The 55917-nt window shown below is 70.3% G+C and carries 57 protein-coding genes (2 of these 57 running past the window's edge); 18 read left to right on the top strand and 39 right to left on the bottom strand.

Going from position 1 to position 55917, the window contains the following annotated elements; all coding sequences use genetic code 11:
• From asnB to ddaH, 9 genes are all read right to left on the bottom strand, one after another.
• On the bottom strand, positions 1-946 hold the beginning of the coding sequence (gene asnB / locus ACZ61C_RS19270; RefSeq protein WP_465308507.1) for an asparagine synthase (glutamine-hydrolyzing). Its footprint begins 965 nt before the window's first position; the window shows 946 of its 1911 coding nt (coding positions 1-946); its start codon is at positions 944-946; the stop codon falls past the left edge of the window.
• Between the two features lie 34 nt (positions 947-980).
• Positions 981-2825 (bottom strand): Wzz/FepE/Etk N-terminal domain-containing protein, encoded by a 1845-nt coding sequence (locus ACZ61C_RS19265; protein WP_465308505.1) that lies wholly within the window; start codon positions 2823-2825, stop codon positions 981-983.
• Positions 2822-4156 (bottom strand): YveK family protein, encoded by a 1335-nt coding sequence (locus ACZ61C_RS19260; RefSeq protein ID WP_465308503.1) that lies wholly within the window; start codon positions 4154-4156, stop codon positions 2822-2824. The genes ACZ61C_RS19265 and ACZ61C_RS19260 overlap by 4 nt, the downstream gene beginning before the upstream one ends.
• 125 nt (positions 4157-4281) lie before the next feature.
• Positions 4282-5463, bottom strand: a complete 1182-nt coding sequence (locus tag ACZ61C_RS19255) for a glycosyltransferase family 4 protein (RefSeq protein WP_465308501.1) — start codon at positions 5461-5463, stop codon at positions 4282-4284.
• The gene (locus ACZ61C_RS19250) at positions 5453-6769 is read right to left on the bottom strand and encodes a nucleotide sugar dehydrogenase (protein ID WP_465308499.1); all 1317 of its coding nucleotides are present in this window, start codon (positions 6767-6769) and stop codon (positions 5453-5455) included. The genes ACZ61C_RS19255 and ACZ61C_RS19250 overlap by 11 nt, the downstream gene beginning before the upstream one ends.
• A gap of 183 nt (positions 6770-6952) precedes the next feature.
• On the bottom strand, positions 6953-7216 hold the full coding sequence (locus ACZ61C_RS19245; protein ID WP_465308497.1) for a helix-hairpin-helix domain-containing protein: 264 nt from the start codon (positions 7214-7216) through the stop codon (positions 6953-6955).
• Between the two features lie 63 nt (positions 7217-7279).
• A complete protein-coding gene (locus ACZ61C_RS19240; RefSeq protein ID WP_465308495.1) occupies positions 7280-7993 on the bottom strand; it encodes a glycoside hydrolase family 75 protein in 714 nt (237 codons plus the stop codon).
• 573 nt (positions 7994-8566) lie between these two features.
• The gene (locus ACZ61C_RS19235; RefSeq protein ID WP_465308493.1) at positions 8567-9220 is read right to left on the bottom strand and encodes a polysaccharide deacetylase family protein; all 654 of its coding nucleotides are present in this window, start codon (positions 9218-9220) and stop codon (positions 8567-8569) included.
• Positions 9221-9300: 80 nt separating this feature from the next.
• Complete coding sequence (gene ddaH, locus ACZ61C_RS19230) at positions 9301-10128, bottom strand: dimethylargininase (protein WP_465308491.1); 828 nt, start codon at positions 10126-10128, stop codon at positions 9301-9303.
• Positions 10129-10211: 83 nt separating this feature from the next.
• Between ddaH and ACZ61C_RS19225 the strand changes: the two genes are divergently transcribed.
• Entirely contained in the window at positions 10212-10658 is a 447-nt protein-coding gene (locus tag ACZ61C_RS19225) for an Lrp/AsnC family transcriptional regulator (RefSeq protein ID WP_155548792.1), read from the top strand.
• Positions 10659-10998: 340 nt separating this feature from the next.
• On the opposite strand, the gene ACZ61C_RS19220 is transcribed toward ACZ61C_RS19225, so the two are convergent.
• On the bottom strand, positions 10999-11382 hold the full coding sequence (locus ACZ61C_RS19220; protein WP_465308489.1) for a hypothetical protein: 384 nt from the start codon (positions 11380-11382) through the stop codon (positions 10999-11001).
• A gap of 23 nt (positions 11383-11405) precedes the next feature.
• Here ACZ61C_RS19220 and ACZ61C_RS19215 point away from each other — a divergent pair, with 23 nt between their 5' ends.
• From ACZ61C_RS19215 to ACZ61C_RS19200, 4 genes are all read left to right on the top strand, one after another.
• Positions 11406-12161, top strand: a complete 756-nt coding sequence (locus ACZ61C_RS19215) for an enoyl-CoA hydratase (RefSeq protein WP_465308487.1) — start codon at positions 11406-11408, stop codon at positions 12159-12161.
• Positions 12162-12422: 261 nt separating this feature from the next.
• Complete coding sequence (locus ACZ61C_RS19210; RefSeq protein WP_465308485.1) at positions 12423-14345, top strand: 2-oxoacid:acceptor oxidoreductase subunit alpha; 1923 nt, start codon at positions 12423-12425, stop codon at positions 14343-14345.
• Entirely contained in the window at positions 14342-15406 is a 1065-nt protein-coding gene (locus tag ACZ61C_RS19205) for a 2-oxoacid:ferredoxin oxidoreductase subunit beta (RefSeq protein WP_465308483.1), read from the top strand. The genes ACZ61C_RS19210 and ACZ61C_RS19205 overlap by 4 nt, the downstream gene beginning before the upstream one ends.
• Positions 15407-15504: 98 nt before the next feature.
• Entirely contained in the window at positions 15505-15834 is a 330-nt protein-coding gene (locus tag ACZ61C_RS19200; RefSeq protein WP_465308481.1) for a VOC family protein, read from the top strand.
• A 42-nt stretch (positions 15835-15876) separates the two neighbouring features.
• On the opposite strand, the gene ACZ61C_RS19195 is transcribed toward ACZ61C_RS19200, so the two are convergent.
• The 3 genes from ACZ61C_RS19195 to ACZ61C_RS19185 all read right to left on the bottom strand — a co-directional run bounded on the left by ACZ61C_RS19195 (position 15877) and on the right by ACZ61C_RS19185 (position 18656).
• Complete coding sequence (locus ACZ61C_RS19195) at positions 15877-17145, bottom strand: sunset domain-containing protein (RefSeq protein ID WP_465308479.1); 1269 nt, start codon at positions 17143-17145, stop codon at positions 15877-15879.
• A gap of 16 nt (positions 17146-17161) precedes the next feature.
• Positions 17162-18214: a polyprenyl synthetase family protein gene (locus ACZ61C_RS19190; RefSeq protein ID WP_465309405.1), complete on the bottom strand. Its 1053-nt coding sequence runs from the start codon at positions 18212-18214 to the stop codon at positions 17162-17164.
• 115 nt (positions 18215-18329) lie between these two features.
• Positions 18330-18656: a DUF6204 family protein gene (locus tag ACZ61C_RS19185; RefSeq protein WP_465308477.1), complete on the bottom strand. Its 327-nt coding sequence runs from the start codon at positions 18654-18656 to the stop codon at positions 18330-18332.
• A gap of 170 nt (positions 18657-18826) precedes the next feature.
• Between ACZ61C_RS19185 and ACZ61C_RS19180 the strand changes: the two genes are divergently transcribed.
• The 5 genes from ACZ61C_RS19180 (at position 18827) to ACZ61C_RS19160 (ending at position 22664) form a co-directional block, all read left to right on the top strand.
• Entirely contained in the window at positions 18827-19483 is a 657-nt protein-coding gene (locus tag ACZ61C_RS19180) for a hypothetical protein (RefSeq protein ID WP_465308475.1), read from the top strand.
• A gap of 235 nt (positions 19484-19718) precedes the next feature.
• Complete coding sequence (locus tag ACZ61C_RS19175; protein WP_465308473.1) at positions 19719-20066, top strand: hypothetical protein; 348 nt, start codon at positions 19719-19721, stop codon at positions 20064-20066.
• Positions 20063-20686, top strand: a complete 624-nt coding sequence (locus ACZ61C_RS19170; RefSeq protein WP_465308471.1) for a DUF3558 domain-containing protein — start codon at positions 20063-20065, stop codon at positions 20684-20686. Before ACZ61C_RS19175 ends, ACZ61C_RS19170 begins: the two co-directional genes overlap by 4 nt.
• Before the next feature lie 4 nt (positions 20687-20690).
• Entirely contained in the window at positions 20691-21986 is a 1296-nt protein-coding gene (locus tag ACZ61C_RS19165) for a PPE domain-containing protein (protein ID WP_465308469.1), read from the top strand.
• Complete coding sequence (locus tag ACZ61C_RS19160) at positions 21987-22664, top strand: ESX secretion-associated protein EspG (RefSeq protein ID WP_465308467.1); 678 nt, start codon at positions 21987-21989, stop codon at positions 22662-22664.
• 43 nt (positions 22665-22707) lie between these two features.
• On the opposite strand, the gene nuoN is transcribed toward ACZ61C_RS19160, so the two are convergent.
• The 17 genes from nuoN to ACZ61C_RS19075 form a co-directional block, all read right to left on the bottom strand.
• Positions 22708-24276 (bottom strand): NADH-quinone oxidoreductase subunit NuoN, encoded by a 1569-nt coding sequence (nuoN, locus tag ACZ61C_RS19155; protein ID WP_465308465.1) that lies wholly within the window; start codon positions 24274-24276, stop codon positions 22708-22710.
• 2 nt (positions 24277-24278) lie between these two features.
• On the bottom strand, positions 24279-25829 hold the full coding sequence (locus tag ACZ61C_RS19150) for an NADH-quinone oxidoreductase subunit M (protein WP_465308463.1): 1551 nt from the start codon (positions 25827-25829) through the stop codon (positions 24279-24281).
• Positions 25829-27730: an NADH-quinone oxidoreductase subunit L gene (gene nuoL, locus ACZ61C_RS19145; RefSeq protein WP_465308461.1), complete on the bottom strand. Its 1902-nt coding sequence runs from the start codon at positions 27728-27730 to the stop codon at positions 25829-25831. The genes ACZ61C_RS19150 and nuoL overlap by 1 nt, the downstream gene beginning before the upstream one ends.
• 11 nt (positions 27731-27741) lie before the next feature.
• Entirely contained in the window at positions 27742-28041 is a 300-nt protein-coding gene (gene nuoK / locus ACZ61C_RS19140) for an NADH-quinone oxidoreductase subunit NuoK (protein WP_247060354.1), read from the bottom strand.
• Positions 28038-28898 (bottom strand): NADH-quinone oxidoreductase subunit J, encoded by an 861-nt coding sequence (locus ACZ61C_RS19135; protein ID WP_465308459.1) that lies wholly within the window; start codon positions 28896-28898, stop codon positions 28038-28040. Before ACZ61C_RS19135 ends, nuoK begins: the two co-directional genes overlap by 4 nt.
• Positions 28895-29419 carry an NADH-quinone oxidoreductase subunit NuoI gene (gene nuoI / locus ACZ61C_RS19130; RefSeq protein ID WP_465308457.1) on the bottom strand — a complete coding sequence of 175 codons (525 nt, stop codon included), beginning with the start codon at positions 29417-29419 and terminating at the stop codon, positions 28895-28897. Before nuoI ends, ACZ61C_RS19135 begins: the two co-directional genes overlap by 4 nt.
• On the bottom strand, positions 29406-30755 hold the full coding sequence (gene nuoH, locus ACZ61C_RS19125) for an NADH-quinone oxidoreductase subunit NuoH (RefSeq protein ID WP_465308455.1): 1350 nt from the start codon (positions 30753-30755) through the stop codon (positions 29406-29408). The genes nuoI and nuoH overlap by 14 nt, the downstream gene beginning before the upstream one ends.
• Entirely contained in the window at positions 30752-33226 is a 2475-nt protein-coding gene (locus ACZ61C_RS19120) for an NADH-quinone oxidoreductase subunit G (protein ID WP_465308453.1), read from the bottom strand. Before ACZ61C_RS19120 ends, nuoH begins: the two co-directional genes overlap by 4 nt.
• Complete coding sequence (gene nuoF / locus ACZ61C_RS19115; protein ID WP_465308451.1) at positions 33223-34521, bottom strand: NADH-quinone oxidoreductase subunit NuoF; 1299 nt, start codon at positions 34519-34521, stop codon at positions 33223-33225. Before nuoF ends, ACZ61C_RS19120 begins: the two co-directional genes overlap by 4 nt.
• On the bottom strand, positions 34521-35378 hold the full coding sequence (nuoE, locus tag ACZ61C_RS19110; RefSeq protein ID WP_465308449.1) for an NADH-quinone oxidoreductase subunit NuoE: 858 nt from the start codon (positions 35376-35378) through the stop codon (positions 34521-34523). Before nuoE ends, nuoF begins: the two co-directional genes overlap by 1 nt.
• Positions 35375-36706, bottom strand: a complete 1332-nt coding sequence (locus ACZ61C_RS19105) for an NADH-quinone oxidoreductase subunit D (protein ID WP_465308447.1) — start codon at positions 36704-36706, stop codon at positions 35375-35377. Before ACZ61C_RS19105 ends, nuoE begins: the two co-directional genes overlap by 4 nt.
• Positions 36703-37452, bottom strand: coding sequence for an NADH-quinone oxidoreductase subunit C (locus ACZ61C_RS19100; protein WP_465308445.1), 750 nt, complete (start codon positions 37450-37452; stop codon positions 36703-36705). Before ACZ61C_RS19100 ends, ACZ61C_RS19105 begins: the two co-directional genes overlap by 4 nt.
• Before the next feature lie 4 nt (positions 37453-37456).
• A complete protein-coding gene (locus ACZ61C_RS19095) occupies positions 37457-38005 on the bottom strand; it encodes a NuoB/complex I 20 kDa subunit family protein (protein WP_155548771.1) in 549 nt (182 codons plus the stop codon).
• Between the two features lie 4 nt (positions 38006-38009).
• Positions 38010-38429: an NADH-quinone oxidoreductase subunit A gene (locus ACZ61C_RS19090; protein WP_465308443.1), complete on the bottom strand. Its 420-nt coding sequence runs from the start codon at positions 38427-38429 to the stop codon at positions 38010-38012.
• 496 nt (positions 38430-38925) lie between these two features.
• The gene (locus ACZ61C_RS19085; RefSeq protein ID WP_465308441.1) at positions 38926-40212 is read right to left on the bottom strand and encodes a geranylgeranyl reductase family protein; all 1287 of its coding nucleotides are present in this window, start codon (positions 40210-40212) and stop codon (positions 38926-38928) included.
• A gap of 10 nt (positions 40213-40222) precedes the next feature.
• Complete coding sequence (locus tag ACZ61C_RS19080; RefSeq protein ID WP_465308439.1) at positions 40223-40912, bottom strand: class I SAM-dependent methyltransferase; 690 nt, start codon at positions 40910-40912, stop codon at positions 40223-40225.
• 9 nt (positions 40913-40921) lie between these two features.
• A complete protein-coding gene (locus ACZ61C_RS19075; protein ID WP_465308437.1) occupies positions 40922-41467 on the bottom strand; it encodes a DUF4386 domain-containing protein in 546 nt (181 codons plus the stop codon).
• Between the two features lie 53 nt (positions 41468-41520).
• Between ACZ61C_RS19075 and ACZ61C_RS19070 the strand changes: the two genes are divergently transcribed.
• Positions 41521-41988, top strand: coding sequence for a MarR family winged helix-turn-helix transcriptional regulator (locus ACZ61C_RS19070; protein WP_465308435.1), 468 nt, complete (start codon positions 41521-41523; stop codon positions 41986-41988).
• A 3-nt stretch (positions 41989-41991) separates the two neighbouring features.
• On the opposite strand, the gene ACZ61C_RS19065 is transcribed toward ACZ61C_RS19070, so the two are convergent.
• Positions 41992-43095, bottom strand: coding sequence for a glycosyltransferase family 4 protein (locus tag ACZ61C_RS19065; RefSeq protein ID WP_465308433.1), 1104 nt, complete (start codon positions 43093-43095; stop codon positions 41992-41994).
• Position 43096: 1 nt separating this feature from the next.
• Positions 43097-44215, bottom strand: coding sequence for a glycosyltransferase family 4 protein (locus ACZ61C_RS19060; protein WP_465308431.1), 1119 nt, complete (start codon positions 44213-44215; stop codon positions 43097-43099).
• Between the two features lie 128 nt (positions 44216-44343).
• Here ACZ61C_RS19060 and ACZ61C_RS19055 point away from each other — a divergent pair, with 128 nt between their 5' ends.
• Entirely contained in the window at positions 44344-45180 is an 837-nt protein-coding gene (locus ACZ61C_RS19055) for an inositol monophosphatase family protein (RefSeq protein ID WP_465308429.1), read from the top strand.
• A 301-nt stretch (positions 45181-45481) separates the two neighbouring features.
• On the opposite strand, the gene ACZ61C_RS19050 is transcribed toward ACZ61C_RS19055, so the two are convergent.
• The 3 genes from ACZ61C_RS19050 to menD form a co-directional block, all read right to left on the bottom strand.
• The gene (locus tag ACZ61C_RS19050; RefSeq protein WP_465308427.1) at positions 45482-45931 is read right to left on the bottom strand and encodes a DUF3592 domain-containing protein; all 450 of its coding nucleotides are present in this window, start codon (positions 45929-45931) and stop codon (positions 45482-45484) included.
• A 16-nt stretch (positions 45932-45947) separates the two neighbouring features.
• Positions 45948-47465, bottom strand: a complete 1518-nt coding sequence (locus ACZ61C_RS19045) for a M1 family metallopeptidase (protein WP_465308425.1) — start codon at positions 47463-47465, stop codon at positions 45948-45950.
• A gap of 184 nt (positions 47466-47649) precedes the next feature.
• Positions 47650-49323, bottom strand: a complete 1674-nt coding sequence (menD, locus tag ACZ61C_RS19040) for a 2-succinyl-5-enolpyruvyl-6-hydroxy-3-cyclohexene-1-carboxylic-acid synthase (protein WP_465308423.1) — start codon at positions 49321-49323, stop codon at positions 47650-47652.
• 51 nt (positions 49324-49374) lie between these two features.
• Between menD and ACZ61C_RS19035 the strand changes: the two genes are divergently transcribed.
• Genes ACZ61C_RS19035 through ACZ61C_RS19020 form a run of 4 tightly spaced genes read left to right on the top strand, consistent with a single transcriptional unit; the run spans position 49375 to position 52554 of the window.
• Complete coding sequence (locus tag ACZ61C_RS19035) at positions 49375-50298, top strand: 1,4-dihydroxy-2-naphthoyl-CoA synthase (protein WP_465308421.1); 924 nt, start codon at positions 49375-49377, stop codon at positions 50296-50298.
• A 1-nt stretch (position 50299) separates the two neighbouring features.
• On the top strand, positions 50300-51433 hold the full coding sequence (menE, locus tag ACZ61C_RS19030; protein ID WP_465309403.1) for an o-succinylbenzoate--CoA ligase: 1134 nt from the start codon (positions 50300-50302) through the stop codon (positions 51431-51433).
• A 51-nt stretch (positions 51434-51484) separates the two neighbouring features.
• Positions 51485-51631 carry a hypothetical protein gene (locus tag ACZ61C_RS19025; protein ID WP_465308419.1) on the top strand — a complete coding sequence of 49 codons (147 nt, stop codon included), beginning with the start codon at positions 51485-51487 and terminating at the stop codon, positions 51629-51631.
• Positions 51632-51681: 50 nt separating this feature from the next.
• Positions 51682-52554: a 1,4-dihydroxy-2-naphthoate polyprenyltransferase gene (locus tag ACZ61C_RS19020; RefSeq protein ID WP_465309401.1), complete on the top strand. Its 873-nt coding sequence runs from the start codon at positions 51682-51684 to the stop codon at positions 52552-52554.
• A 38-nt stretch (positions 52555-52592) separates the two neighbouring features.
• On the opposite strand, the gene cds1 is transcribed toward ACZ61C_RS19020, so the two are convergent.
• Genes cds1 through ACZ61C_RS19005 form a run of 3 tightly spaced genes read right to left on the bottom strand, consistent with a single transcriptional unit; the run spans position 52593 to position 54426 of the window.
• Positions 52593-53669 (bottom strand): L-cysteine desulfhydrase Cds1, encoded by a 1077-nt coding sequence (gene cds1, locus ACZ61C_RS19015; RefSeq protein ID WP_465308417.1) that lies wholly within the window; start codon positions 53667-53669, stop codon positions 52593-52595.
• Positions 53666-53941 carry a DUF4229 domain-containing protein gene (locus tag ACZ61C_RS19010; protein WP_465308415.1) on the bottom strand — a complete coding sequence of 92 codons (276 nt, stop codon included), beginning with the start codon at positions 53939-53941 and terminating at the stop codon, positions 53666-53668. Before ACZ61C_RS19010 ends, cds1 begins: the two co-directional genes overlap by 4 nt.
• An 11-nt stretch (positions 53942-53952) precedes the next feature.
• The gene (locus ACZ61C_RS19005; protein ID WP_465308413.1) at positions 53953-54426 is read right to left on the bottom strand and encodes an Lrp/AsnC family transcriptional regulator; all 474 of its coding nucleotides are present in this window, start codon (positions 54424-54426) and stop codon (positions 53953-53955) included.
• Between the two features lie 281 nt (positions 54427-54707).
• Here ACZ61C_RS19005 and ACZ61C_RS19000 point away from each other — a divergent pair, with 281 nt between their 5' ends.
• Both ACZ61C_RS19000 and ACZ61C_RS18995 read left to right on the top strand, forming a co-directional pair.
• Entirely contained in the window at positions 54708-54920 is a 213-nt protein-coding gene (locus ACZ61C_RS19000) for a BldC family transcriptional regulator (protein WP_072474890.1), read from the top strand.
• Between the two features lie 146 nt (positions 54921-55066).
• Entirely contained in the window at positions 55067-55252 is a 186-nt protein-coding gene (locus ACZ61C_RS18995; RefSeq protein WP_465308411.1) for a hypothetical protein, read from the top strand.
• A gap of 204 nt (positions 55253-55456) precedes the next feature.
• On the opposite strand, the gene ACZ61C_RS18990 is transcribed toward ACZ61C_RS18995, so the two are convergent.
• Positions 55457-55917, bottom strand: partial view of a MinD/ParA family ATP-binding protein gene (locus tag ACZ61C_RS18990; protein ID WP_465308409.1) — the 3' end only. The gene runs 850 nt beyond the window's last position; only the last 461 of its 1311 coding nucleotides appear in the window; its start codon lies off the right edge, out of view — the gene reads right to left on this strand; it ends in the stop codon at positions 55457-55459.

Genomic DNA, 55917 nt, shown 5'->3' with positions numbered 1-55917 from the left:
GGTCGACGCCGAACTGCCGGGCCACGATCCGGGCGTACTTCAAGTCGTCCGGCATCGCCTCGAACTTGGCGTCCTCGGCGCGGAACCCGATGGTGTAGGCGGAGATCCCCGGCTGCGACCGCGCGGCCAGCGCCGTCAGGTAGCTGGAGTCGAGGCCACCGGAAAGGAACGTCGCGACCGGGACGTCGGAGAGCAGGTGCTTGGCGGTCGACTCGGAGATCACCTCGTGCAGGTCGACGTCGCCCTCGTAGGCCGCGCCCTCCTCGGCGACCTCGCGCAGCGACCAGAACCGGCCGCGGTCGACCTGGCCGTCCGGGCGGCAGCGCAGCCACGTGCCCGGCTGCAGCTTCTCCGCGCCCTGGTAGGCGCACCGGCTGTCCGGCACCCAGTAGTAGAGCAGCGACGCGATCAGCGCGGCGTTGTCCACCTGCAGCGACCCGCCCAGCTCACCGGCCAGCGCCTTCAGTTCGGAGGCGAAGGCGACCCCGCCGGCCCGCTGCACGAAGAACAGCGGCTTGATGCCCAGCTGGTCGCGGACCAGGAACAGCTCGCCGGTGCCTTCTTCGAACAGCGCGAAGGCGAACATCCCGCGCAGCTTCGGCAGGCAGTCGGTGCCCCAGCGCCGCCACGCCTGCAGCAGCACCTCGGTGTCGGACGTGCCGCGGAAGCGCACGCCGGCGCTCTCCAGCTCGGCCCGCAGCTCCGGCGCGTTGTACAGCTCGCCGTTGTAGCTCAGCGCGAGGCCGTCGAGGGCCATCGGCTGCGCCCCGGTCTCGGACAGGTCGATGATCGAGAGCCGCCGGTGTCCCAAGTGGACCTCACCGGCGCCGGCGCGGTGGTCGTACCGGCCGGAGCCGTCCGGCCCGCGGTGGGCCAGGGTCTTCGTCAGCCGGTCGGTCAGCGGTCCGCCGTCCGGCCAGAGGTAGGTGCCTGCGATGCCGCACATCTCGAGTGCGTCCCCTTCGGTTGCGGCGCGGTGGTCAGGAGACCTCCGCGCTCTTTTCGGGGGTCTGGGTGGCGAAGCCCCCGGTCCGGGGCGAAGCCCCGCTTGATACAGCGCTCTTTTCGGGCTCGAGCTCGGCGCCCAGTTCGCCTTGGTGCGTGGGCTCGCCGTGGTCGCGCTTGAACGGCGTCGGCCGCTTCGGCTTGACCGGGGCGAACTTCTTCGTCGGCGCGTCCAGGTGGTCCGGGACGCTCACGGTGCCGGGTTCCGGCAGCGGCGCGGCCGGCGGCTTGGGCTTGGGCTTGGCGACCGCCGGTGGCGGCGCCGGCACCGGCCGGACCGGCGCGATCCGGCGGGTCGGAAGCTCCGCGACGGCGACGCGCTCCGCGATGCGGGCGGCCAGTTCGTCGATGCGGTCTTCGTGCTCGACGACCGGGACGCGCTGCACTGTGGACGCCACCTTCGCGCGGCCACGCAACGCCGTGTGCAGGCCGTCCCAGAGCGTGCCGTCGGACTTGTCGCGCGGGTCCGGGTCGACCAGCACGACCCCGACGATCGGGATCTGCTGCTCGGCGAGCTGGCGCGCGACGGTGTGCAGCCACAGCGTGTTCGCGTGCCCGGCCTTGACGACCAGCACGGTCTCCGGGCCGAGGTGCGCCAGGTCGGTCCACGCGGTGCCCGGGGACACCGTGCCGACGCCGATGCGGCGCTCCTCCGGCTCGGCGTCGGGGTCACCGGCGCCCAGCACGACGACTTCGCTGTGGGTCTCGGCCGCCAGCTTGCGGACGTTCTCGCCGGGCAGGTCGTCGACGACGCTCGCCTTACCCTCGGCCGCGAGCTCCGTCGCGATGTCCAGCGCCAGCTCGGCCGCGACCTTGGGCGCGCCCAGCTCCAGCACCGACACCCCGGGCTGGTCCGCCTTGATCGCGCGGACCAGCGTCGTCGCGACGCGCTTGCGTTCGGAGACCGCCCGGGACCGCCGCCAGAACCGGGCCGGACCCGGCAGCCGGCTCTGCAGCTGGGCGATGACCGACGCGCCGAGCCCGGCGGAGATCTCGCCGCGCAGCACGGGCTTGTCCCGCGAGATCGCGGCGACCGCGGCGAAGGCGAGCCCGAGCGCCAGGCCGAGCCCGAGCCCGATGCCGCCGTTCAGGGCGCCGGCCTTCAGCCGGCCGCTCGGCAGCGGCCGGGCCGCGTCGACGACCTGCGTGCCCGCGGCCACGTTCGGGTTCCCGACCCCGGCTTGCTGGGCGCGGGAGGAGAAGTCCGAGATCTGCGACTGCAGCGCGGCGCGGCGGCTGTAGAGCGCGTCGAGGGTGCTGTCGTTCTTCTTGTTCCCCTTGCCCTCTTCCTCGACGACCTGCTGGTTGACCGCGGCCAGGTCGTCCTGGGCGGTCTTCTGCTGGTCGAGCAGGGCCTTGGCCTGCGCGTCGGCCACGGACTTGTCCTGCTTCACGTAGTCGGCGATGAAGGTGTCCGCCAGCGCCTTCGCCTTGGCGACGGCGTCCTCGCTCGTCTTCGCCTTGACCGTGATCTGCATGATGTTGTTGCTCAGGCCGAGAGCCGCGTAGTCCTTGGTGAAGTCTTCAGGCTTTTCGGTGCCGCCGATGGCCTTCAGCGCTTGGCCCGCCATCTGGGTCGTCTGCAGCACCGTGATGTCGGTCCGGATCAGGGACCCGCTGTCGGTCGGCGAGTCCTGCGCGTGCGTGACCATCACCGTCACCACCGCGGTGGGCGGCGGCGGCAGCAGGACCGTGACCAGCACGCCGCCGATCAGGCCGAGCAGCGCGGTGGCCAGCCAGAGGCGCTTGCGGCGGCGGACCGCGACGACCAGCCGCTGCAGGTCGATCAGCGGCGCCGCCGGGGCGTTCGGGTTCGTCACGATCGACCTGCCAGTGCTTCGCCGGGAGCTTCGGACTCCGTTGAGGGGGCGCGACCGGAAGGCCGCACCGGGCACGTCACGACCACCCCGGCGATTTCCCGCCCGGCCTCGGCGCACGCGGCGGCGAGGTCGACGAGCTCCCAGTCGATGCGGGTGCCGGGACTGGCCACGACGATGGTGGTGTCGTCGCCGTCCGGGACCAGTGGCCGCGCCGGCGACACCGGGCACACCCGCGCCGGGATGCTCAGGCGGTCCGCGACCTCGGCGAGCCGCTCGGCGGCCGTCTGCGCGCCCGGGTCGTCTTCCGGCACGAGCACGAGGACACCGCGGGCGTCGGCGTGCACCTGGGCGAGCACCCGGCGGAACCGGATCTCACGCTGGGTGTCGCCGTCCGGGACCGCGATCGGGGGCAGCAGCCACGGCTGGTCGGCCCCGAGCAGCCGCCGGACCCGGCCGGCCAGGCCCTCGGCCCGCGGGCCGTCGGCGCCTTGCAGCTCGACGTCGACCACCGCGAGCGCGGCGGTGCCGAGCGCCGCGGCGATCTCGTCCTGGTGGCGCAGCCGGCGGTCCCGCCGGTAGGCCACGAGGTGACCGAAGACACCGACGATCACGAAGAGCAGCGCGCCACCGACGGAGACCTGCACCGGCGTCGGCGAGGCCTGGCCGGTCGGGGCGGGCGCGTTGCCCATCTCCACCGCGTTGTTGCTGCTGGCGGTGGCGTCGGCCTCGCCGAGCACCTTGATCGCCTGGTCGAGCGACGACCGCAGGCCTTCGAGCTGGGTGCGGGCGTTCACGCTCTCCACCGTGACGCCGTCCTTCGCGCTCTTGGCCAGTTCGTCGATCTGCTGCGAGGCGTCCTGCACCTTCTGGCGCAGGGCCGCGCGCTGTTCACCGGCGAGCTGCACGGCCGCGTCCCCGGAGTTGCTCGCCACCTGACCGGCGTACTTCACGTACTGCTGGGCGACCTCGTCGGCGAGCAGCTGGGCGTGCTCCCCGGTGTCGGCCGCCGCGGTGATCGTGATGACGTTGCCGTTCGCCGCCGACGTGCTGACCTGCTTCTTCAGGTCGCTGCCGCTCGGGTGCCACGGCAGCTGCGCGGCCGCCCGGTCGAGCACCACCGAGCTCACCGCGACCTCGGCCTGGGTGAGCAGCTCGTCCGCCTGGCGCGGCCCTTGGAGGAGCACGCTCGACGTGGTCTGGTAGCCGGGCGAGAGCACCATGGACGCGCCGTAGCCGGCGAGACCGCCCAGCACGGCGAGGACGGCGAGCAGCCGCCAGCGCCGTCGGAGAACCTGCCCGATGAGGGCCAGGCGTACCGTGTCGTCAGTCAACGGCGGGTTCTCCATTCCTGGGACGGCTACGCCGAACGGGTCTCACGTGATCGGCCGGTTACCCCAACCGTCGTCGGGCCGGGAGCATTGGTTACACGTCCGGTGGCTTCTTGACCGAACGGCGATCAGGACTTCACAGCGTGCTCATATGCGGCGAGCAAGTTCTTCGCCGAGTTGTCCCACGAGAGCGCGCCGGCCACTCTGGCCTGGCCGAGCTTGCCCATCCGGGCCCGCTCCTCCGGGTCGTCGAGCAGCTGCGCGACGAGCTTCGCGAACGCCGACTCGTCGTTGGCCGGGGCGTAGACGGCGGCGTCCCCGGCCGACACCCGCGCCTCCCGCAGCTCGAACGAGACGATCGGCTTGCTCATCGCCATGTACTCCATGACCTTGTTCATCGTGGAGACGTCGTTGAGCGGGTTCAGCGGGTCCGGCGACAGGCAGACGTCGGCGGTGGAGAGGTAGCGGACCAGGTCCTCGTCGGAGATCCGGCCGGTGAACTCGACCTGGTTGGCCAGCCCGAGCTTCGCCGAGAGGGCGACCATGTCGTCGAAGGCGTCCCCGGAGCCGACGAACACCGCGTGCCAGTCGGTGCGGCCGACCTCGTCCCGCAGCTTCGCGAGCGCGCGCAGGGCGTAGTCGACGCCGTCCTGCGGGCCCATCACGCCGAGGTAGGCCAGCAGGTGCGGCTTGCCCTTCTTCAGCTCGGGCTCGACGGGCACCTCGTGGAACCGCTCGACGACCGGCGCGCTGCGCACCACGAAGACGTCCTCGGGCTTCTTGCCGCCGCGGATCCGGGCGACCTGCTTGTAGCTCTCGTTCGTCGAGATCACGACGTCGGCGGCGCGGTAGGTGGCGCGTTCCAGCGCGCAGACCCCGCGGTAGAGCAGGTCCTGCCCGCGGTCGAACCGCGAGAGGTACAGCTCGGGGCACAGGTCGTGCTGGTCGAAGACGAACCGCGCGCCCTGCCGCTTCAGGTACTTCGCGACCAGGTAGAGCAGGTCCGGCGGGTTGCAGGCGTGCACGACGTCGACCGGCCCGACCTTCCGGGCCAGCCGCAGCGTGTGCCAGAGCGCGCTGCCGTACTCCTGCAGGTACCCGGCCGGGCCGCCGGTCGCGGCCTTCAGCGGGTACCGGTGGATGTGGACGCCGTCGATGACGGCCTCGGCCTCGGTGTCGCGCTTGGTGCCCTGCGGGCAGATGACGTGGACTTCCCAGCCGGCGTCGCGCAGGGTCGTGGACTCCTGCCAGACGCGGCGGTCGAAGGGGACGGACAGGTTTTCGACGAGGATGAGCGCTTTACCAGGCAAGGCCGGCGTATCCCTCTTCAAGGCGACGCGTCTCGGCGTCGGGCAGGCGGACGAGGTCGATCAGCACCCGGTCACCGCCGTGCGGCAGGGCCGCCAGCACGGCCGGGTCCTTGCAGCCGACGATGACGACGTCGGCGTGGTCCATGACTTCTTCGACGGACCCGGCGAGCAGCTGCCCGAGGTGCGGCAGCCGGCCTTCGATGTACTCGCGGTTGGCGCCCATCAGCCGCGAGAGGCTGACGTTGGCGTCGTAGATCTTCAGGTCGTAGCCCTTGCCGAGCAGCTTCTCGGCCAGCTCGACCAGCGGCGACTCGCGCAGGTCGTCGGTGCCCGGCTTGAAGGACAGGCCGAACAGCCCGACCTTGCGCTTGCCGGTGCGCGCGACCAGGTCGAACGCCCGCTGCAGGTGCTCTTCGTTCGAGCTGAGCACGTGCGACAGGATCGGCACCTTCACGTCGGCGCGGTGCGCGGCGTAGACCAGCCCGCGCAGGTCCTTCGGCAGGCACGAGCCGCCGAACGCGAAGCCGGGCTTGAGGTAGGCCGGGCTGATGTTGAGCTTGGTGTCGGCGAGGAAGACGTCGATCACCTGGTGCGAGTCGAGGCCGAGCGCGCGGCAGATCGAGCCGAGCTCGTTCGCGAACCCGATCTTCAGGCCGTGGAAGGAGTTGTCGGCGTACTTCGTCATCTCCGCGACCGGGATCGGCACGCGGAAGACGGGCCCGGGCAGGCCTTCGTACAGCGCCGCGACGGCGTCCCCGCTCGCGGTGTCGATCTCGCCGATCACCGTCTTCGGCGGGTCGAAGAAGTCCTTGACGCTGGTGCCCTCGCGCAGGAACTCGGGGTTCACCGCGACGCCGAAGTCGACCCCGGCGGTGCGGCCCGAGGACTTCTCCAGGATGGGGATCAGCAGGTCGAGGCAGGTGCCCGGCAGCATCGTGCTGCGGAAGACGACGGTGTGCCGCTCGCTCTTGTTCGCGATCGCCTCGCCGATCTCCTCGGCGACGCGCTCGAGGTAGACCGTCGAGAGGCTGCCGTTCGGCGCCGACGGCGTGCCGACGCAGACCAGCGAGATCTCGCTGTCGGCGACGGCTTCCGCGACGTCGGTCGTGGCTCTCAGCGCGCCGCTCGCGACGACTTCGGCGGTCAGCTCGCCGATCCGCTCCTCGACCACCGGGGCCTTGCCCTGGGTGATGAGGTCGATCTTCACCGGGTTGACGTCCACGCCGACCACCCGGTGCCCTTGCCCCGCCAGGCACGCGGCGGAGACACAACCGACGTAACCGAGCCCGAAGACACTGATCTTCACGCCAAACCTCCGCATTTTCCGCGCGACCCTCAAGTTGGTCGGCGGGGCCCCCTGGATCGTTACCGGGGGCGCGGCGAACGGGGTAAAGCGTGAGGAGGCCGTTAGGCGTAACGGTTTTCGCGTAAAAATCGGGTCTCGAACTGCAACTTGCCGTGGGCGGGCAACACGCTCGGCGCGATTTCGTCAGCGGCTTTCGTAAAGCCGTTTCCGTTCGGGGGTGTAGGTCCACCACGGCCGCGGCGGCGCGCCGTCCGCCTGGTCGACCGCCGACATGAAGGTGTCGAGCACGCAGGGGTCGTGCCGGACGCCGTCGGTCTCGCAGAGGCGATCGTACAGCTCGACGGCATCGCGCCCGGCGAGCTGGGCGGGCTCGGTGATACCGAGCCGGGCGAGGTCGCGGACCATCACGGGGCCGATGTTCGCCAGTTTCAGCAGTTCTTGGCTCATGCCCCCAGGACAGCAGCCGGGGCCGATCCGCGTCTTGAACGGATCGGCCCCGGAATGCGCGTGTCAGTTGTTGTTGACGAACGTGGTGGCGAGGCCTTCACCCTTGCTGATCGCGGCGGAGTGGTTCTCGATCGGCGAGACGGTGGAGTTCTTGAAGCAGATGTAGGTCACACCGGAGTCGGTGCCGCCGTTGGACGGGTCGGGGTTGATGCCGAGGTCCTTCGCGGTCGCGTAGGAGGCTTCCCCGATGATCTGCGTCGGGCCGGTGTCCCCGATGACGGCGTACTCGACCTTGCCGTTGTAGATCACGGCGCAGGAGCCGCCGCCCTTCAGCTGCGAGGAGGAGTACTTCCAGATGCTGCTCGAGCTCGGCACGACGATGTAGGGCAGCTTCGCGGCGTTGAGCGGCTTGCCGTCCGACTGGTGGAAGGCGGTGTCGTCCTGGTAGCAGCAGTCGGTGTCCTCGTTGCACTGCGTCGAGCGCTGGCCGTCGCAGTCGATGTCCATGTCGGCTTTCCAGAAGACGGCGCCATTGGCATCACAGACGGCGACGGTCTTGGCCGAGACGTCCTCGTCGGTCTTGTACTTGCCGTTGGAGATCTGCTTGCAGCTGTTCGTCTTGGCGAGCAGCTGGGCCGCGGTGGGGGCAGCGGCGACGGTCTGGGTCTGGACCGGCTGGGCCTGGACCGGGGCCGGCGCTTGGGCCGCTGAGGCGAGCGCCGAGGGCATCACGGCCGCGGCCAGCGCCATGGTCGCGAGCAGGATCAGTTTCCGCATTCCTGGTTGCTCCCTTTAGTTAGGAAACTTTCCTTACGGCGGCGAGGCACCCAGGATGCACCCGGGGAGGGGGTGGTTCAAGACCTTGCGGTGCGGGAATTTCCCATCATGCGGCCGGCCTTGACGAAAAGGCTGCTCAGTGGGTGCGGCAGCGCGAAATTGGTCTGGACCGTGTTCCGGCCACCGGGAAATGACTGGTGATCACCGGAACGGTCAAAACGGTCTTAGCGGATTCGCGGGGGCGGTGTGGGCGGCGGACGGTCGCGGCATCGGCGACGGTCGCGGTTCCCGGCGACTCGACTGCGAACCACCTTGGCCGCCGCGCAGCATCCGCCGAACCACCCGCGGCCACCACGGCTGCCGCGCGCACCCGGCCGCGGGCCGCCGCGGGTATCCGCCGAACCACCCACTGTCACCCTGGCCGCCGCGCAACATCCGCCAAACCACCTGCGGCCACCGCGGCCACCGCTGCTGCCGCGCGCACCCGGCCGCGGGCCGCCGCGGGTATCCGCCGAACCACCAGCGTTCGCCGCGCCACCACTGCTCAACCGCGGGCCGCTGCTCCACCCCCGGCTAGCGGCCACCCCGCCGAAACAACCGCTCCACCCAGCTCCCGCGCCGCCGTCCCCCGGCGAGCACCCCATCCAGCCACTCGCCGTCCAGGTCGTGCCGCACTTCGGTCCGCCCCTGAAGCCACCCGTCGCGATGCGCCTCGCCGCCGTCGCTCGTGTACACCCGCGTGGCCCCCGCCTGCTTGAGCCGCGCCAGGACCCGCCGGTCGTACGCCCCGAACGGCAGCGAAAACCGCTCCACCGGCCGGCCGCACAGCTCACCCAGCAGTTTCGGCGCGTCCGTCAGCTCGCGGCGGGCGTGGCGGTCGTCGAGGCGGCGCCAGTCCCTCGGCTCCCAGCCGTGCGAGCCGATCTCCATGCCGGCCCGGACCAGCTCGCGCAGGCCGTCGCGGTCGAGGTAGCCGCGCTGGCCGAGACGGCCCGCCAGGGGGAAGAACTCCGCCGTCAGGCCGCGGTCGACGAGCCGGGGCAGCACGATCTCGACGTCGGACTCGTTGCCGTCGTCGAAGGTCAGGTGGACGTCTTCGCCCTCGACCGCGTCCAGTACGCGCTCGAACTGCTCGACCGTCACCCAGCGCTCGTCCTCACCGGGGTCGAGCGGGCGAGCCGGACGGCCGATCCCGTGCACGGCGAGGTTCACCGTCACCTCTCCCACCGCCTGCCACCGCGAGTAGTCGCTTTGTTACCTCGATTAATCGCGGTGGCAAACGGGTGAGTTACAGATTCTCCGGAAATTCAGCCCTTCCGGATTTCCAGCGTGCAGCACTTCGGGCCGCCGCCGGCTTTCCGCAGCTCGGAGATGTCGACGTAGACCGGCTCGTACCCGCGGTCGGCGAGGAGCTCGCCCAGCCGCGTGGCCTCGACGGGCAGCACGACGTTGCGGCCGTCGGAAACGCCGTTCAACCCGAAGCACTCGGCGTCGGCGGCGGTCGCTTGCACGGCGTCCGGGAACAGCCGCTCGAGCACGCGGCGTGATCCGGCCGAGAACGCCTCCGGGTAGTAGACGATCTGCGCGCGGGTGGTGTCCGTGGCCTCGGCGAGCACGAACAGCGCCGTGTCGAGGTGGTAGTAGCGCGGGTCGGTCAGGTTCAGCGAGACGACCGGGACCCCGAGGACCTCCTGCGCCTCGGCGTGCGCGGCCGGGTCGGTGCGGAAGCCGGTGCCGGCCAGCAGCACCGAGCCGGTCCAGGCGAAGTCGCCCTCGGCCTCGTTGATCTTCTCCGGCATGGTGATGTCGCGGTAGCCGTGCTCGACGAACCAGCGGCGGAAGTGCTCGGCCTCGGCGGCCCGCTGCGGCGCGCGGAACCGCGAGCCGAGGACGCGGCCGTCGACGACCGTGCCGGAGTTCGCGGCGAAGACCATGTCGGGCAGGCCGGGCTGGGGCTCGATCTCCTCGACGGTGTGGCCGAGGCGGCGGTAGGTGTCGCGCAGCTCGGTCCACTGCGCGACGGCGACGTCTGCGCTGACCGGCTGGGTCGGGTCCATCCAGGGGTTGATCACGTAGTCCACCGCGAAGTGCCGCGGGGAACACATCAAGTATCGACGGGTGGTCGGTACACGCATCGCCTGCATGATTGCAGGGTAAGGGGCGCCTAAACTCGCAATCAATCGCTGTTCGCTGCGCGTATCTGTGCTAAATGTTGCGTGTGAACACCATCGACCAGCGAATCGTTTCGTGTCTCGTGGCGAACGCCCGATCGAGCTACGCGGAGATCGGCAAGGTCGTCGGCCTGTCCGCGCCGGCGGTGAAACGGCGGGTCGACCGGCTCCTCGAAACGGGCATCCTCCGCGGGTTCACGGCGGTGGTCGACCCGGAGGCGCTCGGCTGGGGCACGGAGGCGTTCGTCGAGGTCACGTGCCAGGGCAACATCACGCCGGCCCGCATCCGCGCGCGCCTGGAGCCGCTGCCGGAGGTGGTGGCGGCGTACACGGTGTCCGGCGCGGCGGACGCGATCGTCCACCTCCGCGCGGCGGACATCCACCACCTGGAGACGGCGCTGGAGCGGCTGCGCGGGCTGGAGATCGTGGACCGCACGGTGTCGACGGTGGTGCTCTCCCGGCTGCTCGAGCGCCCGCCGACGCCGGAGAGCTGATGCCTCCGGCCCCCGTCTTCCAGCTTATCGGCGGGGGCCGACAGCCCGGGTCGGCCTCGCGGAGCTGTCCACAGGTGCGGGGCGCCTGTGGACAGGTCGGCGGCTCGAGCCGTCGAGACCGCGGAACCGTCGGGCCCCGCTCCTACGCTGGAGACCGGGGGGCGGAGGCCCACCCTCACCCCGCCGGCGCCCGCAGCACCAGCGCCTCGTCCGGATGCAGCCGCAGCTCAATCGCGCCCGCGTGCAACGCCACCGCCTGCCGACCGCCCGCACCATCAGCCGGCCCGGACCGAACACCACCGCCACCGCACCGCCGGGGAGACGCCGGAGAGCTGACGCCTCACCCCGCCAGCCCCCGCAACACCAACGGCGCCTCGTCCGGATGCACCCGCAGCTCGGTCGCGCCCGCACGGAACGTCACCGCCTGCCGGTCAACCGCCTGCATGGTCAGCTCACCCGGCTCGAACACCACCGGCTCCCCACCCGGCACCCGCCACTCCGCCGGCCCGCCACCGACCGCCACCCAGCCCCGCCGTGTACGCCCCTCCGTCAGCCCCGGGTCCCGCAGCACGCACGGGAACTCCACCCGCGAGCCGCTCGCGAACGCCTTCCGCCGAGCGCGACGGCGGCGGCCACCGAACAGCTCCGAAGTGTCGACCACCGTCAGCGCGTTGCCCGCCAGCACGATGATTCCCTTGACCAGGACGCCGAGAAGTTCCCCCATGCCTCCACCCCTACCCTGGACCGATGACCGACCGCATCGTCAGTGAGCACGAATCCGGCATCGCCCTGCTCACCATCGACGCGCCCGGCAGCCGCAACGCGCTCACCCTCGACCTGTCCGCGCAGCTCGCGGCCGCCGTCGAAGCCGCGGAGCGCGACAACGAAGTCCACGCCGTCGTCGTCACCGGCACGCCGCCCGCCTTCTGCGCCGGCGCCGACCTGTCCGCGCTGGGTGAAGCCGACGAACGCGGCCTGCGCGCCATCTACGAAGGCTTCCTCGCCGTCGCCCGGTGTGCGCTGCCGACGATCGCCGCGGTCGGCGGGGCGGCCGTCGGCGCGGGGCTGAACCTCGCCCTCGCCGCCGACGTGCGGCTGGCCGGGCCGCGCGCGAAGTTCGTCGCCCGGTTCCTCGAGCTCGGCCTGCACCCCGGCGGCGGGATGACCTGGATGACGCAGCGGCTCGCCGGGCCGCAGCAGGCCGCCGCGATGGCGTTGTTCGGCCAGTCGCTCGACGCCGAGGAGGCGGTCCGCGCCGGGCTGGCGCTGCGCGTCGTCGACGGCGACCTGGTCGCCGCGGCGCGGGAGCTCGCGGCGCCCGCCGTCGCCGCTCCGCGAGAGGCTCTCCTGGCCACCAAGCGCAGCCTCCGGAAGACCGCTTCCCTGGCCGCGCACGCCGACGCCGTGGACGTCGAAATCGAGCCGCAGCTGGCGTCGCTGGCCTCGCCCGAGTTCGCCGAACGGCTCGAAGCCATGCGGGCGCGGATCCGGTCCCGAGCCTGAATCCCAGCGGGTGGACACTCTCCCGAGACACGTGTCACAGCGTGCCTCACACTTTGCCCGTTACCATCGGTTACAGGTAATTGCCGGACCAGCGCAGAGGAACCGGCAAGCGCACAGATGAGGTCGCCGGCCAGCCGGGAGTCTAGGAACATCGAGGTCGTGCGCGAGCTAACCTCGTGGTAGGGCCTGGTGATCGGCCTGTCACGACACCGGGCGGGCGAACGAAGGCCGCAACGTCGGGAGAGAGGGAATCCCTGAGCCATGAGCACGAGTGCGAACGGCAACGGCGCTGGTGACGGCTCGCTCGCCGCTACCAGGCCCACCGAGGTCAGCAAGCTGGACCGGGTCGTCATCCGGTTCGCGGGCGACTCCGGTGACGGCATGCAGCTGACCGGTGACCGCTTCACGTCCGAAGCCGCCGCGTTCGGCAACGACCTGTCGACCATGCCGAACTTCCCCGCCGAGATCCGTGCGCCCCAGGGCACCATCCCCGGCGTCTCGAGCTTCCAGGTGCACTTCGCCGACTACGACATCCTCACCCCCGGCGACCGCCCGGACGTCCTCGTCGCGATGAACCCCGCCGCGCTCAAGGCGAACCTGGCCGACGTCCCGCACGGCGGCACGATCATCCTGAACACCGACGACTTCATCAAGCGCAACCTCACCAAGGTCGGGTACGCCACCGACCCGCTCGACGACGACACGCTCAGCCCGTTCCAGGTGCACCGGGTCGCCATGTCGACGCTGACCCAGGGCGCGCTGGCCGAGACCGGCCTCGGCAAGAAGGACGCCGAGCGCTGCAAGAACATGTTCGCGCTCGGCCTGCTGTCCTGGATGTACCACCGGCCCACCGAGGGCACCGAGCGGTTCCTGCGCGAGAAGTTCGCGAAGAAGCCGGACATCGCCGAGGCGAACATCCTGGCCTTCCGCGCGGGGTGGAACTACGGCGAGACCACCGAGTCGTTCGCGACGACGTTCGAGGTCGCGCCGGCCAAGCTCGCCCAGGGCACCTACCGGCAGATCACCGGCAACACCGCGCTCGCCTACGGGCTGGTGGCCGCCGGGCAGCGCTCCGGCCTGCAGATCCTGCTCGGCACGTACCCGATCACGCCGGCGTCGGACATCCTCCACGAGCTGTCCAAGCACAAGAACTTCGGCATCATCACCTTCCAGGCCGAGGACGAGATCGCCGGCATCGGCGCCGCGCTCGGCGCGTCCTACGGCGGCGCGCTCGGCGTCACCTCGACCTCCGGGCCGGGTGTCGCGCTGAAGTCCGAAGCCGTCGGCCTCGGCGTGATGGTGGAGCTGCCGCTGGTCGTCGTCGACGTCCAGCGCGGCGGCCCGTCCACCGGCCTGCCGACCAAGACCGAGCAGGCCGACCTGCTGCAGGCGATGTTCGGCCGCAACGGCGAGTCGCCGGTGCCGATCGTCGCGCCGCTCTCCCCGGCCGACTGCTTCGACGCGGCCATCGAGGCCACCCGGATCGCGCTGAAGTACCGCACCCCCGTGCTGCTGCTCTCGGACGGCGCGATCGCCAACGGCTCCGAGCCGTGGCTGATCCCGGACGTCGAAACGCTGCCGGACCTGCGCGTCGAGTTCGCCTCGGAACCGAACGCGGACAACGACTCCGGCGAGTTCTGGCCGTACGTGCGCGACCCCGAGACCCTCGCCCGCGCGTGGGCGATCCCGGGCACACCCGGGCTGCAGCACCGCATCGGCGGGCTGGAGAAGGCCGACAAGACCGGCCACATCTCCTACGACCCGGACAACCACGAGAAGATGGTCCGCCTGCGGCAGGCCAAGATCGACGGCATCGACGTCCCGGACCTCGTCGTCGACGACCCGAGCGGCGGCAAGGCCCGGGTGCTGGCGCTGGGCTGGGGTTCGTCGTTCGGCCCGATCGGCGCGGCCTGCCGGCGCGTGCGCAAGCTCGGCATGCCGATCGCGCAGGCCCACCTGCGGCACCTCAACCCGCTGCCGGGCAACCTCGGCGACATCCTGCGCAGCTACGACAAGGTCGTGGTGCCGGAGATGAACCTGGGCCAGCTTTCGCTGCTGCTGCGGGCGAAGTACCTCGTGGACGTCCACTCGCACACCAAGGTCGCCGGGATGGCGTTCAAGGCCGAAGAGCTGCAGAACGTGTTCTCGGAGATCATCACCGGCGTTATGGAGGCGGCGAAGTGACTGCGACCGACTTGGGGCTGCCCGCACTGGGCGGTCTGGATCTCGTGCCCACCACCGAAGAGCCGCAGAAGGCCAAGGACTACAAGTCCGACCAGGAAGTCCGCTGGTGCCCCGGCTGCGGCGACTACGTCGTGCTGAACGCGGTCCAGTCGTTCCTGCCGACGCTCGGCCTCAAGCGCGAGAACATCGTGTTCATCTCGGGCATCGGGTGCTCCTCGCGCTTCCCGTACTACCTGAACACCTACGGCATGCACTCGATCCACGGCCGCGCGCCGTCGATCGCGACCGGCCTGGCGACCACGCGCCCGGACCTGTCGGTGTGGGTCGTCACCGGTGACGGCGACGCGCTGTCCATCGGCGGCAACCACCTGATCCACGCGTTGCGGCGCAACGTGAACATCAAGATCCTGCTGTTCAACAACCGGATCTACGGGCTGACCAAGGGCCAGTACTCCCCGACGTCGGGGCAGGGCATGGTCACCAAGTCGACCCCGATGGGTTCGGTGGACACGCCGTTCAACCCGCTGTCGCTGGCGATCGGCGCCGAGGCGTCGTTCGTGGGCCGCGCGATGGACTCCGACCGCAAGGGCCTCACCGAGGTCCTGCAGGCCGCGGCGCAGCACCGCGGGTCGGCGCTGGTGGAGATCTACCAGAACTGCCCGATCTTCAACGACGGCGCGTTCGACGTCCTCAAGGACGCCGACGAGGCCGCCGCCCGGCTGATCCCGCTGCAGGCCGGCGAGCCGATCCGCTTCGGCCCCAACCAGGAGTTCGGCGTCAAGCGCGGCGACTGGGGCGGCCTGGACGTCGCGAAGGTCGCCGACATCGGCGAGGACAACGTCGTGGTGCACGACCCGTCGATCGCGGACACGTCGTACGCGTTCGCGCTGTCGCGCCTGGGTGACCAGAGCCTGAACCACGTCCCGACGGGCATCCTCCGCCAGGTCGAGCGCCCGACCTACGACGACGGCGCCCGCGCCCAGGTCGAGCAGGCGCGCGCGGCCCGCACGCCCGACCTGCAGGGCCTGCTGCGCGGCAAGGACACCTGGACGGTCGCGTAGTCCCACGCTGCCCCGAAGGCCGCCACGCCGAACGCGTGGCGGCCTTCGGCGTTTCCGGGGGTTGCCAGGCTTAGGACACTTGTCCTAAGTTTTGGGTCATGCGACCTTTCGTGTTCTTCGACGTCCGGACCGCCGATGTGGCCGGCACCAAGCGGTTCTTCGGCGAGCTGCTCGGCTGGCAGACGTCCGGGGCCCTGCTGACCGACGACGGCGTGCCGTGGGGCGGCCTGACCGAACTGGCGCCGGACGACGGCCGCGCGCCGCAGTGGCTGCCCTACGCGCCGGTGTCCGATGTGGACGCCGCAGCGGCGAAAGCCGTGGAGCTGGGCGGAAAGGTCGTGCGCGAGCGCACCGATCTGCCGGTCGGCTCGCTCGTGGTGGTCACCGATCCCGGCGGCGCGGCCATGGTCCTCTTCCAAGCGGCCTGAAACGACGAAGGGCCGCCCGAAGGCGGCCCTGGGTCGGAAAACTCAGGTGATCGGCCGGAACCCGACCCGTTCGGCGTCCTCGGCGGTGCGGAACCACACCTCGGCCACCATCTTCGGGAACTGCGCCGACTCGTCGGTGCAGTAGCGCAACGCCGTGACGCTCGCCTTCACCACGAAGCCATCGCTCGGCGCTCCGCCGCCGGGGCGCGGCATTGCCGAGCCCGGGCCGAACGGGCCGGGCGGCACCGCGTCGCCCGCCGTCTGCCGGGCCGGCGGCGGCTCGGGGGCCGAGACCGCCGCCTGGTTCGGCTGCACGGACGGCTCGAACAGCGAGCCGCTGTGCGCGCCGGCCAGGTCGGGCTCGCGCCGCTCGACCGTGCGCATCGACGGCTGGATCGGTTGCGGCGCGTCGAACCCGCCCCGCACCGCGCCCCGCGGCTGCCGCTTCGGCAGCACCTGCGTCGCCTCGGCCGGGGTCTCCGGCGGCACGTCGAGCTCGCCCCCGGTGGCTGCGTCATCTCCGGCGAAGGCGTACTGCGGCGTCTCTTCCTCGTCGTCGTCCTCTTCCGGCTCGGCGTGCCGCGCCGAACCGGGGTGCTCACCGATGTACCGCGTGCGCTCCACCGGCTCCTCGAACGCCGACCGCTCGGCCGGCGGCTCGTGGTCGAACCAGTCCGGATCGGGCGCGTGCGACTCCCCCGACGGGGGCTGGAAGAGCGAGCCCGCCGTGCTGTCCGGTTCGAGCTGCTGCTCCAGCCGCGAAAGCGCGGGCGTCTCGGGCTCGGGCTCCTCGTCGGGGACCAGGTACTCCGTCACCGCGGACGGGTACGGGTCGGCGTCCGGCTCGACCGCTTCGCCGACCGGGGACAGGAACTGCGTCGCCGCCGAGCGGTACGGGTCGTCCGCTTCGGGCTCCGGCTCGGGTTCCGGCCGGTAGGCCTCTTCGGGCTCCGGCAGCGTCCCCGGCGGCACCCGCGAGTCCAGCTCGGCGAAGTCCTCGTCGATGTCGTCGTGGACGTCGCCGCGGCTCATCGGCGGCGCGGCGACCAGCGTGCCCGGGTAGGAGGTCTCCTGACGGGAGGGCTCCGGCTCCGGCCGCGGCTCAGGCCGTGCGAAGACCTCGGTGCCCGGCGCGGCCAGCCCAGCGGCGTTCGCGGGGGTGCGCGCGGCGTCGGCGTGCGCCTGCGCCAGCGAGCTCTCCAGTTTGCGGACGCTCTTGCGGAGCGGCAGCACCAGCACCAGCCAGGTGAGGAGGACTCCGACGAAGAACGCGGCGAGGCTCCACAGCCAAACCTGTCCGAATATGGACATCTATCCCTGCCCCTGTTTAGTGCGTGCGCGCGACCAGGTAGTCGGCGACCGACTCACACGCGTCCCGGGCGGGTGACGCGGGCAACGCGGCGAGCTCGGCTCGCGCGCGACGAGCGTAGTCGGAAAGGGTGACGCGTGCTCGTTCGAGTCCACTGCTCGCCCGGAGCAGCTCCAGCGCCTCCTGGACGACGGCGTCGTCGGCGATCGGCCCCGAGAGCAGCTCGACCAGCCGGGGGTCGGTGCCCGGGTCGGCGAGCGCGTAGAGCATCGGCAGCGTCCGGACGCCTTCGCGCAGGTCGGTACCCTGCGCCTTGCCGAGCTCGTCGGACGGCGACGCGATGTCGATGATGTCGTCGGAGATCTGGAAGGCGGCGCCGATGATGTCGCCGAAGCGCCGCAGCGCCCCGATGTGCTCCTCGGCCGCGCCGGACATCATGCCGCCGAACCGGCCGGAGGTGGCGATCAGCGAACCGGTCTTCTGGCCGATCACGGTGAGGTAGTGCGCGACGGCGTCGTCACCCGGGCCGGGGCCGACGGTCTCGCGCATCTGGCCGGTGACCAGCTCGCCGAACGTCTCGGCGATGATCCGCGCGGCGTCCGTGCCGAGGTCGGCGACCAGGCGTGAGGCGTGCGCGAAGAGGAAGTCGCCGGTGAGAATGGCGATGGTGTTGTCCCAGCGGGAGTTGACGCTCTCGGCGCCGCGCCGCATGTCCGCCTCGTCCATGACGTCGTCGTGGTAGAGCGTGGCGAGGTGCACCAGCTCGACCGCGGCGGCGGCGATCACCACGTGGTCGTCCTGCTTCGGGCCGAACTGCGCGGCGAGCAGGGTGAACAGCGGACGGAAGCGTTTGCCCCCGGCTTCGACCAGGTGCAACGCGGCGTCGTTGACGGCCTGGACGTCACTGCGGACGACGTCGCGAAGCAGCTTCTCGACCTCGGCCAGCCCGCCGGCGATCGCGCGCAGCAGGGCTTCGTCGTCGATCTGCAGGCCGACGGACGCGCGCAGGTCCTCGAGGGCGCCACCCGGCGCAGCGGGGAGGGATCCCGCCCCGGGGGCTGGGGAAGGCACAGACACGTCGGCTCCGCTCTACTCGTGCACCGGTCGGGTTGTCCCTTGAGCGTAGTGGTTACCCCGCGCTGTCGTTTACCCGCTGTCCTGCGGAAACGGTGACGAACATGACACCTCACCGGCGCCTGGCCCGGACGTCGTCCAGGCACGTGGAGCTGACGGTCAGCTCGCGGTACGGGTAGCCCTCGCGCTCCAGCAGTTCCATGGCCGCGAGCTCCGCCTGGTCGTGGGCTGCCCGGGTGGCGCTGTCACCAGCAGCGACCTCGACGGTGATCCGGAAGCTGAAGCCGCCGAGATGGTGACTGTAGGTGAGCGTGCCGATTTTGCTGAAGAGCTGTCCGGCCAGGTCGTCCTCAGTGTCGAGGGCGGCGAGGAGTTTCGCGCGGGTTGCCTGGGTGGGGTGGTCGAACTTGCCCCGGACGAGGACGCGGTAGGTCGGCATGCGCGTCAAGATACAGATCTGTATCCGGATACCGAAGGGATTATCCACCGGGTGGTTCATGATCCACGAAGGGGTGATCAGCGGTTTCGGGCGCAACGGACGTCTCCGGCGGGCGGATATTCAGCTCGAGGAAGAGCGTCGCTCTCCCCGGTCGGCAAGGAGGACGCGACATGCGCAACACCATCGCGAGGCGGGGTGCGCTCGCCGGAACACTGATGTTGGCCGGGCTCGCCGTCACCGCGGCGCCGGCGCAGGCCGCACCGCAACCGGGCGTGGCCCAGATCGGCTCGGCGGAGTTCACCAAGAGCGGCACGACGATCAAGGTCCCGGTCCAGGGCGAGTGCTCGGTGGACGGCCCGACGACGGCCACGGCCCAGTCGGTGACAAAAACGGGAGTCACGTTCGGCGGCGGCACGTCGTCGTGCACGACGACGGTGACGGACCCGGAAACGGACGCGACATCAACCAAGTCCACGGCGACGGGCAAGGCGTTCGAGCTGTCGGCGCTGGTGAGCGCGGGCGGGCCGCGGATCAAGCTGTCGACGTACACGGTGACGTGCACGGCAACGCAGACGCAGACGAGCGCGAACTGGAGCTACGGCGGGATGTCGGGCATCCCGAACCCGCCGAGCCCGGTCCCGGTGGGCTACACGGCGCCGCTCAAGAAGTCCAACGGAACGGTGCTCGCGAACGCGGTGTTCAACATCCAGAACCTCCCGGGCGACGGCAGCATCGGGTTGACGATGCTGCGGATCGACTTCCTGCCGGCGTCGGGGATCAGCGGGCAGGTCGTGCTGGGGCACACGTCCTGCTCACCGACCCCGTAGGGGTGATCGAGGGCCGCGGCCGAGGGGGCCGCGGCCCTCGTGCTGTTTCGGGATTTCGGGTGGGAGAACCCTGGTAAGGTTTTCGCCGTCGGATACGCAGGGTGCTCGGGAGGGAGCACACTGCGAGCCAGGGGAGAGCTGATGACGACCGCGGTATCGGTGATGCACGGTGCCTGAACCACCGGTTTACGACCCGAGCGGGAATGGGGAGCTTCCGGGACCGAACGGGGTTCCGGTGGCTGGTTCGTATGGGGTGGAGTCGGGTGGAGGGCCCGGGTTCCAGTACGACGAGGCGACGCTGCATGAGCTGGTTCGGGAGTGGAACGACCTCGCGAACGAGTTCGAGGACGACCTGAGCAGAGCGCGTTTGATCGCTGCTACCGAGGGACCTGGTCTTGATTACGCCAGTGGCGGCAACGCCGATCTGATTCGCCGGTCCGGCTCGGCGTTGACGACCACCCTTGACGAGCGTGCGTCCTACTGCCGGAACATGGCCGCGAAATTCGAAGCAGCGCTGGGTAAATACGCTACTGCCGAAGAGACGCACACGACGCAGATCAAAAACGCCGGAGGCAGCCTGTGAAACGCCCACTGCTACTCGGGCTGGGCGCGACGATGCTCATCGCAGCCGCTTGCACCACGACTCAGAACGGCACTGCCACACCTTCGCCGGCCGATCCGTCCAACTCCCCGACCGATACCCCAGCCTCACAACTGCCCGGTGCCGGTGCACCCGGCGTAGCAACCCCGATCGGCACCACGAAGTTTCAGCAGAAACCTTGCACCACGCTCACTGATGCGCAGATCGCCGAACTTCTCGGTCCGGACGTTGAGCCGAAGGAAGATCCGAACGACCCGGCCGGCTCCAGCTGCTTCTGGCATCCGAGATCGGTCACCCAGGCTGCCGTATCGGTCATCTACGCCACTAAGAACCGGCGTGGCCTGACATCGATCTACCAGCAACAGGGGACGACGTTTCCCTTGTTCGTTCCCATGGATCCGATCGATGGCTACCCGACCGTGGCTTACGGACAGGCCGACCTGCGCCCCAAGGGCACTTGCGCGATCGCTCTGGGAACCAGCAACGAAGACATGCTCGACGTGTCGGTAGCCCTTTCCGAGGGAAATGTCGGCAAGAAGGACCCTTGCGCCGCAGCGCACGAGGTGACGGTGACCGTGCTGAACAACCTCCGGGCCGGGTGAATCGATGGTTGCCGAAGGACCGCTTACCGCCGCTGATATCTACGAGCAGATCACGGGCGGGAAAGGCACTCAGTCGCTCGCTGACGCGCATGATGGGGCCAGCAATCTGACCACTCGGATGGTTGAACGGGCGCAACGGATCAACGCCCTCCGGGCCAAGACCATAGCCGGCTGGCAAGGGGGCGCTGGGGACTCTGCTGCTGACGCCACCCTTCCCCTCGTGCAGGCCGCCGCCGATGATGCTGTTCATCTTGCGAATGCGCGGACCGCTGTCGGGGCTCAGATGGATGCCTTCGGGACCGCCAAGAACTCCGTCAAACCCGTGGCCCCGGCCGCGCCTGAGCTGACTGCAGATGATGTTGTCGAGGCCATCAGCGGTAAGGGCTGGGGCTCCTACAACTCCAAGGTCGCCGGCTGGCAGGCCGACAGTCAGGCCAACATCGACGCCTTCAGCGCCTATCACTCCGCCAGCTCGGCCAATGGTGGGCAGATGCCCGCTCAGTACGCCCAGCTCCGTGACTCCGGTGCGCCCGTCTCCATGGCTGACGACGCGCCGAAAAAGACCAGCGGGACCACCGACACCGGTGAATGGGCTCGCAACCCACGGCAGGTTCCCGTGCAGCAGAACCGGCAGACCGTCCAACCCGGACAGAACCAGGTGCAGAATCAGGTTCAGAACCAGATTCAGCACCAAGTCCCCAACCCGAACCAGGGGCAAAACCAGGTCCAGGGGCACGCCGGTGGGGACAACACCCACGCCGACAGCTACGTTCCCAAGCCCGTCGTGCCTCCGGCCGCGCAGGGCGGCTATGAGTTCGGGCCCACCGGACAGCCCGTCGGCAACCTCGGCGGGAACAACACCTTCGGGCCCGGCACCGGTGGCTACTCCGGCAGCGGATTCGGGCCCGGCACCGGTGGCTACTCCGGCAGCGGATTCGGGCCCGGCACAGGCGGATATGGCACCGGAGCGAACCCGAGCACGGGAACAGGCACCGGATATCGACCAGGAGCCGGGCCGGGAACAGGCACAGGCCAAGGCATGCGCGGCCCAGGGGCCAACTCCGGCGCCCGCCTCCCCGAAGAACGCAACGGCACCACCACTCGCGGCACCGCCGGCCCCCGTGGCGCCAACGGCATGCCCATGGGCGGCCCCCTCGGCGCCGGGCGCGGCGGTAAAGACGAAGATCGCGAAAAGAAAAAAGCCCCCTACCTCCAAAACCCCGACCCCGACGAGACCTTCGGTGGTTTCCCCCAAAAGCCGATGCCGCCGGTGATCGGCGAGAGCCGGAACAAGAAATAAATGCTCAACGCCGAATTCTCGCTGAACACCCTTCTCACGGCCATGCGTCAAATCGGCTGCGGGGACCCGCATCCCGTCTTCGCCCACGGGCTTCGGTACATCCCGCCGAGCGGCAAAACCGCAGTGAACCGCGAGGCCTTCGAGGAGCTCAGCGAATACGGGTTCACCCAGGGCGAAGGCTTCACACCCGAATTCGAAGACGTCCTGCACCTCATCACGCGGCCCGCGCGGGAGTTCTTCGGCTACGCCCGGGACACAACCGGGCAGATCGGGATTCTTGTCGCCGCGAGTGGGCGGACCGCCGTCTCCGTGGTCTGCCGGGGTGAGCGGGTTGAACTCGCCGGGGTCTCCGCCGACACCCGGCCTGTCGACGCTCTTGTCGGCGCCCTGCCCGGATGCCCCGCAGCCGGTATCAGGCCCTTCTCACTGCCGCAGGAAGACTTCGAAAAGGCCGAGGAGAGCGACATCTTCGACGACGCCCCCGCGCGCAGCCGGGAAGCGCAGGAGCTCGATGCCCTCTTCGCTCAGCCCTACCACGGCATCGGGCAGCTCTACGCCGGGGACAAGACCCTCAGTTATCTCGACCTTGACGCCGGGCGCGTGGGCTTCACCCTCGCCAACGGCTACATCAGCGTCGTTCCCGGGGAACCCGCCCTGCTGAGCCAGAAACTGCACTAAAAAGGGGCCGCCGCTCCGAAGAGCGACGGCCCCTTGAACAAACTCAGAGTGCGAAACCGCCCGCACCGGCCCAAGACAGAGCAAAGGCCGGCACCAGGCCCAGCACCAGCGTCACCGCCGTGCCGAGGAAGATCGCCGTTCCCGTGCCGAAGCCCGGGACCGAGACCGACGGGCCCTCGGCCGCCGGCTCGGAGAAGTACATCAGGACGATCACGCGCAGGTAGAAGAACGCCGCCACCGCGCTGAACACCAGGGCCACCACCACCAGCGGGGCCATGCCGTCCGACAGCGCCGCCGAGAACACGACGAACTTGCCCACGAACCCCGACGTCAACGGGATCCCCGCCAACGCCAGCAACAGGAACGTGAACACCGCCGCCAGCAACGGCGACCGCTTCGCCAGCCCTGCCCACGCCGAGAGGTGCGTTGCCTCGCCCGAGGAATCGCGGACCAGGCTGATCACACCGAACGCCGCCAGCGTCGTGAAGCCGTACGACAGCAGGTAGAACAGCGTGCTGGACAGGCCTTCCGACGTCATCGAGATCGCGCCGATCAGCAGGAAGCCCGCGTGGGCGATCGACGAGTACGCGATCATGCGCTTGACGTCGGTCTGGGTGAGACCGAGGATCGCGCCGATCACCATCGAAATGATCGCCACGCCCCACAGCACTCCGCGCCATTCCCACGAAGTCGAACCGAACGCCACCGACAGCACGCGGAGAATCCCGCCGAACGCCGCGACCTTCGTGCACGCCGCCATGAACGCCGTCACCGGGGTCGGCGCGCCCTGGTAGACGTCCGGGGTCCAGGTGTGGAACGGGCCGACCGAACCCTTGAACAGCAGGCCGACCACCAGCAGGCCCAGGCCCGCGAACAGCAGCGTGTCCGACCGGTCCGAACCGGCCGCCGCCGCCGCGATGTCGCCCAGCTTCACGGAGTTCGCGTAGCCGTAGAGCAGCGCGAGTCCATAAAGGAAGAACGCCGAGGAGAACGCGCCGAGCAGGAAGTACTTGACCGCCGCCTCCTGGGAGAGGAGACGCCGGCGCCGTGCGAGGCCGCACATCAGGTACAGCGGCAGCGAAAGCACTTCCAGCGCGATGAACATCGTCAGCAGGTCGTTCGCCGCGCAGAACGCCATCATGCCGCCGAGCGCGAACAGCGTCAGCGGGAACACCTCGGTCTGCATGACCGTCGCCGTCTGGGCGCGGTCCTGGACCGTGCCCGGGCGGATGCCGGCCTGCGCGACCAGCGCGCCGCCCGGCTCGACGACGCGGTCCGAGATCAGCAGCACCGCGCCGACCGCCAGGGCCAGCAGCGTGCCCCAGAGGAACAGCGCCGGCTTGTCGATCGAGATCGCGCCGCTGAACGTCGTGACGCCGGTCGACGGCGAGCCGATCGCGTAGGTGATCAGGAAGACGCCGGCCACGACGATCGCCGCCAGGCTCAGCACGACCTGCACGCCGAACCGCGAGCGCTTCGACGCGAACGCCTCGACGAGCACGCTCACGCACGCCGCGCCGAAGATGATCAGCACCGGCAGCACGGCGCCGTAGTTCACCGACGGCACCTGCACCGGTGGCTCCGGTGCCTGGGCCAGGAGGATGTCGAGCACGGTTACTTGCCTCCCTGAACCGCGGACAGCGTCTGCTGCACCGTCGGGGTGACTGTGTCGAGCACCGGCTTCGGGTAGAAGCCGAGGACGATGATCAGCACGACCAGCGGCGCGAGGATCGCGATCTCACGGCCGTTGAGGTCGCGGATCGCCTTCTTCGCGCCGAGCTCCGGCGCGATCGCGGTGCCCGGTCCCCCGCCGACACCCACGAGGGCATCACCGCGGACCGGGCCCTGCATGACGCGCTGGTAGAGCCAGAGCACGTACGCCGCGGCCAGGACCATGCCGACCGTCGCGAGGATCGTGTACACCGGCTGGTCCACATAGGACCCGATGAGCACCAGGAACTCGGAGACGAACGAGTTGGTGCCCGGCAGGGACAACGTGGACAGCCCGGCGAGGAGGAACAGGCCCGCCAGCAGCGGGGTCACCTTCGCCATGCCGCCGTAGTCCGAGATCTTCGACGACCCGCCGCGCGCGATGACCAGGCCGATCACCACGATCAGCATGCCGGTCGCGAGGCTGTGGTTGAGCATGTACGTCGCCGAGCCGATCATCGCCTGCTCGTTGAACGCGAAGATGCCCAGCGAGATGAACCCGAAGTGCGCGATCGAGACGTAGGCGATGAACCGCTTCATGTCCCGCTGGCCGGCGGCGAGGATCGATCCGTAGAGGACGCCGATCACCGAGAGCACCAGCACCAGCGGCGCCAGGGTCTTGCTCGCGTCCGGGAACATCGGCAGGCAGTACCGCAGGAACCCGAACGTGCCGACCTTGTCCAGCACACCGACCAGCAGGACGGCGACGCCGATCGGCGCCTCCCCCGCCGCGTCCGGCAGCCAGGTGTGGAACGGCACCAGCGGCGCCTTGATCGCGAACGCCAGGAAGAACCCGAGGAAAAGCCAGATCTGCGTGGACAGCGGCGCGTCGCGGACGACCGTGACCAGCGTGGCCCAGTCGAAGGTGCCGTGCCCGTTCTTCTCCACCGAGAGCGAGTACGCCCCGATCGCCGACGCCAGCATGATCAGGCCGCCGAGGAAGGAGTAGAGGAAGAACTTCACCGCCGCGTACTGCCGGTTCGCGCCGCCGTACCCGCCGATGAGGAAGTACATCGGGATCAGCATGATCTCGAACAGCACGTAGAACAGGAAGACGTCGGTCGCGGCGAAGACGCCGATCGTGAGCGCCTCCTGCAGCAGGATCAGCGACAGGAACCCGCCGGCGCTGCGGCCGGGCGGGAGCTTGTCCATCGTGCCGAGGCCGCCGACGACGATCGGCACCAGCAGCGCGATCACCGCGATCATGATCAGCGAGATGCCGTCGGTGCCGAACGCGATGTGGACACCGAAGCTCGGGATCCAGTCGAAGCTCGACGTCATCTGCAGCCGCGCGCCCGAAGGCGAGTAGCTGAGCCAGAACGGGATGATCAGCAGGAGCTCGAGGATCGAGAACGCCAGCGCGGCCAGCACCGCGGAGCGGTCGTTCCCCTTGAGGAACGCCAGCACTCCGGCGCCGACGAGCGGCACCAGGATGAGGATCAGCAACCAGGTCATCAGGAGAACCTCACCAGCAGGAGAGCCGCCAGAAGCAGGAACGTGCCGCCGAGCATCGACAGCGCGTACGACCGGACGAAGCCGGTCTGCAGCCGCCGCAGCCGGCCGGAGCCGCCGCCGAGCGAGGCGGCGAGGCCGTTGACCGCGCCGTCGACGCCGCGGTTGTCGACGAACACCAGCGCCCGCGAGAGCCAGGTGCCCGGGCGGGCGACCAGGGTTTCGTTGAGCGTGTTGCCGTACAGGTCCTTGCGCGCGGCGCGGGTGACGAACGAGACCCGCTCCGGCCGCTCCACCGGGACGTCACGACGGAAGATCAGGATCGCGATCAGCACGCCCAGCAGGGAGAACACGATCGCGCCCGCCGAGATCACCCAGGCGTCGAACGGCGCGTGGTGCTCCTCCACGAGCTTGCCGACCGAGGGGGTCAGCCACTCGCTGAAGCGGTCACCGATGGCGAAGAACGCGCCGGCGCCGACCGAGCCCACCGCCAGCACCGCCATCGGGACCCACATGACCGCCTTGGACTCGTGCGGGTGGAAGTCGCGGCCGTCGGTGGACTTGATGTCCTTCCAGCGCTCCTTGCCGAAGAACGTCATCACCATCAGGCGGGTCATGTAGAACGCGGTGAGCCCGGCGCCCAGCAGCGCGGCGCCGCCCATCACCCAGCCGCGCCAGCCGCCCTGGCTGAACGCCGCTTCGATGATCGCGTCCTTGGTGAAGAAGCCCGACAGCGGCGGGATGCCGATCAGGGCCAGGTAACCGAGGCCGAACGTGATGAAGGTGATCGGCATCTTCTTGCGCAGGCCGCCGAACTTCCGCATGTCGACCTCGTCGTTCATGCCGTGCATGACCGACCCGGCCCCGAGGAAGAGCCCGGCCTTGAAGAAGCCGTGCGCGACCAGGTGCATGATGCCGAGCGCGTACGCGATGGGCCCGAGCCCGACCGCCAGCATCATGTAGCCGATCTGGCTGACCGTGGAGTAGGCGAGGACCTTCTTGATGTCGTCGTACGCGCAGCCGATGATGCACCCGAGCAGCAGGGTCACCGTGCCGACGAGCGTGACGATCAAGCGGCCGTCCTCGGTGGCGTTGAAGATGTCCTTCGACCGAGCCACCAGGTAGACGCCCGCGGTGACCATCGTTGCCGCGTGGATCAGGGCCGACACCGGGGTCGGGCCCTCCATCGCGTCCGGGAGCCACGCCTGCAGCGGGAACTGGCCGGACTTACCGCAGGCGCCCAGCAGGAGCAGGATCGCCATCGCGGTGATCGCCGCCGGCGAGAACTTGCCGTCACCGACCGCCTGGAAGACCTGCGCGTAACCGGTCGAGCCCGCGTACTTGAACATGATGAAGATCGCCAGCGCGAGCCCGACGTCGCCGACGCGGTTCATCAGGAACGCCTTCTTCGCCGCGGTCGCGGCGGACGGGCGGCCCTGGTACCAGCCGATGAGCAGGTAGGACGCGAGACCCACGCCCTCCCAGCCCATGTACAGCGTCACGAAGCTGTTGCCCAGGACCAGGATCAGCATCGACGCGACGAAGAGGTTCAGGTACGCGAAGAAGCGGTACCGGCCTTCGTCGTCGGACATGTAGCCGATCGAGTAGAAGTGGATCAGCATGCCGACGCCGGTGATGAGCAGCACGAACGTCAGCGACAGCGCGTCGATGCGCAGCCCGAAGTCGATCTGCAGCGCGCCGGCCGGGATCCACGAGTACAGCTTGGTGTCCGTCGTGGCGCCGGTGTCGGCGGTGAAGAACGTGATCAGGCCCCAGACGAAGGCGAGCGTGACGGTGGCCGTACCGAGCAGATGCCCCCAGCCCTTCGCGCGCTTGCCCATGAGCAGCAGGACGAGCGCGCCGACGGCAGGGAGGGCCACCAGCAGCCACGATGATGCGGTCACTCGGGGGTCTCCTAGTACTTCAGCAGGTTGGTGTCGTCGACCGAGGCCGAGCGCCGGGTGCGGAAGATGGCCATGATGATCGCCAGGCCGACCACGACCTCGGCGGCCGCGACGACCATCACGAAGAACGCCATGATCTGGCCGTCGAGGCTGCCGTTGATCCGGGCGAACGTCACGAGCGAGAGGTTCACCGCGTTCAGCATCAGCTCGATGCACATGAAAACGACGATCGCGTTGCGCCGCACCAGCACGCCGACGGCGCCGATCGAGAACAGCAGCGCCGACAGCAGCAGGTAGTACGTCGGGGTCATTCCTTCTCCCCTTCCGGAGCACCTTCGGCGGCGACCAGCGCGTGCGCGTCCGGGTGCGGCGTGTCGTCCGCCACCAGCTTGCGTTCCTTCGCCAGCTCGATCGCCGAGGTGGACTCGATGATCGCCGACAGCGACTCCGGCGCGACCGTGCCGTCCGGCAGCAGCGCCGGGGTGGCCACCGAGTTGGCGGTGGCGAAGACACCCGGGCCGGGCAGCGGCGACGGCCGGTCGTGCTCACCGCGGAAGCGGAGGACGACCAGTTCCTTCTGTGTGAGCTTCCCGCCCTTGGCGTGCCGGTCGGTGAAGGCCAGCACCATCGCGCCGACCGCGGCGGTGATGAGCAGCGCCGACGTCAGCTCGAACGGGAAGAGGTAGTCGGTGAAGATCAGCCGGCCGAGGCCCTTCGGCCCGCCGCCGGCCGGGGTGGCCGAGTCGAGCGGGACGGCCGGGGTGACGGTGTCCAGCGCCCGGTAGATGCCGGTGGCCAGCAGCGCGGCCAGGCCGATGCCCAGCACGGTCGCGGCGAGCCGCTGGCCACGCAGGACTTCGACGACCGAGTCGGAGCTCTCCCGGCCGACCAGCATCAGCACGAACAGGAACAGCATCATGATCGCGCCGGTGTAGACGATGATCTGCGTGAAGCCGAGGAACGGCGCCGACTGGATCATGTACAGCGCGCCCAGGCTCAGCATGGTGAGCACCAGCCACAGCGCCGAGTGCACGGCGTTGCGCGAGAAGATCATGCCGAGCGCGCCGAGCAGCGCGACCGGGCCGAGGATCCAGAACGCGACGGCCTCGCCGACCGACACGCCCGCGGCGGCGCCGGTCGGGGCCTGGGCCAGGAGTGCGGAGATCACTTCTTCGCCTCCCCGCGCGCCAGCTCCGGGCCGTTCACGTAGTAGTCCTGCTCGTTCTCGCCGAGCCGCATCGGGTGCGGCGGCTGCTCCATGCCGGGCAGGAGCGGCGCGAGGAGGTCTTCCTTCGTGTAGATCAGCCGCTGCCGGTCGTCGTCGGCCAGCTCGTAGAAGTTGATCATCGTCAGCGACCGCGTCGGGCACGCCTCGATGCAGAGGCCGCAGCCGATGCAGCGCAGGTAGTTGATCTGGTAGTCCGCGCCGTACCGCTCGCCCGGCGAGAACCGGGCCTCCTCGGTGTTGTCACCGCCCTCGACGAAGATCGCGTCCGCCGGGCACGCCCACGCGCACAGCTCGCAGCCGACGCACTTCTCGAGGCCGTCCGGGTGGCGGTTCAGCTGGTGCCGGCCGTGGTACCGCGGGGCGGCGGGGGCGCCGGCCTCGGGGTACTCCTCGGTGGCGACCTTCTTGAACATCATCCCGAAGGTGACGCCGAAGCCCTTGACGGGATCAAGAAACCCCATCTTGCGCTCCTTCCTGTGCGGTACCGACGGCCGCCGGCTTGCGGCGGGCCGCCTTCGCCTCGGCCTTGGCCAAGGCCTTCTGACGCGGGGTGGTCTGCGGGACCTTGAGGTCCAGCGGCGGGACCGGGAAACCGCCGCCGGTCACCGGGATGCTCTCGCTCTCCTCTTCACGGCCCGACGCGCGGACGTAGAAGAACAGGGCCAGCACGATGAAGATGGCGACGGCGGCGATGATGATCGACGCGGTGTTCCAGGTGATCACCTTGGCGAAGGTCACCATCACGATCCACACCAGGTTCAGCGGGACCAGGACCTTCCAGCCGAGGCGCATGAACTGGTCGTAGCGCAAGCGGGGCAGCGTGCCGCGCAGCCAGATGAACCCGAACAGCAGGATGAACATCTTCGCGAAGAACCACAGCACCGGCCACCAGCCGGTGTTGAGCACGTTGTTCCCGATCAGCGACAGCGGCCACGGGGCCATCCAGCCACCGAGGAACAGCGTCGTCGCGAACGCCGAGACGATCACCATGTTGACGTACTCGGCGAGGAAGAACATCGCGAACTTCATCGAGCTGTACTCGGTGTGGAACCCGCCGACCAGCTCCGACTCGGCCTCCGGGAGGTCGAACGGGGCCCGGTTGGTCTCGCCGACCATCGAGATCAGGTAGATCACGAAGCTCGGGACCAGGTAGAGGAACCACACCTTGTGCTGCGCGCCGACGATGTCGGCCAGGTCCAGCGAGCCGGCCTGCAGGATCACCGCGACGATCGAGAGGCCCATCGCGATCTCGTAGGAGATCACCTGCGCGGCGCTGCGGAGACCACCGAGCAGCGGGTACGGCGAGCCGGACGCCCAGCCGGCGAGCACGATGCCGTACACGCCGATCGAGGAGCAGGCCAGGATCACCAGCGCGCTGACCGGCAGGTCGAGCAGCTGGAGCACGGTCCGCTCACCGAAGATCGAGACGACCGGCCCGAACGGGATGGCCGACAGCGCGATCAGCGCGGGCACCGCGGAGAGCACCGGCGCGAGGAAGTACACCTTGCGGTCGGCGGTGTCCGGGATGATCTGTTCCTTGAACGGCAGCTTGATCGCGTCCGCGAGGGACTGCAGGTAGCCGCCCGGGCCGACCCGGTTGGGGCCGGGCCGGTTCTGCATCCGGCCGACCGCCTTGCGCTCCCAGACGATCAGGAAGATCGTGAAGATCGGCCCGATCAGCAGGATCACGACGGACTTCAGCAGGATCAGCCAGAACGGGTCGTCCGCGAGCAGCGCCGCCCGCGTCGCCGCGTCCGGGACACTGCCCACAGCGGCTTCGGTAAGCAACGGTGTCACTGTTCACCCCCAGCGAGGTTCACCACGGCGCCGTGCCCGGCGCCGAGCGTCTTGAACACGGCGGAGCCGTCGGAGTTGCCGGGCAGCCACACGACGCCGTCGGGCAGGTCTGCGACCTCGACCGGCAGCGTGATCGCGCCGCGTTCGGTGCTCACCTTCACGATCGCGCCGAGGCCTTCGGCGGTCGCCGCGGACAGCCGCGCGACCGGCGGCCGCTGGGTGCCCTTGAGGTGCGGCTCGCCGTCCTGCAGGGACCCGTTGTCGATCAGCTGGCGCCAGGTCGAGAGGACCGCCTGGCCGGCGCCCGGGGCAACCGTGGCTCCCCCGGTCTCCGCCTCGACGTGTCCCCAGCGCAGCGCGGAAGCCGGGCCGAGCTTCTCGTAGTCACCGCGCGCGGCGGCCGGAGTCTGTGTGAACAGGTCGACGTCCATCTCGACGGCCAGGGTGTCGAGCACCCGGCAGTCCGGCAGGGTGCCGACACCCTCGATGGTGATGTCGAACGGGCGGGTGCGGCCTTCCCAGTTGAGGAAGCTGCCGACCTTCTCGTCCGACGCCGCCACCGGGAGCACGACGTCCGCGCGCTCGGTCACCGCGCTGTGCCGCAGCTCGAGGCTGACGACAAAACCGGCGTTGTCCAGGGCGCGCAGCGCGAGGTCCGGGTCCGGCAGGTCGAACGGGTCGACGCCACCGACGACCAGGCCGCCGAGGTCACGGCCCGAAGCGGCCTTCAGGATCTCGGTCGCGTCGCGGCCGGGAGCGGACGGAAGCGGGACGCCCCAAGCGTTTTCGACGGCGACACGCGCGGCGTCGTCACCGACGCGACGGCCGCCCGGCAGGAGCGTCGGGACGCAGCCGACCTCCAGCGCGCCCCGGTCACCGGCGCGGCGCGGGATCCACGCGAGCCGGACACCGGTGCGCTCCACCAGGTCGTGCAGCGCGGAGAACAGGCCGGGCACCTGGGCGGCGCGCTCGCCGACGAGGACGACGGCGTGCTCACCGCTGAGCGCCTCGTCGAGGTCCGGCGCGTGCTTGGTGATGCCCTCGATCGCCGCGGCCTCCTGGCCGGGGACGCAGGCGAGCAGCTCGCCGAACGTCTTGCGCACCGACGACGTCGTCCACTGTCCCAAGTGGACAACGCGGGTGCGGTTCTTGCGGGCCGCCTTGCGCAGCCGCAGGAACACGATCGGCGCCTCGTCCTCGGGCTCGAACGCCACGCACAGGACCGTGCGGGCCCGCTCGATCTCGGCGAAGGTGACGCCGTTCTCCGGCGTCACGCCCACGACGTGCGAGGTGAGGAAAGCCAGCTCCTCGGCCGAGTGCGGCCGGGCGCGGAAGTCGACGTCGTTGGTCTGCAGGGCGACGCGCGCGAACTTCGCGTACGCGTAGGCGTCTTCGACCGTCAGCCGGCCACCGGGCAGGACCCCGACGCCGCCGTTCGCACGGGCGGCGGTCAGACCGGCGGCCGCGGCCCGCAGCGCGTCGGTCCAGGAGGCCTCTTCCAGCTCACCGGTCTCGGTGTTGCGGACGAGCGGACGCCGGATGCGGTCGTCGGCGCCGGTGTAGCGGAAGGCGAAGCGGCCCTTGTCGCAGATCCACTCCTCGTTGACCTCGGGGTCGTCGCCGGCCAGCTTGCGCTGGACCTTGCCGCGCCGGAAGTCGGTGCGCTCGGCACAGCCGGACGAGCAGTGCTCGCAGACGCTCGGCGCGGACACGAGGTCGAACGGGCGGGAGCGGAACCGGTAGGCGGCACTCGTGAGCGCGCCGACCGGGCAGATCTGGATGACGTTGCCGGAGAAGTAGCTCTGGAACGGCTGGCCGGACGTCGTCCGCGAGGCCAGGTCCAGGACGTCCGCCGTCTCCGCGGTGCCGATCTGCTGGTGGGCGCCGCGTTCGAGGAGCTCGATGAACGGGTCGCCGGCGATCTCGCGGGAGAACCGGGTGCAGCGCTGGCAGAGCACGCAGCGTTCGCGGTCGAGCAGCACCTGCGTCGAGATCGGCAGCGGCTTCGGGAACGTCCGCTTGGTGTCCACGAACCGGGACTCCGTGCGGCCGTGGGCCAGCGCCTGGTTCTGCAGCGGGCACTCGCCGCCCTTGTCGCAGATCGGGCAGTCCAGCGGGTGGTTGATGAGCAGCAGCTCCATCACACCCTGCTGGGCCTTGTCCGCGACCGGCGACGTCAGCTGCGTCTTGACGACCATGCCGTCGGCGACGGTCATCGTGCAGGACGCCTGCGGCTTCGGCATCGGCCGGCCGCCCATCTCGACCTCGACCAGGCACTGGCGGCAGGCGCCGGCCGGGTCGAGGAGCGGGTGGTCGCAGAACCGCGGGATGACCGTGCCGAGGCGTTCGGCCGTGCGGATCAGCAGCTCACCCTTGGGGGCGATGACCTCTTCGCCGTCGATGACCAGCTTCACGTGGCCTTCGGGGACCGGCGTCTCCTGGGTCTCGGGCTTGTCGGGCGCGATCGTCATGATGCCTGCGCTCCCACGAGTTCGGGCTTGGTCTGTTCGTGCCGGTTCTTCTCGCACAGCGCGAGGAACTCGTCGCGGAAGTACTTGATGCCGCTCTGGATCGGCGACACCGCGCCGTCACCGAGGGCGCAGAACGACCGGCCGAGGATGTTGTCGCAGACGTCGAGGAGGGTGTCGATGTCCTCTTCGGTGCCGTGGCCCTCGACCATCCGCTCGAGGATCTGCGCCAGCCAGTACGTGCCTTCGCGGCACGGCGTGCACTTGCCGCAGGACTCGTGCTCGTAGAACTGCGTCCACTTCATCACGGCCCACGGCACCGACACGGTCTCGTTGAAGACCTGGACGGCGGTCGTGCCCAGCATCGACCCGGCCTCCGCCGCGCCTTCGAAGTCCAGAGGAACGTCGAGGTGCTCGGCGGTGAACATCGGGGTGGACGAGCCGCCCGGGGTCCAGAACTTGAGCGGGACGCCGTCCTTCATGCCGCCCGCCAGCTCGAGCAGCTCGCGCAGCGTGGTGCCGAGCGGGCACTCGTACTGGCCGGGCTTCTCGACGTGACCGGAGATCGAGTAGATCTTCGGGCCGGGCGACTTCTCGCGGCCCATCTCGCGGAACCAGCTCGACCCGCCGTTGACGATGAACGGCGCGCTCGCGATGGTCTCGACGTTGTTGACCGTGGTCGGCGCGGCGTACAGACCCGCGGCGGCCGGGAACGGCGGCTTGAGCCGCGGCTGGCCACGACGGCCTTCCAGCGAGTCGAGCAGCGCCGTCTCCTCACCGCAGATGTACGCGCCGGCGCCGGCGTGCACGGTGATCTTGAGGTCGAAGCCCGAGCCGAGGATGTTCTCGCCCAGGTAACCGGCCGCCTCGGCTTCGCGCACGGCCGCGTTGAGGCGGCGGATGCAGTGCAGCGCCTCGCCGCGGACGTAGATGAAGCAGTGGTTGGAGCGCATCGCGTACGAGGCGATGATGCAGCCCTCGATGAGCGAGTGCGGGTCCGCCATCATCAGCGGGATGTCCTTGCACGTGCCCGGCTCGCCCTCGTCGGCGTTGATCACCAGGTAGTGCGGCTTGTCGAAGTTCGGCGGCATGAAAGACCACTTGACGCCGGCCGGGAAGCCCGCGCCGCCGCGGCCGCGCAGGCCCGAGTCCTTGACCAGCTGGACGAGCTGCTCCGGTGTGCCGGCGAGCGCCTTGCGGACGGCGGTGTAGCCCTCCAGCGCCTCGTACGTCCCGATCTGCCAGGAGTTCGGCGACAGCCAGCGCTTCGTGAGGACCGGCGTAATGGGATCTGCCATTACTTCTTCTCCACTTCAGGAAGCGGGACGTCTTCGGCGACCGGCGCGACCCAGCCGCGGTCCTGGGCGAGCTTCGCGCCGCGCAGGGTTTCGACGGCCTGCGACGGGCCGTCGATGTCCGTGCGGTACTGGCGCTCGTCCTCCGGGAAGAACCCGGCGAGCTGCAGCTCGGCGCCCTTGAAGCTGGTCAGCGGGGCACCGCGCGTCGGGGCCGGCTTCTTGCCCGCCTGCAGCGCGTCGACCAGCGCGACGGCCTTGTCCTCGGTCTGGTTGTCGAAGAACTCGTAGTTGACCTGGATGACCGGCGCGAGGTCGCAGGCCGCGAGGCACTCGGCGTGCTCGAGGGTGATCGAGCCCGGCTCGTTCGGCGTGCCCGCGGTTTCGTTCTGCCCCAGCGGCTCCTCTTCGGACCCGAGGTGCGTCTGGAGCTTCTTGTAGATCGCGTCGCCGCCCATGGCCGCGCACAGCGTGTTGGTGCAGACGCTCACGAGGTGCTCGCCGCACGGCTTGCGCTTGTACATCGTGTAGAACGTCGCGACCGCGCTGACCTCAGCGTCGGACAGGTCGAGCTGCTGCGCGCAGAACGCGATGCCCTCCTGGCTGACGTACCCCTGCACCGACTGCACGAGGTGCAGCAGCGGCAGCAGCGCCGAGCGCGACATCGGGTAGCGCGCGATCAGGTCCTGCGCCCGGGCGGCCACGCCTTCGTCGAAGATGTCTTCGAGCGGCGTGTCTTCGATGATCCCGGCGGCGACCGCGGGGTCCGGCGCGATGGCGATCACGTCGGTGTCGGGGCCGGCCGCGGCGTGCGTCGTCACGGCGTCCTTGCCGCCCGGTTCCGGAACTGCTGTGCTCATCGGTCCACTCCCCCCATGACGGGGTCGATCGAGGCGATCGCGGCGATCACGTCCGCGACCAGGCCGCCTTCGGCCATGGCGGGCATCGACTGCAGGTTCACGAAGCTCGGTTCGCGCACGTGGACCCGCAGCGGCCGCGTGCCGCCGTCGGAGACCAGGTGCGCGCTCAGCTCGCCGCGCGGCGACTCGACCGACGTGTAGACCTGCCCGGCCGGCACCTTGAAGCCCTCGGTGACCAGCTTGAAGTGGTGGATCAGGGACTCCATCGACTGACCCATGATCTTCTTGACGTGCTCGAGCGAGTTGCCCATGCCGTCGCTGCCGATCGACAGCTGCGCGGGCCAGGCGACCTTCTTGTCCTCGACCATGACCGGGCCCGGTTCGAGCTTCTCCAGGCACTGCTCGATGATCTTGAGGCTCTCGTGCATCTCGTGCACCCGGATCAGGTAGCGCGACCAGCAGTCGGCGCCGTTGTCCACGGGCACGTCGAAGTCGAACTCGTCGTAGCAGGAGTACGGCTCGGTCTTGCGCAGGTCCCACGGGAGGCCGGCGCTGCGCAGCACCGGGCCGGTGACGCCGAGCGCGAGGCATGCGTCGACCGGCAGGTACCCGACGCCCTTGAGCCGGTTGCGCCAGATCGGCTGCCCGGTGAAGAGCTTGTCGTACAGCGGAAGGCGTTCCTTCATCGTCTTGACGAATTCGGTGACCTTCTCGCGGTAGTCCTCGGGCATGTCCTGCGCGAGGCCGCCGGGGCGGATGAACGCGTGGTTCATGCGCAGGCCGGTGAGGTGCTCGAGCAGGTGCAGGACGACCTCGCGCTCGCGGAAGCCGAGCGTCATCGCGGTGGTGGCGCCCAGCTCCATGCCGCCGGTGGCGATGTAGACCAGGTGCGAGCCGATGCGGTTGATCTCCAGCAGCATCACGCGCAGCAGCTCGGCGCGCCGTGGTGCCTGGATGCCGAGCAGCTTCTCGACGCCGAGGCAGTACGCCATCTCCGTCGAGAGCGGAGCCAGGTAGTCCATGCGCGTCACGAAGGTGACGCCCTGGGTCCAGGTCCGGTACTCGCAGTTCTTCTCGATGCCGGTGTGCAGGTAGCCGATGACCGACCGCAGCTGCGTGACGGTCTCGCCCTCCATCTCCAGCACGAGCCGGAGCACGCCGTGCGTCGACGGGTGCTGCGGGCCCATGTTGATGACCATGCGCTCGTCGTGCGCGGCGTCGGCGATGACGTCGTCCCAGTCGCCGCCGGAGACCGAGTAGACGCGGCCTTCGGTGGTGTCGCGCGAGTCGGCCTCGGGGACTGGGGTGGTGTCTTCGTTAATCGTCACGAGTACGACCTCCGCTGGTCCGGCGGCGGGATCTCCGCGCCCTTGTATTCGACCGGGATCCCGCCGAGCGGGTAGTCCTTGCGCTGGGGGTGGCCGTCCCAGTCGTCCGGCATGAGGATGCGGGTGAGCGCGGGGTGGCCGTCGTAGACGATGCCGAACATGTCCCAGGTCTCCCGCTCCTGCCAGTCGGCGGTCGGGTAGATCCCGACCAGCGACGGCACGTGCGCGTCCTCGACGTCGAGGGTGACCTCGAGCCGGATGCGGCGGCGGTAGGTCAGGGACGTGAAGTGGTACACCGAGTGCAGCCGCTGCGGGACGTCGACGCCGTAGTCCACACCGGACACCGAGGACAGCAGCTCGAAGCGGAGACCGCCGTCGTCGCGCAGGACCTTCGCGATGGCGACGAGGTGCTCGCGGGCGACGTAGAAGGTGATCTCGCCGCGGTCGACCGTCGTCTGCAGGATCGCTTCGGCGGGGACCTTGTTGTCCGACAGGGCCGCGTAGAACTCGTCGGCGAACTGGTCGAACCAGCCGCCGTACGGGCGCTCGGCCGGCGCGGGGCTGTAGGCCGGGAGCCGGACGCCGCCGTAGCCGGAGGTGTCACCGGTGCCGTGGACACCGAACATGCCCTGGCGTTCGCGGCCGGTGACGACGGATTCGGCGGGCCGGGTGCCGCGCGGCTCGAGGCCGCCTTCCGGACGTTCGGCGCTCGACTGCTCTTCGCCGGGTTGAGGGTTCTCAGTCATCGCTCTACTTCTTCGCGTACTTGATCGACGACGCGACGAGCTCGGTGCGGGCCCCGCTGGCGGCGCGGATCGCGGCGCGGCGGGCGTTGATCGGCTCGTCCTGGATCTTGGCGTGCAGCTTGAGGATCGCGTCCAGCAGCATCTCCGGCCGCGGCGGGCAGCCGGGCAGGTACATGTCCACCGGCACGACGTGGTCGACCCCCTGGACGACCGCGTAGTTGTTGAACATGCCGCCGGAGGACGCGCAGACGCCCATCGCGAGCACCCACTTGGGCTCGGCCATCTGGTCGTAGATCTGGCGCAGGACCGGCGCCATCTTCTGGGTGACCCGCCCGGCGACGATCATCAGGTCGGCCTGCCGCGGCGTCGCGCTGAAGCGCTCCATGCCGAAGCGGGCGATGTCGTAGCGGGAACCGCCGACGGTCATCATCTCGATCGCGCAGCAGGCGAGCCCGAAGGTGGCCGGCCACATCGAGTTCTTCCGCGACCAGTTGACGAGACCTTCGAGACTGGCCAGCAGGATGCCGTTGGGGAGTTTCTCTTCGAGGCCCATGGGTCTAGTTCCAATCCAGGCCGCCGCGCCGCCACACGTAGGCGTACGCGAAGCCGACCGTCGCGATGAACAGCAGGATCTCCACCAGGCCGAACGTGCCCAGCGCGTCCGCCTGCACGGCGAACGGGTAGAGGAAGACCATCTCGATGTCGAACAGGATGAACAGCATCGCGGTGATGTAGTACGCCACCGGCATCCGGCCGCCGCCGACGAGCGGCTGCGGCGACGGCTCGATGCCGCACTCGTAGGCGGCGAGCTTGGCCTTGTTGTAGCGGCTGGGGCCGACGAGCGGGCCCAGCAGCACCGACAACACGGCGAAGCCGAGGGCCAGCACGAACAACAGGACCAGGGGCAGGTAGGGCTTCAGGCTCGGGGCCTCTTGCGCCAGCTGCACCGTGTCGGTCCGGGTCAGCAACGTCAGCACGGGGTCTTCGCCATCCTTTCCGCGCCGCTGCGGTTTGCTTGTGGTGGAACTGCGGGCCTCGTCGGCACCCTAAGGGACCTGGGTCACACCGCCGAGGGTCAGGGTCTCCTTACGGCCCGTGGCGGGGCCCGGGCGTGCTTGTGAAATAGTTCACAAGCCACTCGTCGTGGATGTGAAGGGATTCACAAAGCATGGGGGGAGTGTAGGACGCGACTCACATTCTTGTCCCTAGCCCCCCGTGTTATAAGGGTGCCCTAACCTCGGCCGCCAACGTTGTCACGGCTCGGCAACGGCGCCCGCGCGACCTGCGCGAAGGCTCTTCAAGATCGCTACACGGCCGGACAATCCGGGCGCGCCCGTGTGAGCTATCCCACTGACCGCACGGCCAACTTGCTAGTCCACTCGTGTGTCCGCGCGCGAGCAACCCCGCACTTTCACGTGAAAGTGCGCACCTGGGCCCCGCACTTTCACGTGAAAGTGCGGGGTTGGGAGGAGGTCAGCGCGGGGAGGGGGCCGCCTTGGCGAGGGCTGAGATGAGGCGGTCGACGCCGTCGCCGCCCTTGGCGTCGTAGCAGCCCGAGAGGCCCTTGTAGACCAGCGGGAGGATCTTGTTGATCCGCAGCCCGTACTTGGTGCACGCGTGCATGATCTTCGGCTTGCCGATGATCTTCGCGAAGACGTTCCCCAGCTGGTAGTAGCCGCCCATCAGCTCGCGGACCGCGCGCGGGTACGCCTCCAGCGCCCGCTCCCGCGAAGGCCCTTCACGCCGCGCCAGCGCCTGCACGACGACCTCCGCCGCGATCTGCGCGGACTCCATCGCCGCCGAGATGCCTTCGCCGTTGAACGGGCTGACCATGCCGCCCGCGTCGCCGAGCAGCAGGAGGCCGTCGCGGTAGTGCGGGGTGCGGTTGAAGCCCATCGGGAGGCCGGCGCCGCCGACCTTGCCGATCGCGTTCTCCTCGCGGTAGCCCCACTCCTCCGGCGTCCCGTCGAGCCACTGGCGCAGCAGCGCGCGGTAGTCCGTGTTCCGGAAGGACGCCGACGTCGACAGCATGCCGAGGCCGACGTTCACCGTGCCGTCGCCGAGCGGGAACGCCCAGCCGTAGCCCGGCAGCAGCTTCGGGTCGCGCGGGTCCGACCGGTCCCACAGCTCGAGGTGGCCCTCGATGAACGGGTCGTCGTGGCGCGGGCTCTTGTAGTACTGGCGCACCGCGACGCCCATCGGGCGCTTCTCGTTCTTCTGGATCCCGACGCTCAGCGCGAGCCGCGCGGACACCCCGTCGCAGGCCAGCACCAGCGGCGCGCGGTACTTCACCGGCGTGCGCTCCGGGCCGACCTTGGCCTCGACGCCGACCACGCGCCCGGTGGCGTCGGTGATGGCGCTCGTGACGGTCGTGCGCTCGTACAGCCGCGCGCCCGCCTTCACCGCGAGCTTCGCCAGCAGGTCGTCGAAGTCGTGACGCGTGCGGGAAACGCCGTACGGCGGGTAGCTCGTCAGGTCCGGCCAGTCGAGCTCCAGCGTGAGGTCGCCGGTGAGGATCCGCAGGCCGCGGCTGTGCACCCAGCCCGCGTCCTCGCTGGTGTCGATCCCGAGGTCGATCAGCTGCTTGACGCCGCGCGGGGTCAGGCCGTCGCCGCAGACCTTCTCGCGGGGGAACTCGGTCTTCTCCAGCAGCAGGACGTCGACGCCCGAGCGGGCCAGGTAGGTGGCCACGGTGGACCCGGCGGGCCCGGCGCCGACGACGATGACTTCGGCGTCTTGGTCTGCGGTGCGACGACTCATACGCGCGAGTTTAGGCAGGCTTGCGCGCGCGGTGGATCGCCACGACGCCGAATGTGAGGTTCAACCACTCGACGTCGGCCCAGCCCGCGCTCGCGATGATCTCGCCGAGCGTGCGCTGGTCGGGCCAGGTGAGCATCGATTCGGCCAGGTAGGAGTACGCCTCGGGGTTCGACGACGTCCGCTTGCCGACCCAGGTGAGCAGCTTCAGCATGAACCGCCGGTGGATGAACCGGATCGGCGCGAACGGCGGCGTCGAGACCTCGCAGATGACCAGGCGGCCGCCGGGCTTGACGACCCGCGCGATCTCGGTGAGCGCGGCCTTCGGGTCGACGAAGTTGCGCAGCGCCAGCGAGATCGTCACGGCGTCGAAGCTCTCGTCGGCGAACGGGAGGTTCAGCGCGTCCGCCGCGACCATCGGGACCTTGCGGTGCAGCCCGGCCCGGAGCATGCCGAACGAGAAGTCCGCGGCCAGGCACCAGGCGCCACCGCGGGCGTACTCGACGGTGGACACCCCGGTGCCGGCGGCGAGGTCCAGGACCTTCTCGCCGCGGCGGGCGTCGAGCACGCGGGCGGTGGTGGTGCGCCAGCGGCGGTCGAAGCCGAAGGTCATGAACGAGTTCGCCCGGTCGTACCCGTCCGCGACGCCGTCGAACATGGCGGCGACTTCGTGCGGGTCCTTGTCCAGGCTTGCGCGTGACATGGCTTGAGATTAGTCGCGGCGCTTGACGAAGGTTGCGAGCACCAGCCAGATGAGCCCGCCGAAGCGGCCGACCGGGATCAGCGGGTACAGCACGTCGGTCAGCATGCTGAACGCCGAGAGCCCGGCCAGCGCCGCGACGACGTACCCGGTGATCGCCAGCCAGCGCGGCGTGGACCGGGCGACGGCCGCGATGAGCAGCGCGAGCGGCACCGCGAACCCGAACGCGCCCGCGGCGAACGCCAGCGAGGTGAAGGCGCGGGCGACGTCCGGGGTCTGCACGGCCGTCCAGGTGGCGAGGCCGCTCAGCAGCAGCGAGCCCGACGCGAGCAGTCCCCCGGCGAAGCCGAGCTGCGGCGGTCTGGCCGCGGCGGTCCAGGTCGCGAGCGAGAGCCCCGCCCCGAAGACGACCAGCGCGAGCAGCTGGACGAGGCCCTGGTGCGTCGTGGTGTAGGCCGCGACGTCGGCGGCGGAGGAGTCCGGGCGGGTGCCGGTGGCGCCGAGCACTCCCCCGGCGACGGTGAACAGGACGTAGGCGATGACTGCGATTCGTTTCATGCCTTAAACGATTACACTGGTGTAATCGATTGTCAACGACTATCGTTCCGGCCATGGACGGTCCCCGGTTCGGCACCGCGTTCCAGCTGGCCCAGGTCGGCGCGCACGCGGCCCAGCGGTTCACCGAGCGCATCGCCGAGCTGGAGCTGACCCCGGCGCAGGTCGGCCTGCTGCGGCTGGTCGCGATGCGGCCGGGCCAGAGCCAGCAGGCGCTGGCCAAGCAGCTCGGCACGCCGGCGACCCGGCTGGTCCCGCTGGTCGACGGCCTGGAGAAGCGCGGCCTGATCCACCGCCGCCGCAACGCGGAGGACCGGCGCCTCTACGCGCTGGAGCTGAGCCCGGAGGGCCGCGAGCTGATGGTCCGCGTCGCGCAGTCGGCGCTGTCGCACGAACGCGCGATCACCGCGTCCCTGACCGAGGACGAGCGCACGACCCTCCACGAGCTCCTGGCGAAGATCGCCGACGACCAGGGCCTCACCTCCGGCGTCCACCCCGGTTACAGCCGCCTCGGCAAGCCCTGAGCGTCAGCGGAAGGTGGCCAGCATCCCGGCCACCGCGGCGGGCCAGGTGAACTCCTCGGCCCGCGCCCGGGCCGCCGCGCGGCGCAGGTCTTCCGGGCTCTCCAGCAGGTCCGTCACGGCGGTGGCGAACGCGGGCGCGTGGTCGTCCACCGCCGCGCCGCAGCCGGGCCGCACGATCTCCCGCAGCGCCGACGACGCCGACACCACCACCGGTGTCCCGGACGCCAGCGCCTCCAAAGCCGCCAGGCCGAACGTCTCGTGCGGGCCCGGCGCCAGCGAGACGTCCGCACTGGCCAGCAGCCGCGCGACGTCGCCGCGGCCGGACAGGAACCCCAGGAACGTCACCGGCAGGCCGCGCGCCCGGCGTTCCAGCGCCCGCCGCCGCGGCCCGTCGCCCGCGACGACCAGCCGTACCCGCGCGCCCGCCTCCGTCAGCTCGGCAACCGTGTCCACGCTGCGCTCCACGTGCTTCTCCGGCGAAAGCCGTCCACAGTGGACGAGCAGGGCGTCCGCTCCCCCGCTCAGGTCGGTGCGCCAGCCGTCGTCGCGCATGGCGGGCCGGAACGTCGCGAGGTCGACGCCGAGGGGCACCCGGTGGACGTTCGGCGCCTCGATCCGGTCGAACTCCGCGCGGGCGAAGGCCGTGGTGCAGACGACCGTGTCGTAGCTCGCGGCCATCCGCTTGTTCGCGACGTCGGCGACGCGGCGCGCCACCGGCTCGGGCAGCAGGAACTGCTCCAGCAGGCGGTCGAGCCGCTCGTGCGAGATCACCGTGCTCGGCACGCCGTGGCGCCGCGCCCAGCCACCCATCCCCCGCAGCGTCAACCGGTCCGAGACCTCCAGCCGGTCGGGTTCGAGCTTCCGCAGCACCGCGCGGACCCGGTGCGGGTCGACGGCTCGGTAGCCGCCGGTGCCCGGGATCTTCGGCGCCGGCAGGGAAAACCGGCGGACACCGGTCGGCAGGACTTCGTCGGCGTAGCGGGTGCCGGGCACCACGAGCGTCACTTCGTGCCCGCTCGCGACGTACCCGGCGCCGAGGTGGTGCAGCGCCGTCTTCAGGCCGCCCGAGCGTGGTCCGTAGAAGTTCGCGAGCTGGACGATGTGCATGTCAGGCCGCGCGGGCGGCCCGGCCCTGCACGGCTTCGTAGTGCCCCATCAGCTCGCGGCAGACGGCGGGCCAGGTGCGCCCGAGCACGACCTTGCGCGCCTTCTCGCCGAGCCGCGCCCGCAGCGCGGGGTCGCGCAGTGCGTCGATCTTCTCGACCAGCGCCGCGGCGAACAGCTCGCGGTCGGCGGGCAGCAGGTAGCCGGTGCGGCCGGGCAGGACGAGGTCCTTCGGGCCGCCCGCGTCCGGCGCGAGCACCGGCAGGCCGGACGCCATGGCCTCCTGCACCGCCTGGCAGAACGTCTCGTGCGGGCCGGTGTGGACGAAGACGTCGAAGCTCGCGTAAGCCGCCGAAAGCTCGTCGCCGTACTTCGCGCCGAGGAACGCGGCGTCCGGGAGCTGCTCCTTGAGGGATTCGAGCTCCGGCCCGTCACCGACGACGACCACGCGGATCCCGGGCACGCCGGCCAGCGCGGCCAGCCGGTCGACCTCCTTCTCCGGCGCCAGCCGGCCGACGAACCCGACGAGCAGCTCGCCGTCCGGCGCGAGCTCGGCCCGCAGCGCGGCATCGGCGTGGTCCGGGGAGAACCGGTCGATGTCGACCCCGCGCGCCCAGCGGTGCACCCGCGGGACGCCGTGCAGCCGCAGCTGCTCGACGGAGTCGCTGGAGGGCGCCAGCGTCCGGTCGGCGCGCGAGTGCAGCCGCCGCACCCAGCGCCACGCGGCGCGGGCGGCGATGCCGAAGCCGTACGCGGCGGCGAACCCGGCGATGTCGGTCTGGTAGACGGCGATCGACGGCACCCGCAGCCGCCGTGCCGCGGCGAGCCCGCGCGCGCCGACCACGAACGGCGAGGCCAGGTGCACGACGTCTGGGCCGAAGGCGGCCAGCGCGTTCAGCACGGTGCGCGTCGGCACGCCGATCGGCAGCGAGTGGACGCCGGGGAAGTCGAGCGCGGGGATCCGGATCACCGGCGCGCCGCGGTAGGAGTCCGGGCCGGGCCCGGGCGCGATGATCAGCACGTCGTGCCGGCGCTCGCGCAGGTGCTCGACCACCCGGAGGACGGAGTTGGTCACGCCGTTCACCTGGGGCAGGAAACTTTCGGTGACTATCGCGACTCGCACGATCCGACCTTCGCACCCGATCCTGGCGACCGCGTGACACGGCGGCCAACGGTTCCGGAACAGATCGGCTACGACATGTCATCTCAAGGTCGTGTCCCGGAAACCAGCGGGGCCCAGACTAAGCAGGCATGACCCTCTTGTCCTCCAGGCCGCCGCGGCCCGTGGAGCCCGGCCTGCTGTCGAGGGCCCTCGAAGTGGCCGGGCGCCTGGCCAACGACGCGACCGACGTGATCACCGCGACCGCCGGCCGGGGTGCGCACCCGGCCACCTTGGACTCGCCGTTCGACTGGGTCACCGACACCGACCGCATCCTCGAACGGCACACCCGGCGCGTGCTGACCGCGGAGTTCCCGGGCATCCCGGTGGTCGGCCACGAGTTCGGCGCCGACCACGGCGCGGACGTCGCCGAGTACCGGTGGGTGGTCGACTCGGTGGACGGCACGGCCAACTACGTCGCCGGAGTGCCGTGGTGCGCGTACAGCCTGGCGCTGGTCGACGCGGCCGGCCCGGTGGTGGGAGTGGTGGCGGACCCGTACCGCGCCCAGATCTACGCAGCGGCGCGCGGACGAGGGGCCCGCGCGAACGGCAAACCGGTCAAGCTGACCGACCGCTGCGTGACGGCGGGCGCGCTGGTCTGCACGGAGTTCGCCCGCCGAGGCCCCTGGCCGGGCATGGGCGGCTTCATCGAGCGAGCGGCAGCGGCCCACGCGGGAGTGCGGGTCCTGGGCTCAGCGGCCCTGTCGATCGCCCAGGTGGCCCTGGGCCACGCGGCGGCGGCGGTCCTGCACAGCTACCACGAATGGGACGTCGCGGGCTCGGTGGCCATGGCCATCGAGGCCGGAGCGGTGGTCCTGGACAAGCACGGCGAGGACACGGCGCTGCCCACGGACGGACTGCTGGTGGCGGCACCGGGAGTGGCGGACGAGGTCCTGGGCTGGTGGCAGGAGACGGCCCACGCAGGCTAAGAGCGGCGGTTATCCACATCGGGTCCGGTTGTCCACAGATTTGCCGCGTCATCCTTTCGGGCGGCCCGGTGCCGATAGGCTGGGACAGGGCACGGCCCCCAGGGTGTGGCGGGGATCTGTCCGGGGGGGGCGGAGGTCTGTCCGGGGAGCGGAGATCTGTCCCGGGGGGGGCGGGGATCTGTCCGGCGCGGCCCTTGGCCGGAGCCGCGGTTTGCACCGTTTGTCGTGGCGTCGGCGCGGTGGGGCTGGAGCCTGGCTCAGCGCCTCCAGCGCCGGAAGACGAGGAGCGGGAGAAGCCAGGTCAGGCGGCAGCCGCCACCTCAGCCCGAGCCCGCCGGTTCTGCCGCCGTATCCACCAAAGAACCGGCCCGGCCACCAACCAGGTGAAAACGACAAAACTCCCCAGCGGCAACAAGGTCAACGCCGCCGACCGCCCCGCCACCCGGGCCAGCTCCGGATCGGTCGCGTCGTACTCGATCCGGACCAGCTGCCCCGCAGCCAGCCCGTCCGGGTACAACACCCCGTTCGCCGGACTGTGCACGATCCCGTCCGGCGTCTCGAAATGGATGATCGTGCGGTCGAACGCCACCGAGTCGACCGTCGCCGTGGCCTGGCCGAGCTGGGCGGAGATCGCGCGGTCGTTGCGGATCGCCGCGAAGAGCAGGCAGACGCACATCACGGTGAGGAGCGAGGCGACGCCGATGGTGGTCCACCAGCCGACGCGCCTCGCCCGCTCACCTTTCGTGCTCACGCCGCGAGCGTAGCGGCTACCCCGCGTGTTCGGCGGCGAGGTTCCGGTGGTTCGCCTGGATCTGGTCGTACGACTTCGGCTTCACCGAAGCCGCCCGTGCGGTGAAGGCCGCCGGGGTCGTGCCGTTCGGGCCGACGGACGGCTTGCCCGCCGTGTACAGCCACGTCTGGAACAGGTCGTACAGCGGCTTGCCCGAGACCTTCTCCGCCAGCGCGATGAACTCCTGGATCCGGCCGTGCGACCCGCCCTTCTGGACCTGCCACGCCTTCAAAATGGCAAAGAACGCCTCGTCGCCGACGGCTGTCCGCAGCGCCTGGAGCGTCAGCGCGCCCCGGTCGTAGACGGCGTTGTCGAACTGGTTGTCCGCGCCCGGGTCGGCCGGGACGAGCTTCCACAGGTCGCCGTCGGCCGGGTTGGAGTCGTACGTGTACTGCGCGAGCTCGGCGACCGTGCCCTCGCCCTCGTGCTCCGACCACAGCCACTCGGCGTAGGACGCGAAGCCCTCGTTCAGCCAGATGTCGCTCCAGCGGCCGAGCGAGACGTTGTCGCCGAACCACTGGTGGGCGTTCTCGTGCGCGATCAGCGTCGTGTTGGAGCCGGCCGCGAAGTTGCGCGCGCCGTACGTCGGCCGGGTCTGGTTCTCCAGCGAGAAGCCGATGCCGCTGGTCACGACGCCGCCCTCGGCCTCGAACGGGTACGGGCCGAACTTGGTCGCCAGGAACGCGTCGATCTCCGGGGTGCGCTCGACGCTGGCCTTCGCCGCGTACAGCGAGTCGCCCAGGTCGGAGCCGTACGCCGTGATGAACGGCTTGCCGTCCGGCGTCGTCGACTGGTTCAGCTCGTACTTGCCCACGATGAACGACGTCAGGTACGTGGCCTGCTGCTTCGTGCTGCGCCACTGCCAGCGGGTCCAGCCGGCGCGGCTCTTCGTTTTGCGGACGAGCGTCCCGTTGGTGACGGCAACGTTGTCATCCGGGGCCTCGATGGAGACGTCGTAGGTCGCCTTGTCGGTCGGGTGGTCGTTGGCCGGGAACCACCAGGCGGAGCTCTGCGGCTCGTCGACGCCGAGCGCGCCGAAGGAGCCCTTCTTCCAGCCGTTGATCCCGTCGACCGTCTCGGTGGACGGCGTGTCCGAGTAGGCGACGACGACCGTCGCGGTCTGGCCCTTGAGCAGCGGCTGCGCCGGCGTGACGACGAGCTCGCCGTTGCCGGTCTGGTTGGTGAACTGCGCGGGGCGGTTGTTCACCAGCACGCTCGACGCCTTGAGCGCGAAGTCCAGGTCGAAGCGCGAGAGGTCCTGGGTCGCGGTGAGCAGCAACGTCGTCGTCCCGGCGAGGACGTCGGTCGCCGGCTGGTAGGTCAGGCGGATGTCGTAGTGCAGCACGTCCGTCCCGCCGTTGCCGGCGTTCGGGTAGTACGAGTCACCGACGCCGGGCGCACCGGGCGTCGGGGCCGCACTGGCGGTGCCGGCCAGCAGCACCGACGCGACGCCGGCCGCGAGCACACCGAGGCCGGTGCGAGTTCTTGCACGCATTCGAATCCCTCCAACGGGTGAGGAGCAGCGCGCTCGAACGTAGCCAGCCAGGAAGCACCCAGGAACAGCCGAAGGGAGGATCTTGCCTGCTGGGATCCCACCCGGAAAGCGGTTGACCGGCACCTGCGCACTTTCACGTGAAAGTGCGCACCTGGGGGCCGCACTTTCACGTGAAAGTGCGGCCTTAGACCGCGGAGACGGCCGAAGACACCGCGGAGCGCAGGCGGGCGTGCAGGTCGCGGTGCCGCGAACGGTCCACTCGCACCTCGACGACCCGCAGCCCGGGCGCGGGCCGTAGCGCCGCCTGGAACTCCGTCAGCGTCTCGGCCACCACGTGCGGGACGCGGTAGCCGGCGCACAGCGCGCCCAGGTCGGCGCCGTGCGGGGTCCCGAAGACGCGCTCGAAGCTCGCCGAGTGCTCGGGCGCGCCCTGCTCCAGCAACGAAAAGATGCCGCCGCCGTCGTCGTTGCACACGACGATCGTCAGGTCCGGGCGCTGCTCGGCGGGCCCGGTGAGCAGCCCGGACGCGTCGTGCAGGAACGTCAGGTCGCCCAGCAGCGCGTACGACGGGCCGCGGTGGACGTACGCCGCGCCGATCGCCGTCGAGACCGTGCCGTCGATGCCCGCGACGCCGCGGTTGCGGTGCACGAGCACGTCCGGGCGCAGCCGGCCGGCCAGGGCGACGTCACGGGTCGGGTTGGACGAGCCCACCACCAGCAGCGAGTCCGCGGGCAGCGCATCCACCAGCTCCGAGGCCAGGCGCAGCCCGGACGGCCACGGCTCCGAGGCCAGCACCGAGGCGACCGCCGAGGACGCCGCCGCGTCGGCCCGGCGCCAGCTCGCCAGCCACTCCGGGTCGGCGGGCTTGGTCGGCTCGTCGAACCACTGCCCGACCTGCCGGACGTTGTGCGCGGGCGCCGGCCAGTCCGAGTCGGGACGCACCAGCAGCACCTCGACCGAGGCGTCGGAGAGCACCTTCTGGATCTGCCGGAACACCGTCGGCCGGCCGAGGCACAGCACCTGCTCCGGCTTGTGCCGGGTGATGAAGTCCTCGACGCCCAGCAGCCACGCGCCGGACGAAATCGCCGTGCCGCCGGACAGCCCGAGGCCGCCGGTCTCCGAGATCACCGGCCAGCCGTGCTGCTCGGCCCACTCGCTCGCCGCCTGCACACCGGTGTCACACGCGATGACCAGGCCGTGGCGCGCCGAGGGCACCACGAACGACGGCAGCGCGCCGAAGTCCGGCAGCTCGGTCCAACGCTCGCCGTCGGGACGACCTTCAAGCGATTCGTACCACTCACCGTCGTCCAGGTCGGGCACGAGCGGCTCGCGGAACGGGATGTTCAGGTGCACCGGCCCGCAGCGCCACTCGCCGTACGCGGCGTTCCAGGCCCGGCAGATCTGGCTGCGCCAGTACGAGTTCTGCCCGGCCCGCCGCTCGGCGACGGCCAGCTCGTCGAAGTAGCGGGCGGCGTCACCGTAGAGCTGGTGCTGGTCGATGACCTGCGACGCGCCGGCCGCGCGCAGCTCGGGCGGCCGGTCGGCGGTCAGCACGATCAGCGGGACACCGGCGCGGTCGGCCTCCAGGACGGCGGGGTGGAAGTTCGCGGCCGCGGTGCCGGACGTGCAGAGCACGGCCACCGGGCGGCCGGTGCGCGCGGCGATGCCGAGCGCGAGGAACGCGGCGCCCCGCTCGTCGATGCGGACGTGGAGCCGGAGCTTCCCGGCGGCCGCCGCGTCGTACAGCGCGATGGACAGTGGCGCGTTGCGGGAGCCCGGGCAGAGGACGACGTGCGAAACGGTGTTGCGGACGAGTTCGTCGACGATGACCCTGGCCTGCGCGGTGGAAGGGTTCACCGGCAGGCTCCGTCGAGATCAGATGTGTCCACAGGTCCTATTCTCCCAAACGTGGATGACGCCCGAGTTTCCGAGCTGTTCGATCCGGCCGCGTGGACCGAGGTCGAAGGTTTCGCCTTCACCGACATCACCTACCACCGTTCCGCTGAGAACCGCGGTGGCAAACGCGTGGTGCGCGTCGCGTTCGACCGTCCGGAGGTCCGCAACGCCTTCCGGCCGCACACCGTCGACGAGCTCTACCGGGCGCTGGACCACGCCCGGATGAGCTCGGACGTCGGGTGCGTCCTGCTCACCGGCAACGGCCCCTCGCCCAAGGACGGCGGGTGGGCGTTCTGCTCCGGTGGTGACCAGCGTATTCGCGGACGCTCCGGGTATCAGTACGCGAGCGGCGAGACCTCCGACACGGTGGACCCCGCGCGGGCCGGCCGGCTGCACATCCTCGAGGTCCAGCGGCTGATCCGGTTCCTGCCGAAACCGGTGATCGCGGTCGTGCCGGGCTGGGCCGCGGGCGGCGGGCACTCCCTGCACGTGGTGTGCGATCTCACGCTGGCTTCCGAGGAGCACGCGAAGTTCAAGCAGACCGACGCCGACGTCGGCTCGTTCGACGGCGGGTACGGCTCGGCCTACCTCGCGAAGATGGTCGGCCAGAAGTTCGCCCGCGAGATCTTCTTCCTCGGCCGGGAGTACTCCGCCGCGGACATGCACCGGATGGGCGCGGTCAACGCCGTCGTCCCGCACGCCGACCTGGAGAAAGAGGCGCTGGACTGGGCGTGGACGATCGTCGGCAAGTCGCCGACGGCGCAGCGCATGCTCAAGTACGCGTTCAACCTCACCGACGACGGCCTCGTCGGCCAGCAGCTCTTCGCCGGGGAAACCACCCGGTTGGCCTACATGCAGGACGAAGCCGTCGAAGGCCGGGACGCGTTCCTCCAGAAGCGTGACCCCGATTTCAAGGACACCCCCTATTACTACTGAGCTGCGCCCGGTCCACCTCGACGGTTCGCCCAAGGCGCTCGAAGCACTGAAGAAGGCCCTCGCGGACGCGCTGGGCGGCGGCCCGGCGGTCCTGCCGTTCACCGACCCGGCGCTGCGGGACGCGATGGCGCCGGGCGAGCCCGCCGAGTCGAACACCGCCGTGGTCATCGCCACCTCGGGCTCGACCGGCGCGCCCAAAGGGGTGCTGCTCTCGGCCCGCGCGCTGACCGCGTCCGCCGAGGCGACGCACACGCGGCTCGGCGGGCCCGGGCACTGGCTGCTCGCGACGCCGGCGCACTACATCGGCGGGCTGCAGGTGCTGGTCCGCTCGCTGCTGGCGGGCACCGAACCGGCGCTGCTCACCGGCCAGGGCTTCCGGCCGGACGCCTTCGCGGCCGCCGCGGCGACGCTGACCGGGGGTCCGCGGTACACCGCGCTCGTGCCGACCCAGCTCGTCCGGCTGCTCGACGACGGCGGCGCGGGATTGGCCGCGGCGAAGTCGTTCGACGCGATCGTGGTCGGCGCGGCGGCGACGTCGGCGGACCTGCGCGAGCGCGCGGCCGACGCCGGGGTCCGGATCGTGCCCGCGTACGGCATGAGCGAGACGGCAAGCGGCTGCGTCTACGACGGCTTCCCGCTGGACGGCGTCCGGGTCGACCTCGACGGCGGCCGGATCCGGATCGCGGGCGACGTCCTCGCCCACGGCTACCGGGGCCGGCCGGACCTGACGGCGGAGTCGTTCGGCGACGGCTGGTTCACGACGTCCGACCGTGGTGTTCGCCACGCAGACGGCCGCCTGGAGGTCCTCGGCCGGGCCGACGACATGATCAACACCGGCGGGGTGAAGGTGTCCGCGAACGCCGTCGAGCGGTGCCTCTGCGCGCAGCCGGGCGTGCGGGACGCGTGTGTCGTCGGGGTGCCGGACCCGGAGTGGGGCGAGGCCGTGGTGGCGCTCGTCGTCCCCTCCGGTGAACCTCGCGAAGCGGACGAACTGCGAGCCGCGGTCCGGGCCGAGCTCGGCGCGGCGGCCACGCCGAAACGCGTTGAATACTGCGCTGAGCTGCCCCTTCGCGGACCGGGCAAGATCGACCGGGCGGCGGTGAAGACCCGACTTGAGTCGGGTTCGCGCGGCTGAATGGTGGCACTTCGTTGACACGCACGGGGTGCGCCCGCTTGGCTACTCACCATGACGCGCTGGATCAAGACTGTTCTCATCAGCACCGCCGTCACGCTGGGGGTTCTCGTCTCCGCGGGTTCGGCGCTCGCCGCCGAAGGCCCCACGGTCGACCCCAACAGCGGCTCGCTCGTCTGGCAGCTGCCGACCGACGACTGACTTCCCGGGTTCCCGCTCGCGGGTGATCACCATGGCGTTGAATGACGTCCATGGCGAGCATGAGCGAGTGGGTCGAGGGCGCGCGGCCGCGGACGCTGCCGAACGCGGTGGCGCCGGTCGTGGCGGGGGTCGGGGCGACTATCGCGCTGGACGCGTTCTCCTGGTGGCGTTCGGTGCTGGCGCTGCTGGTCTCCCTCTCGCTGATCGTCGGGGTCAACTACGCCAACGACTACTCCGACGGCATCCGCGGCACGGACGAGAACCGCGTCGGCCCGCTGCGCCTGGTCGGCTCCGGCGTGGCCGCACCGAAGGCCGTGCTCCGGGCGGCACTGGTCTCGCTCGGCCTGGCCGGGGCGCTGGGGCTCGTGCTGGTGGTCAGCAGCGGGCACTGGTGGCTGCTCGCGATGGGCGCGTTGTGCATCCTCGGCGCGTGGTTCTACACCGGCGGCAAGAAGCCCTACGGCTACTACGGCTTCGGCGAGATCGCCGTTTTTGTGTTCTTCGGCCTGGCCGGCGTGCTCGGCACGGTGTACGTCCAAGCGGGCCGGGTCAGCTGGGCCGCGCTGCTGTGCGCGGTCGCGGTCGGCTGCTTCTCGACGGCGGTCCTGACCGCCAACAACCTGCGTGACATCCCGACCGACGTCGAGGCCGGCAAGCGCACGCTGGCGACGCGTCTCGGCGACCGCGGCACCCGGAACCTCTACCTGACGCTCGTGGCGGTGCCGTTCGTGCTCAGCGTGGTCCTGCAGTTCGCGACCCACTCGCTCGCCGTGCTCACCCTGCTCAGCGCGCCCCTGCTGGTCCAGTCCGTCAAGGCGATCGTCCGGAACGCCACCGGCCGCGCCCTGATCCCCGCGCTGCGCGACACCGGGCTGGCGATGCTGGCGTGGGCGGTGCTGGCCGCGATCGGCCTGAACCTCTGAGCCCGGCGCGGCTTGTCAGCGACAACGTCCACAAGGGATCAGTCGTCGGCGGCGAACTTGCCCGTCGTCAGGAACTCCTCGAACAACGCGGTGTGCGGCGCGAGGTCCAGACCTTGCTGCGCGACCCAGTCGTCGTTGTAGTACGTGTGCGCGTACCGCTCGCCGCCGTCGCAGAGCAGCGTCACGACGCTGCCGGCCTGGCCGTCCTCGACCATCCGGGAGATGAGCCGGAACGCGCCGTAGAGGTTCGTGCCGGTCGAGCCGCCCGCCCAGTGGCCGGTGCGCTCGCGCAGCAGCCGGATCGCCGCCAGCGAGCCGGCGTCGGGGATCCGGAACATCTCGTCGATGACGCCGGGGACGAACGACGGCTCGCAGCGCGGGCGGCCGATGCCCTCGATGCGGGAGGGCATGCCGGTGGCGTAGTCGAGCGCGCCGGTTTCCCAGGCGCCGAAGAACGACGAGTTCTCCGGGTCGACGACGCAGACCTTCGTCGTGTGCCGCTTGTAGCGGACGTACCGGCCGAAGGTCGCGCTCGTGCCGCCCGTGCCCGCGCCGACGACGATCCAGCTGGGCACCGGGTGGCGCTCGGAGCGCATCTGCGCGAACACCGACTCGGCGATGTTGTTGTTGCCCCGCCAGTCCGTCGCGCGCTCGGCGTAGGTGAACTGGTCGAGGTAGTGCCCGCCGCTCTCGGCCGCGAGCCGCTCGGCCTCGGGGTACATCGACGGGGCTTCGTCGACGTAGTGGCACTCGCCGCCGTAGAACTCGATGAGGGCGATCTTCTCCCTCGACGTCCGGCGCGGCACGACGGTGATGAAGCGCAGCCCGAGCATCCGCGCGAAGTAGGCCTCGGACACCGCGGTGGAGCCACTGGAGGCCTCGACGAGCACGGTGTCCGGCCCGATCTGGCCGTTGACCAGCCCGTACAGGAACAGCGACCGGGCCAGCCGGTGCTTCAGCGAGCCGGTCGGGTGGACGGACTCGTCCTTGAGGTAGAGGTCGATGCCCCACTCCGGGGGCAGCGGGAAGACGTGCAGGTGGGTGTCGGCGCTGCGGTTGGCGTCGGCCTCGATGATCCGGACGGCTTCGCGCACCCAGCTGCGGCTGTGCGTCATTCCGGCTGACCCGGGGTGTCACCGCGGAGCTCGGCACGCAGCTGCGCACGGGCCCGGGCGCGCTTCTCGTTGCGCTTCGCCAGGCCGGCCGTGACGCGGGCGTTAAGCGGGCGGAACAGCAGCAGGCCCAGCGGCAGCCCGGCGACCAGCCCGATCAGGACGGCGACCAGCAGCGGCACGCCCACCAGGAACAGCGCCCACGCGATCACCCCGACCAGCGCGAACCGCGCCAGGAGGTACAGCGTCAGGTCACGGGGCAGGTTGGTCTCCACACTGACGCAGGTTACGCCCCGCCCGTGCGGTCCTTCTGCAGGCCCGCGTTGTTCGGGCGGCCCTCGAACCGCGTCGAAAGCACCACGGTCGTGTTCGTCCGCCCGACGCCTGGGATGCGCCGGAGCCGGGCGAGGCTGCGCTCGAGCTCGTCGACGGTCGACACGCGCACCTTGACGACGAACGCCTCGTCGCCGGCCACGGCGTAGCAGCTCTCGACCTCGTCGAGCTCGCCGAGCGCCGCGGCGACGTCGTCCTCGGTCGCGGTGTCGGTCGGATGGATGCCGACCAGGGCGGTGACCCCGAGGCCGACCGAGCTCGGGTCGACGACCGCGTGATAGCCGGTGATCACGCCCGCGGCTTCCAGCTTGCCCACCCGTTCGTGTACCGACGACGCGGACAACCCGACCGCTCGGCCGAGGTCGGCGTAAGTGGCCCGTCCGTTGACGCGCAACGCTGCGATGATCTTCCGGTCCAACTGATCCACGGGGATCACTCTATGCGGTCGGACAATCCCCCATTGGCACCACGCCTCACGGCCGATGACCGGGCGGACCGCGTCCGGGCACGTCAAGTGACCCGGGAAATTAGTTGCACACCGTAAGCAAACTGTCCGTTTTGACCTTTAAGGGCTCTTTACTCAGGGACAACCGTTCGAGTACCTGACGGGTGAAGTGCAACGATTGCCGTGTTGGCTACCCCGGCGGAACGGGCCAGAAGGGCCCGGACGCCTCCGGTATAGCAGTGAGGTCGTTAAGGAGGCGGAAAATGACCGCGACGATGGGCGGACGACTGCTCACCCCTGGCGAGGTGGCAGCGCTGTTCCGGGTGGACCCGAAGACCGTGACCCGGTGGGCGACCGCGGGCCGGATCGGCTCGATCCGGACCCCGGGCGGGCACCGGCGGTTCCGGGAGTCCGAGGTGAACGAGCTCCTCGCCGAGCTGACCACCGACGCCAGCGAACCGGCGCGCAAGGCCTGAACCAACTCCGGCGCGGGGCCGTGCCGGGAACGGGGAACCACCCCCGTCCCGCGCGGCCCTTCGTGTGTGGTCACCCGGCTTGAGGCCCACCACACGGCCGAAGAGGTTAACCTCGGGGGACTGGCAGCCATACGGAAGGATCCGGCATGCTCGCTCTGCTCGCGGCGGTCGGCGCGCTGGTCGTCGCCCTGCTCCTGTGGCGGTCGTTCGCCGGTCAGCGGATCGGGGTGCCCTCGACTCCTCGCCGGGCCCCGATCGCCCCGGACGACGACCCCGACTTCCTGCGCCAGCTGGCCGAACAGCAGCGCAAACGCCGGGACGAAGACGGCTAGCCCGTCACCTCTGCTTTACCCGAGACCGCACGCCCGGCCCGGCGTGACTCCGAGCGGAACCCGCGTGATCAAACCCGTGACCCGCGTGATCAGGCCCGGAACTCGCGTGATCAAAGCCGGAACTCGCGAGTTACGGCTCCAGTCACGTGAGTTACGGGCCCAGTCACGCGAGTGACGGGTCTGGTCACGTGAGATCCGGGGCGGTCAGCGGTAGCCCTGGGAAAGCGGGGTGGCGAAGCCGTCGGCGACCGTTGCCGCCAGGTCCAGCAGGGCCAGGCGGGTGTCGCCCGACAGGCGGTCCAGCTCGATCTCCGCGCCTTCCTCCAGGTGCGGGTCGAACGGCACCTTGCACACCGCCCGGACCTTCGCGCCGAAGTGCGCCGAGAGCTTGTCGAGGTCGACCGAACCACCCTTGGGACGGACCGAGTTGATCACGGCCACCGAGCGTTTCACCAGCTCGCCGTAGCCGTGGGCCTCGAGCCAGTCCAGCGTCGCCGAAGCGCTGCGGGCGCCGTCGACCGAGCCGGACGAGACCACCACCAGCGCGTCCGCGACGTCCAGGACGCCCTTCATCGCCGAGTGCATCAGGCCGGTGCCGCAGTCGGTGAGCACGATGTTGTAGAAGTGCTCCAGCAGGTTGACCGTGCGGCGGTAGTCGTCCTCGG

The organism is Amycolatopsis sp. NPDC104587, assembly GCF_055583645.1.
Note: the sequence above shows the minus strand (reverse complement) of the source record. Positions and strands in the feature narration are given on the sequence as shown.

Excerpts from the sequence above, each read along its gene's own strand:
- ACZ61C_RS19240 (WP_465308495.1), bottom strand. The coding sequence starts at position 7,993 with ATGCGGAAACTGATCCTGCTCGCGACCATGGCGCTGGCCGCGGCCGTG.
- ACZ61C_RS19065 (WP_465308433.1), bottom strand. The coding sequence starts at position 43,095 with ATGCACATCGTCCAGCTCGCGAACTTCTACGGACCACGCTCGGGCGGC.
- ACZ61C_RS19220 (WP_465308489.1), bottom strand. The coding sequence starts at position 11,382 with ATGGGGGAACTTCTCGGCGTCCTGGTCAAGGGAATCATCGTGCTGGCG.
- nuoF (WP_465308451.1), bottom strand. The coding sequence starts at position 34,521 with ATGGCAGATCCCATTACGCCGGTCCTCACGAAGCGCTGGCTGTCGCCG.
- ACZ61C_RS19180 (WP_465308475.1), top strand. The coding sequence starts at position 18,827 with ATGCGCAACACCATCGCGAGGCGGGGTGCGCTCGCCGGAACACTGATG.
- ACZ61C_RS19165 (WP_465308469.1), top strand. The coding sequence starts at position 20,691 with ATGGTTGCCGAAGGACCGCTTACCGCCGCTGATATCTACGAGCAGATC.
- ACZ61C_RS19185 (WP_465308477.1), bottom strand. The coding sequence starts at position 18,656 with ATGCCGACCTACCGCGTCCTCGTCCGGGGCAAGTTCGACCACCCCACC.
- ACZ61C_RS19080 (WP_465308439.1), bottom strand. The coding sequence starts at position 40,912 with ATGTCACGCGCAAGCCTGGACAAGGACCCGCACGAAGTCGCCGCCATG.
- ACZ61C_RS19210 (WP_465308485.1), top strand. The coding sequence starts at position 12,423 with ATGAGCACGAGTGCGAACGGCAACGGCGCTGGTGACGGCTCGCTCGCC.
- ACZ61C_RS18995 (WP_465308411.1), top strand. The coding sequence starts at position 55,067 with ATGCTCGCTCTGCTCGCGGCGGTCGGCGCGCTGGTCGTCGCCCTGCTC.
- ACZ61C_RS19195 (WP_465308479.1), bottom strand. The coding sequence starts at position 17,145 with ATGTCCATATTCGGACAGGTTTGGCTGTGGAGCCTCGCCGCGTTCTTC.
- ACZ61C_RS19085 (WP_465308441.1), bottom strand. The coding sequence starts at position 40,212 with ATGAGTCGTCGCACCGCAGACCAAGACGCCGAAGTCATCGTCGTCGGC.
- ACZ61C_RS19150 (WP_465308463.1), bottom strand. The coding sequence starts at position 25,829 with ATGACCTGGTTGCTGATCCTCATCCTGGTGCCGCTCGTCGGCGCCGGA.
- ACZ61C_RS19100 (WP_465308445.1), bottom strand. The coding sequence starts at position 37,452 with ATGACTGAGAACCCTCAACCCGGCGAAGAGCAGTCGAGCGCCGAACGT.
- ACZ61C_RS19095 (WP_155548771.1), bottom strand. The coding sequence starts at position 38,005 with ATGGGCCTCGAAGAGAAACTCCCCAACGGCATCCTGCTGGCCAGTCTC.
- cds1 (WP_465308417.1), bottom strand. The coding sequence starts at position 53,669 with ATGACGCACAGCCGCAGCTGGGTGCGCGAAGCCGTCCGGATCATCGAG.
- ACZ61C_RS19070 (WP_465308435.1), top strand. The coding sequence starts at position 41,521 with ATGGACGGTCCCCGGTTCGGCACCGCGTTCCAGCTGGCCCAGGTCGGC.
- ACZ61C_RS19020 (WP_465309401.1), top strand. The coding sequence starts at position 51,682 with ATGGCGAGCATGAGCGAGTGGGTCGAGGGCGCGCGGCCGCGGACGCTG.
- nuoE (WP_465308449.1), bottom strand. The coding sequence starts at position 35,378 with ATGAGCACAGCAGTTCCGGAACCGGGCGGCAAGGACGCCGTGACGACG.
- ACZ61C_RS19055 (WP_465308429.1), top strand. The coding sequence starts at position 44,344 with ATGACCCTCTTGTCCTCCAGGCCGCCGCGGCCCGTGGAGCCCGGCCTG.
- nuoI (WP_465308457.1), bottom strand. The coding sequence starts at position 29,419 with ATGGGGTTTCTTGATCCCGTCAAGGGCTTCGGCGTCACCTTCGGGATG.
- ACZ61C_RS19075 (WP_465308437.1), bottom strand. The coding sequence starts at position 41,467 with ATGAAACGAATCGCAGTCATCGCCTACGTCCTGTTCACCGTCGCCGGG.
- ACZ61C_RS19160 (WP_465308467.1), top strand. The coding sequence starts at position 21,987 with ATGCTCAACGCCGAATTCTCGCTGAACACCCTTCTCACGGCCATGCGT.
- ddaH (WP_465308491.1), bottom strand. The coding sequence starts at position 10,128 with ATGCGTGTACCGACCACCCGTCGATACTTGATGTGTTCCCCGCGGCAC.
- ACZ61C_RS19120 (WP_465308453.1), bottom strand. The coding sequence starts at position 33,226 with ATGACGATCGCGCCCGACAAGCCCGAGACCCAGGAGACGCCGGTCCCC.
- ACZ61C_RS19045 (WP_465308425.1), bottom strand. The coding sequence starts at position 47,465 with ATGCGTGCAAGAACTCGCACCGGCCTCGGTGTGCTCGCGGCCGGCGTC.
- ACZ61C_RS19000 (WP_072474890.1), top strand. The coding sequence starts at position 54,708 with ATGACCGCGACGATGGGCGGACGACTGCTCACCCCTGGCGAGGTGGCA.
- ACZ61C_RS19215 (WP_465308487.1), top strand. The coding sequence starts at position 11,406 with ATGACCGACCGCATCGTCAGTGAGCACGAATCCGGCATCGCCCTGCTC.
- ACZ61C_RS19025 (WP_465308419.1), top strand. The coding sequence starts at position 51,485 with ATGACGCGCTGGATCAAGACTGTTCTCATCAGCACCGCCGTCACGCTG.
- nuoK (WP_247060354.1), bottom strand. The coding sequence starts at position 28,041 with ATGACCCCGACGTACTACCTGCTGCTGTCGGCGCTGCTGTTCTCGATC.
- ACZ61C_RS19245 (WP_465308497.1), bottom strand. The coding sequence starts at position 7,216 with ATGAGCCAAGAACTGCTGAAACTGGCGAACATCGGCCCCGTGATGGTC.
- ACZ61C_RS19200 (WP_465308481.1), top strand. The coding sequence starts at position 15,505 with ATGCGACCTTTCGTGTTCTTCGACGTCCGGACCGCCGATGTGGCCGGC.